The organism is Azospirillum sp. TSO35-2, assembly GCF_003116095.1.
Classification (GTDB): domain Bacteria; phylum Pseudomonadota; class Alphaproteobacteria; order Azospirillales; family Azospirillaceae; genus Azospirillum.
Genome location: NZ_LGRA01000013.1, coordinates 526,985 through 584,655, shown reverse-complemented (window position 1 = coordinate 584,655; position 57,671 = coordinate 526,985). Strand labels below are relative to the sequence as shown.

Annotated in this window: 48 protein-coding genes and 1 tRNA gene (2 of these 49 running past the window's edge); 34 read left to right on the top strand and 15 right to left on the bottom strand. The window is 70.2% G+C overall.

Features of this window, described 5'->3' with window-relative positions:
• The 3 genes from TSO352_RS09975 to TSO352_RS09965 form a co-directional block, all read right to left on the bottom strand.
• On the bottom strand, positions 1 to 119 hold the 5' end (the start) of the coding sequence (locus TSO352_RS09975; RefSeq protein WP_109107170.1) for a sulfate ABC transporter ATP-binding protein. It extends 1,018 nt beyond the left edge of the window; only the first 119 of its 1,137 coding nucleotides appear in the window; the start codon lies at positions 117 to 119; the stop codon falls past the left edge of the window.
• Between the two features lie 81 nt (positions 120 to 200).
• Positions 201 to 1,214 carry a sulfate ABC transporter substrate-binding protein gene (locus tag TSO352_RS09970; RefSeq protein WP_109107391.1) on the bottom strand — a complete coding sequence of 338 codons (1,014 nt, stop codon included), beginning with the start codon at positions 1,212 to 1,214 and terminating at the stop codon, positions 201 to 203.
• A gap of 169 nt (positions 1,215 to 1,383) precedes the next feature.
• Positions 1,384 to 1,884, bottom strand: a complete 501-nt coding sequence (locus TSO352_RS09965) for an Rrf2 family transcriptional regulator (RefSeq protein WP_109107169.1) — start codon at positions 1,882 to 1,884, stop codon at positions 1,384 to 1,386.
• Between the two features lie 155 nt (positions 1,885 to 2,039).
• On the opposite strand from TSO352_RS09965, the gene TSO352_RS09960 reads away from it, so the two are divergent.
• The 19 genes from TSO352_RS09960 to TSO352_RS09875 all read left to right on the top strand — a co-directional run bounded on the left by TSO352_RS09960 (position 2,040) and on the right by TSO352_RS09875 (position 22,688).
• Entirely contained in the window at positions 2,040 to 2,909 is an 870-nt protein-coding gene (locus TSO352_RS09960) for a GntR family transcriptional regulator (protein WP_109107168.1), read from the top strand.
• 5 nt (positions 2,910 to 2,914) lie between these two features.
• Positions 2,915 to 4,153, top strand: coding sequence for an ABC transporter substrate-binding protein (locus TSO352_RS09955; RefSeq protein WP_109107167.1), 1,239 nt, complete (start codon positions 2,915 to 2,917; stop codon positions 4,151 to 4,153).
• Between the two features lie 73 nt (positions 4,154 to 4,226).
• A complete protein-coding gene (locus tag TSO352_RS09950; protein WP_109107166.1) occupies positions 4,227 to 5,099 on the top strand; it encodes a branched-chain amino acid ABC transporter permease in 873 nt (290 codons plus the stop codon).
• On the top strand, positions 5,096 to 6,109 hold the full coding sequence (locus TSO352_RS09945) for a branched-chain amino acid ABC transporter permease (protein WP_109107165.1): 1,014 nt from the start codon (positions 5,096 to 5,098) through the stop codon (positions 6,107 to 6,109). Before TSO352_RS09950 ends, TSO352_RS09945 begins: the two co-directional genes overlap by 4 nt.
• On the top strand, positions 6,096 to 6,842 hold the full coding sequence (locus tag TSO352_RS09940; protein WP_109107164.1) for an ABC transporter ATP-binding protein: 747 nt from the start codon (positions 6,096 to 6,098) through the stop codon (positions 6,840 to 6,842). The genes TSO352_RS09945 and TSO352_RS09940 overlap by 14 nt, the downstream gene beginning before the upstream one ends.
• Complete coding sequence (locus tag TSO352_RS09935) at positions 6,835 to 7,560, top strand: ABC transporter ATP-binding protein (RefSeq protein ID WP_199231551.1); 726 nt, start codon at positions 6,835 to 6,837, stop codon at positions 7,558 to 7,560. The genes TSO352_RS09940 and TSO352_RS09935 overlap by 8 nt, the downstream gene beginning before the upstream one ends.
• 95 nt (positions 7,561 to 7,655) lie before the next feature.
• On the top strand, positions 7,656 to 8,573 hold the full coding sequence (locus TSO352_RS09930; protein WP_247872007.1) for an isocitrate lyase/phosphoenolpyruvate mutase family protein: 918 nt from the start codon (positions 7,656 to 7,658) through the stop codon (positions 8,571 to 8,573).
• Positions 8,570 to 10,330: a hydantoinase B/oxoprolinase family protein gene (locus TSO352_RS09925; RefSeq protein WP_109107162.1), complete on the top strand. Its 1,761-nt coding sequence runs from the start codon at positions 8,570 to 8,572 to the stop codon at positions 10,328 to 10,330. Before TSO352_RS09930 ends, TSO352_RS09925 begins: the two co-directional genes overlap by 4 nt.
• Before the next feature lie 22 nt (positions 10,331 to 10,352).
• The gene (locus TSO352_RS09920) at positions 10,353 to 12,446 is read left to right on the top strand and encodes a hydantoinase/oxoprolinase family protein (protein ID WP_109107161.1); all 2,094 of its coding nucleotides are present in this window, start codon (positions 10,353 to 10,355) and stop codon (positions 12,444 to 12,446) included.
• Positions 12,443 to 13,072: a cysteine hydrolase gene (locus tag TSO352_RS09915; RefSeq protein ID WP_109107160.1), complete on the top strand. Its 630-nt coding sequence runs from the start codon at positions 12,443 to 12,445 to the stop codon at positions 13,070 to 13,072. The genes TSO352_RS09920 and TSO352_RS09915 overlap by 4 nt, the downstream gene beginning before the upstream one ends.
• Complete coding sequence (locus tag TSO352_RS09910) at positions 13,069 to 14,481, top strand: FAD-dependent oxidoreductase (RefSeq protein WP_109107159.1); 1,413 nt, start codon at positions 13,069 to 13,071, stop codon at positions 14,479 to 14,481. Before TSO352_RS09915 ends, TSO352_RS09910 begins: the two co-directional genes overlap by 4 nt.
• Positions 14,478 to 15,884 (top strand): 3-isopropylmalate dehydratase large subunit, encoded by a 1,407-nt coding sequence (gene leuC, locus TSO352_RS09905; protein WP_109107158.1) that lies wholly within the window; start codon positions 14,478 to 14,480, stop codon positions 15,882 to 15,884. Before TSO352_RS09910 ends, leuC begins: the two co-directional genes overlap by 4 nt.
• A gap of 1 nt (position 15,885) precedes the next feature.
• On the top strand, positions 15,886 to 16,485 hold the full coding sequence (gene leuD, locus TSO352_RS09900) for a 3-isopropylmalate dehydratase small subunit (RefSeq protein WP_109107157.1): 600 nt from the start codon (positions 15,886 to 15,888) through the stop codon (positions 16,483 to 16,485).
• Positions 16,486 to 16,566: 81 nt separating this feature from the next.
• A tRNA-Tyr gene (locus tag TSO352_RS09895) sits at positions 16,567 to 16,652 on the top strand.
• A 328-nt stretch (positions 16,653 to 16,980) separates the two neighbouring features.
• Positions 16,981 to 19,395: a hybrid sensor histidine kinase/response regulator gene (locus tag TSO352_RS09890; RefSeq protein ID WP_109107156.1), complete on the top strand. Its 2,415-nt coding sequence runs from the start codon at positions 16,981 to 16,983 to the stop codon at positions 19,393 to 19,395.
• Entirely contained in the window at positions 19,334 to 20,410 is a 1,077-nt protein-coding gene (locus TSO352_RS09885; RefSeq protein WP_199231550.1) for an MmgE/PrpD family protein, read from the top strand. Before TSO352_RS09890 ends, TSO352_RS09885 begins: the two co-directional genes overlap by 62 nt.
• A complete protein-coding gene (locus TSO352_RS33470; RefSeq protein WP_199231549.1) occupies positions 20,407 to 20,709 on the top strand; it encodes a hypothetical protein in 303 nt (100 codons plus the stop codon). Before TSO352_RS09885 ends, TSO352_RS33470 begins: the two co-directional genes overlap by 4 nt.
• Positions 20,710 to 21,028: 319 nt before the next feature.
• Positions 21,029 to 21,649: an XRE family transcriptional regulator gene (locus tag TSO352_RS09880; RefSeq protein WP_109107155.1), complete on the top strand. Its 621-nt coding sequence runs from the start codon at positions 21,029 to 21,031 to the stop codon at positions 21,647 to 21,649.
• Positions 21,650 to 21,665: 16 nt separating this feature from the next.
• Positions 21,666 to 22,688 (top strand): alpha/beta hydrolase, encoded by a 1,023-nt coding sequence (locus TSO352_RS09875; protein ID WP_247872006.1) that lies wholly within the window; start codon positions 21,666 to 21,668, stop codon positions 22,686 to 22,688.
• Between the two features lie 5 nt (positions 22,689 to 22,693).
• Here TSO352_RS09875 and TSO352_RS09870 read toward each other — a convergent pair whose 3' ends face one another.
• The 5 genes from TSO352_RS09870 to TSO352_RS09850 form a co-directional block, all read right to left on the bottom strand.
• Entirely contained in the window at positions 22,694 to 23,887 is a 1,194-nt protein-coding gene (locus TSO352_RS09870; protein WP_109107388.1) for a Gfo/Idh/MocA family oxidoreductase, read from the bottom strand.
• A 14-nt stretch (positions 23,888 to 23,901) separates the two neighbouring features.
• Complete coding sequence (locus tag TSO352_RS09865) at positions 23,902 to 24,957, bottom strand: sugar phosphate isomerase/epimerase (protein ID WP_109107154.1); 1,056 nt, start codon at positions 24,955 to 24,957, stop codon at positions 23,902 to 23,904.
• Positions 24,958 to 25,038: 81 nt separating this feature from the next.
• Entirely contained in the window at positions 25,039 to 26,019 is a 981-nt protein-coding gene (locus tag TSO352_RS09860) for a substrate-binding domain-containing protein (protein WP_109107153.1), read from the bottom strand.
• A gap of 54 nt (positions 26,020 to 26,073) precedes the next feature.
• Positions 26,074 to 27,096, bottom strand: a complete 1,023-nt coding sequence (locus tag TSO352_RS09855) for an ABC transporter permease (protein WP_109107152.1) — start codon at positions 27,094 to 27,096, stop codon at positions 26,074 to 26,076.
• Complete coding sequence (locus TSO352_RS09850; RefSeq protein WP_109107151.1) at positions 27,068 to 28,603, bottom strand: sugar ABC transporter ATP-binding protein; 1,536 nt, start codon at positions 28,601 to 28,603, stop codon at positions 27,068 to 27,070. Before TSO352_RS09850 ends, TSO352_RS09855 begins: the two co-directional genes overlap by 29 nt.
• A gap of 297 nt (positions 28,604 to 28,900) precedes the next feature.
• Here TSO352_RS09850 and TSO352_RS09845 point away from each other — a divergent pair, with 297 nt between their 5' ends.
• Positions 28,901 to 30,097 carry an ROK family transcriptional regulator gene (locus TSO352_RS09845; protein WP_247872005.1) on the top strand — a complete coding sequence of 399 codons (1,197 nt, stop codon included), beginning with the start codon at positions 28,901 to 28,903 and terminating at the stop codon, positions 30,095 to 30,097.
• Positions 30,098 to 30,340: 243 nt separating this feature from the next.
• Here TSO352_RS09845 and TSO352_RS09840 read toward each other — a convergent pair whose 3' ends face one another.
• Positions 30,341 to 31,624, bottom strand: a complete 1,284-nt coding sequence (locus TSO352_RS09840) for an MFS transporter (RefSeq protein ID WP_109107149.1) — start codon at positions 31,622 to 31,624, stop codon at positions 30,341 to 30,343.
• Positions 31,625 to 32,540: 916 nt separating this feature from the next.
• Between TSO352_RS09840 and nifJ the strand changes: the two genes are divergently transcribed.
• On the top strand, positions 32,541 to 36,059 hold the full coding sequence (gene nifJ / locus TSO352_RS09835; protein ID WP_109107387.1) for a pyruvate:ferredoxin (flavodoxin) oxidoreductase: 3,519 nt from the start codon (positions 32,541 to 32,543) through the stop codon (positions 36,057 to 36,059).
• A 101-nt stretch (positions 36,060 to 36,160) separates the two neighbouring features.
• Positions 36,161 to 37,036, top strand: coding sequence for a GNAT family N-acetyltransferase (locus TSO352_RS09830; protein WP_199231548.1), 876 nt, complete (start codon positions 36,161 to 36,163; stop codon positions 37,034 to 37,036).
• Positions 37,037 to 37,057: 21 nt separating this feature from the next.
• Here TSO352_RS09830 and TSO352_RS09825 read toward each other — a convergent pair whose 3' ends face one another.
• Positions 37,058 to 37,690 carry a TVP38/TMEM64 family protein gene (locus TSO352_RS09825; protein WP_247872004.1) on the bottom strand — a complete coding sequence of 211 codons (633 nt, stop codon included), beginning with the start codon at positions 37,688 to 37,690 and terminating at the stop codon, positions 37,058 to 37,060.
• 313 nt (positions 37,691 to 38,003) lie between these two features.
• Here TSO352_RS09825 and TSO352_RS09820 point away from each other — a divergent pair, with 313 nt between their 5' ends.
• The 9 genes from TSO352_RS09820 (at position 38,004) to TSO352_RS09780 (ending at position 48,718) form a co-directional block, all read left to right on the top strand.
• Complete coding sequence (locus TSO352_RS09820) at positions 38,004 to 39,509, top strand: tagaturonate reductase (RefSeq protein ID WP_109107146.1); 1,506 nt, start codon at positions 38,004 to 38,006, stop codon at positions 39,507 to 39,509.
• Positions 39,510 to 39,595: 86 nt separating this feature from the next.
• Positions 39,596 to 39,898: a hypothetical protein gene (locus tag TSO352_RS09815; RefSeq protein WP_109107145.1), complete on the top strand. Its 303-nt coding sequence runs from the start codon at positions 39,596 to 39,598 to the stop codon at positions 39,896 to 39,898.
• A 79-nt stretch (positions 39,899 to 39,977) separates the two neighbouring features.
• Positions 39,978 to 41,054: a LacI family DNA-binding transcriptional regulator gene (locus tag TSO352_RS09810; RefSeq protein WP_109107144.1), complete on the top strand. Its 1,077-nt coding sequence runs from the start codon at positions 39,978 to 39,980 to the stop codon at positions 41,052 to 41,054.
• 480 nt (positions 41,055 to 41,534) lie between these two features.
• The gene (locus tag TSO352_RS09805) at positions 41,535 to 42,593 is read left to right on the top strand and encodes a LacI family DNA-binding transcriptional regulator (protein WP_109107143.1); all 1,059 of its coding nucleotides are present in this window, start codon (positions 41,535 to 41,537) and stop codon (positions 42,591 to 42,593) included.
• Positions 42,594 to 42,688: 95 nt separating this feature from the next.
• Positions 42,689 to 44,137 carry a xylulokinase gene (gene xylB, locus TSO352_RS09800; protein ID WP_109107142.1) on the top strand — a complete coding sequence of 483 codons (1,449 nt, stop codon included), beginning with the start codon at positions 42,689 to 42,691 and terminating at the stop codon, positions 44,135 to 44,137.
• Positions 44,134 to 45,456, top strand: coding sequence for a xylose isomerase (gene xylA / locus TSO352_RS09795; RefSeq protein WP_109107141.1), 1,323 nt, complete (start codon positions 44,134 to 44,136; stop codon positions 45,454 to 45,456). Before xylB ends, xylA begins: the two co-directional genes overlap by 4 nt.
• 69 nt (positions 45,457 to 45,525) lie before the next feature.
• Complete coding sequence (gene xylF, locus TSO352_RS09790; protein ID WP_199231547.1) at positions 45,526 to 46,590, top strand: D-xylose ABC transporter substrate-binding protein; 1,065 nt, start codon at positions 45,526 to 45,528, stop codon at positions 46,588 to 46,590.
• Positions 46,590 to 47,930 (top strand): sugar ABC transporter permease, encoded by a 1,341-nt coding sequence (locus TSO352_RS09785; RefSeq protein ID WP_109107140.1) that lies wholly within the window; start codon positions 46,590 to 46,592, stop codon positions 47,928 to 47,930. Before xylF ends, TSO352_RS09785 begins: the two co-directional genes overlap by 1 nt.
• On the top strand, positions 47,927 to 48,718 hold the full coding sequence (locus TSO352_RS09780; protein WP_109107139.1) for an ATP-binding cassette domain-containing protein: 792 nt from the start codon (positions 47,927 to 47,929) through the stop codon (positions 48,716 to 48,718). Before TSO352_RS09785 ends, TSO352_RS09780 begins: the two co-directional genes overlap by 4 nt.
• Positions 48,719 to 48,746: 28 nt before the next feature.
• On the opposite strand, the gene TSO352_RS09775 is transcribed toward TSO352_RS09780, so the two are convergent.
• The gene (locus tag TSO352_RS09775) at positions 48,747 to 49,397 is read right to left on the bottom strand and encodes an MSMEG_1061 family FMN-dependent PPOX-type flavoprotein (RefSeq protein WP_109107138.1); all 651 of its coding nucleotides are present in this window, start codon (positions 49,395 to 49,397) and stop codon (positions 48,747 to 48,749) included.
• 111 nt (positions 49,398 to 49,508) lie between these two features.
• On the opposite strand from TSO352_RS09775, the gene TSO352_RS09770 reads away from it, so the two are divergent.
• A complete protein-coding gene (locus TSO352_RS09770; RefSeq protein ID WP_109107137.1) occupies positions 49,509 to 50,141 on the top strand; it encodes a TetR/AcrR family transcriptional regulator C-terminal domain-containing protein in 633 nt (210 codons plus the stop codon).
• A gap of 23 nt (positions 50,142 to 50,164) precedes the next feature.
• On the opposite strand, the gene feoB is transcribed toward TSO352_RS09770, so the two are convergent.
• Together feoB and TSO352_RS09760 are read right to left on the bottom strand one after the other, a co-directional pair.
• The gene (gene feoB, locus TSO352_RS09765; protein WP_109107136.1) at positions 50,165 to 52,279 is read right to left on the bottom strand and encodes a ferrous iron transport protein B; all 2,115 of its coding nucleotides are present in this window, start codon (positions 52,277 to 52,279) and stop codon (positions 50,165 to 50,167) included.
• Between the two features lie 14 nt (positions 52,280 to 52,293).
• Positions 52,294 to 52,566: a FeoA family protein gene (locus tag TSO352_RS09760; RefSeq protein WP_247872003.1), complete on the bottom strand. Its 273-nt coding sequence runs from the start codon at positions 52,564 to 52,566 to the stop codon at positions 52,294 to 52,296.
• A 319-nt stretch (positions 52,567 to 52,885) separates the two neighbouring features.
• Here TSO352_RS09760 and TSO352_RS09755 point away from each other — a divergent pair, with 319 nt between their 5' ends.
• On the top strand, positions 52,886 to 53,377 hold the full coding sequence (locus TSO352_RS09755) for a TRAP transporter small permease subunit (protein ID WP_247872002.1): 492 nt from the start codon (positions 52,886 to 52,888) through the stop codon (positions 53,375 to 53,377).
• Positions 53,378 to 53,379: 2 nt separating this feature from the next.
• Positions 53,380 to 54,822 (top strand): TRAP transporter large permease subunit, encoded by a 1,443-nt coding sequence (locus TSO352_RS09750; protein ID WP_109107133.1) that lies wholly within the window; start codon positions 53,380 to 53,382, stop codon positions 54,820 to 54,822.
• 148 nt (positions 54,823 to 54,970) lie between these two features.
• On the opposite strand, the gene TSO352_RS09745 is transcribed toward TSO352_RS09750, so the two are convergent.
• Together TSO352_RS09745 and TSO352_RS09740 are read right to left on the bottom strand one after the other, a co-directional pair.
• Positions 54,971 to 56,323 (bottom strand): sigma-54 dependent transcriptional regulator, encoded by a 1,353-nt coding sequence (locus tag TSO352_RS09745; protein WP_109107132.1) that lies wholly within the window; start codon positions 56,321 to 56,323, stop codon positions 54,971 to 54,973.
• Positions 56,284 to 57,671, bottom strand: partial view of an ATP-binding protein gene (locus tag TSO352_RS09740; RefSeq protein WP_109107385.1) — the 3' portion only. Its footprint extends 514 nt past the window's final position; the window shows 1,388 of its 1,902 coding nt (coding positions 515-1,902); the start codon falls outside the window, past its right edge; the stop codon is at positions 56,284 to 56,286. Before TSO352_RS09740 ends, TSO352_RS09745 begins: the two co-directional genes overlap by 40 nt.

Below are 57,671 nucleotides of genomic sequence, written 5' to 3'. Positions count from 1 at the left end.
CCCGACCCGGAGGGGCCCAGCAGCGCGACCAGCTCGCCGCTGTCGATGCGCAGGTCCACCCTGTCCAGCGCGAGGAAGGCGCCGAAGCGCTTGGTGATGCCCTGGATGTCGATGTTCATGGGGTCCTCCCGATCGGGGATGGCGGCCTCGGTGGCGCCGGCGGGTGGCGCGTTCGCCGGCGTCGCGCCAGCAGGCATCGTTCAGCGGCCCTGGGTGTAGATCTGGTCGAACAGCCCGCCGTCGGCGAAGAACTTGGCCTGGGCCTTGGCCCAGCCGCCGAACTTGTCGTCGATGGTGAACATCGCCACGTTGGCAAAGCGGTCGGCGTAGCGTGCCGCCACCTCGGCCAGGCGCGGCCGGTAATAGTGGCGGGCGCCCAGATCCTGTCCCTCGGGCGAATAAAGGTAGCGCAGATAGGCCTCGGCCACCTTGCGGGTGCCCTTGCGGTCGACGACCTCGTCGACGACGGCGACCGGGGGTTCGGCCAGGATGCTGACCGAGGGCACGACGATGTCGAACTTGTCGCGCCCCAGCTCCTCGACCGCCAGGAAAGCCTCGTTCTCCCAGGCGAGCAGCACGTCGCCGATGCCGCGCTGGACGAAGGTGACGGTGGCGCCGCGGGCGCCGGTGTCCAGCACGGGGACGTTCTTGAACAGCCGCGCGGTGAAGTCCTTGGCCTTGGTCTCGTCGCCGCCGTTCTTGTCCAGCGCGTAGCCGTAGGCGGCCAGGACGTTCCAGCGGGCACCGCCCGAGGTCTTCGGGTTGGGCGTGACGACCTGGATGCCCGGCTTCGCCAGATCGTCCCAGTCCTTGACCCCCTTCGGGTTGCCCTTGCGCACCAGGAACACGATGGTCGAGGTGTAGGGCGCGCTGTTGTTCGGGTAGGCGGCCTGCCACCCCTTGTTCATGCGGCCGGCCTGGGCGATCGCGTCGATGTCGTAGGCGAGCGCCAGCGTCACCACGTCGGCATCGTTGCCGTCGATGACCGAGCGGGCCTGCTTGCCGGACCCGCCGTGCGACTGGCGGATCGACACCGTCTGGCCGGTGTCGGCCTTCCATTTCGCGGCGAACAGCTTGTTGTAGTCGGCGTACAGCTCGCGGGTCGGGTCGTAGGAGACGTTCAGCAGGCTGCTGTCGGCCCAGGCCGCCGGGGCGCCGCCGGCAAGCGCCGCGCTCAGCAGAAACGCCGCGAGGGAACGGGTGCGTGCGTGCATCGCCAACTCCATCGGCCAATTCCATCGGGGAGCGGTTGGGGCGCGCCGGCCGTCGGCGGCCCCGACAAGAACCGATACTCGATCAACTTGGTCGTGATTAGAAGCGCGAAAAACCCACTAACCCAGAATCTCTTACGTATTTAAAACCGATTCACCAGACCCGTTTGTCTTATGCCCTGCCGACGCGCATAGGCCGGTCGTTGGGCTGCGCCTCGTTCAACAGCGTGCCGAATGTGCTGTTCCATGGCTCGGTCCCGCGGTCCGCCAGGGCGGCTTCCAGCGTGGTGCCTTCCAGGACGGTCAGCGTCGCCGCGTGGACGCCGGCGTAAACGCGGCGGATGGCGCAGCCCTGCTCGTCCTCGCAATCGTCGCAGCGTTGGTAGGCCACCCGGCTGAGACAGGGCAGCGGCGCCAGCGGCCCGTCGATGATCCGCACGACCTGGGCGAAGGTGATCTCCGCCGCCGGCCGGATGAGGGCGTAGCCGCCATTCTTGCCGCGCTTGCTGATGACCAGCCCATGGTGCTTCAGGTCCAGCAGGATCTGCTCCAGGAACCGTTTGGGCAGGCGATGGCGCTCGGCGATGTCGGCGATCTGAAGGGACTCCCCCTCGTCGACCGTGGCGAGCGCGAGCATGGCCCGCAGGGCGTATTTGGCTTTTTGCGACAGCATCGCCGCAGTGTAGCCGGAAGCCGCCGATCCGTCAGCACACCCAATTGCTCTCCGCCCCGCAATCCTGGTTGACCCAACCTGTATTATCGATCATACAGGTTCCTGTCTGGTGCAGAGACCGGCTTGGCTTCCGGCGAACGGGGAGACGGGGCGCTGTGAGATCGGCGGTTGAACCTCTGAAGGCGCGCAGGATCTACCTGCTGCTGCGCGACCGCATCATCGCCGGCGACCTGCCGCCGGGGACGCGGCTGCCGGGCGAACCGGCGCTGGCGGCGGAGCATGCGGTGTCGCGGGTCACCGTGCGCCGGGCGCTCGACCTGCTCGACAAGGAAGGGCTGGTGCAGCGCAAGGCGGGGTCCGGCACCTTCGTCCACGACACCCGCAGCGTCCGGCCGATCGTCGCCGACCTGTCCAACGTGCTGTCGCACCTGATCGACATGGGGCGCAGCACCGACGTGAAGCTGCTGTCCTTCGGCTACGGCCTGCCCAGCGAGGGCATCGCCGAAAGCCTGGGGATGAAGCCGGGGGAGCGGGTCCAGCGCTCCGTCCGGGTGCGGCTGATCGACGGCGTGCCCTTCTCCTACCTGACCACCCATGTGCCGGAATGGATCGGCCTGACCTATTCGGAGGCCGAACTGGCCGCCCGGCCGCTGCTGGAGCTGATCGAACGGTCGGGCGTGACGACGGAGCGGGCGACCCAGGCGATCAACGCGACCCTGGCCGGGCCGGAGGCGGCGGCGGCGCTGGATCTGGAGATCGGCTCGCCGCTGCTGACGCTGACCCGCGTGGTCTACGAGCCGGCGGGGCGCGGGGTGGAGCATCTGCACGCGCTGTACCGGCCCGACCGCTACAGCTTCCACATGGATCTGGTGCGCACCGGCAACGACGGCGAACGGCGCTGGAGCCCGGCGCTGGGCTGGCCCCGCGCATCGGACAAGGGCAAAGCCGACAAGACCAAACCCGAGAAAAACAAGCAAGGCGACAAGCCGACCCGCGCCAAGCGGACCACCAAACAGAGGAGTTGAGCGCAATGAGACGTCCGGTTCAGGGGTTTCCGCATCTTGGCCTCACCCGCCGCTCGGTCCTGAAGGCCGGCGCGGCCGTGGCGGCCGTCGCGCCGCTGGCGGCGCCGTCGATCCTGCGGGCGCAAACCGCCGCGGTGAAGATCGGCATCCTCCAGCCGGTCACCGGCGCGCTGGCCCATGACGGCGACCTCGGCCGACTGGGCGCCGAGATGGCGATCAACGAGATCAACGCCGCCGGCGGCATCAAGGCGCTGGGCGGCGCCAAGCTGGAGATGCTGTTCGGCGACGCCCGCTCCACGCCGGAGGCCGGAACGCAGGAGGTCGAGCGCATGCAGGCCGACGGGGCCTGCGCCATCGTCGGCGGCTTCGCCAGCCCGATCTGCCTCGCCGCGTCGCAGGCGGCGGCGCGCTACGACCTGCCCTATCTGGTCGATGTCGGCGTGTCGGACCAGATCATGGCGCGCGGGCTGAAGAACACCTTCCGCTTCGGCCCCGGCTTCGGCAAGGTCACCACGGTGGCGCTCGACAACCTGACCCGCATGAACGAGTTGGCGGGCAAGCCGGCGAAGACGGTGGTGCTGGTGCACGAGGACGGGCTGTTCGGCTCCGGCCTCGCCAAGCTGCTGCAGACCGAACTGCCCAAGCGCGGCTTCGAGGTGCTGGAGACCATCGCCCATCCGACCCCGGCGCGCGACATGTCCAACGTCGCGCTGCGCATCCGCTCGCTGAACCCGGATCTGGTGATCCCGTCCAACTACTACGGCGAGTTCGTGCTGCTCGCCCGCACCATGCAGCAGCAGCGCATCAAGCCGAAGGGCGTCTACGCCGTGCTGGGCGGGGCGGCGTCGAACGGGCGCTTCGTCAAGGAGTTCCCCCAGGCGGCCCAGAACGTCATCGACTGCAACCACTGGCACGACCCGCGCAACCCGCAGGCGCTGGCGCTGCGCAAGGCGGTGCAGGAGCAGGGCAAGTCCTTCGCCTACAACGTGTCGCTGAACTATTCGAACGTGAAGCTGCTGGCCGACGCCATCGAGCGCGCCGGCTCGACCGACCGCGCCAAGATCATCGAGGCGCTGAACGCCTCCACCTTCGCCGGCCACATCATGCCCTACGGCCCGACGAAGTTCGTCAACGGCCAGAACGAGGGCGCCACGCCGATCAACACCCAGATCCAGGGCGACGACATCAAGGTGATCTTCCCGGAAGCCTACGCGGAAGCGAAGGCGAACTTCCCGGCGGTCTGAGCCTCGTCCCGGTGTCCCGCCCCCGCACTGGCCGGGGCAGGACACCGCTGTTCCACTCACGCGCGGGCTGTCGATGTATTCACCTCAGATCATCCTCGAAGCGATGCTGAACGGCCTGATGACCGGTGCGGTCTATGCGCTGATCGCGCTGGGCCTGACGCTGATCTACGGGGTTCTGCACATCATCAACTTCGCCCATGGCGCGCTGCTGACCTGCGCCATGTTCGCGGTCTGGGTCGCCTGGGCGTGGCTGGGGATCGACCCCTACGCGGTGATTCCGCTGCTGGTGCCGCTGATGTTCGCGCTGGGCTACGGCCTGCAGCGCTTCGTCATCGGCCCGGCCAGCCACGGCGACGACGGCAACATCCTGCTGGTGACGCTGGGCTTGTCGATCGTGCTGGAAAATGTGCTGCTCGCGACCTTCCAGTCGGACACGCGGACGCTCGACACCGATTATTCGTTCCAGGTGGTGGCGCTGGGGCCGCTGCTGCTGTCCTTCCCGCGGCTGATCGGGCTGGCGGTGGCGGTGGTGGTCACCGGGCTGCTGTGGCTGGTGCTGAACCGCACCGACACCGGCAAGGCGATCCGCGCCGTCGCCAGGGAGAAGCTGGGCGCCAATCTGGTCGGCATCGACGTCCCGCACATCTACGCCGTCACCTTCGGGCTGGGCTGCGCCTGCCTGGCGGTGGCCGCCTGCCTGCTGATGCCGACCTTCTACGTCAACCCGCGGATCGGCGGCGCCTTCGTGCTGGTCGCCTTCACCGTGGTGGTGCTGGGCGGCATGGGGTCGATCCCCGGGGCGCTGCTGGGCGGCCTGTTCATCGGCGTGGTGGAGAGCCTGTGCGGCCTGTTCCTGGGCGACAGCCTGGGCCAGCTCGGCATCTTCCTGATCTTCATCGCCGTGCTGCTGGTGCGGCCGACCGGCCTGTTCGGAGCCAAGGCATGACCGTGCGCGACCTGATCCCCGTGCTCGTCCTCGTCGGGCTGGCGGCGCTGCTGCCGCTGGTGGTGACGGCGAGCCCGGTGCTGAACTTCCTGGTCTTCATGCTGATCGTGGCGCTCGGCGCCCAGGGCTGGAACATCCTGGGCGGCTTCGGCGGCCAGTTCAGCTTCGGCCACGCCGCCTTCTTCGGGACCGGGGCCTACGCGACCGCCATCCTGCAACTGCGCTGGGGCGTCAACGCCTGGGCCGGTCTGGCGGCGGCCGTCGCGGCGGGCGGCGCGGTCGGCTGGGCGATCGGCTTCCTCAGCTTCCGCTCCGGCCTGCGCGGTTCCTACTTCGCGCTGGTGACGCTGGCCTTCGCCGAGGTGTTCCGCATCCTCGCCAACGCCGCGCCGCTGACCGGTGGCGCCGCCGGGCTGCTGATCGGGCTGGACGTCCGCCCCGCCAACCTGCAATTCGCCGACCGCGCCGTGTTCTACTGGCTGGTGCTGGGCTTCGTCGCGGCGGTGCTGGTGCTGACACGCTGGATCCAGCGCTCGCGCTTCGGCGCCCAGCTGGTGGCGGTGCGCGAGAACGAGGACGCCGCCAAGGCGCTGGGCGTCGACAGCCTGCGGGTGAAGCTGCGCGCCATCGCCCTGTCGGGCGCGGTGACCGCGCTGGCCGGCGGACTGTACGCCCAGTATTTCCTCTACATCGACGCCAACATCGCCTATGGCGGCTGGATTTCGGTGGAGCTGCTGCTCGCCCCGATCATCGGCGGGGTGGGGACGGTTTTCGGCCCGGTGGTCGGCGCCCTGACCCTGCACGGGCTGGGCGAGGTCGCCAAGCAGTTCGCCGGCCGCATCCCGGGCATCGACCTGATCGTCTTCGGCACCGTGTTGGTGCTGGCGGTGGCCTTCGCCCGCGGCGGCATCCTGGGGCTGCTGGAACGCCTGCGCGACCGCGGCGTCGGCATGCTGCCGCCATCCGCCAAGTCGCGTACCGCCAAGGAGGTCCCCAATGCTGGTCGTTGACTCGGTCTCCAAGCGCTTCGGCGGCCTGATGGCGGTGGACGGCGCGTCGCTGACCGTCACGCCGGGCAGCATCATCGGCCTGATCGGGCCGAACGGCGCCGGCAAGACGACGCTGTTCTCGATGATCTCCGGCTTCATCGCGCCGACCGACGGGGGCATCCGCTTCGAAGGCGCCGACATCACCGCGGAGGAGCCGCACCGCCGCGCCGCCCGCGGCATCGGCCGCACCTTTCAGATCGTGCAGCCCTTTGCCGGGCTGACGGTGTGCGAGAACATCGCGGTCGGCGCCTATCTGCGCCACGCCAAGCGGGCCGACGCCATCGCCCGGGCGCGCGCCGTCGCCCAGCGGGTCGGGCTGGGGCCGGAGCTCGACCGCCCGGCCGGCGGGCTGACGGTGGCCGGGCGCAAGCGGCTGGAGCTGGCCCGCGCGCTCGCCACCGAACCGAAGCTGCTGCTGCTGGACGAGGTGCTGGCCGGGCTGAACCCGTCGGAGATCCGCGACATCATCCCGGTGATCCGGGGCATCCGCGACGAAGGGGTCACGATCCTGATGATCGAGCATGTCATGCAGGCGGTGATGACCCTGTGCGAGCACGTCCATGTGCTGGCCCAGGGCCGCATGATCGCCGAGGGGCCGCCGGCCGCGGTCTGCGCCGACGCCCGCGTGATCGAGGCCTATCTCGGCCACGGCGCCGCCGCCCGGCTGGCGGCGGAGGGGGCAGCCCATGGCTGAGGCATCGCCCGACACGCTGCTGGAAATCCGAGGCCTGACCACCGGCTATGGCGCGACCGAGGTGCTGCGCGGCGTCGACATGGCCGTCGGGCCGGGCGAGATCGTCACCGTGCTCGGCTCCAACGGCGTCGGCAAGACGACGCTGAACAAGGTGCTGTCGGGCGTGCTGCCGGCCTGGACCGGCGACATCCGCTTCGCCGGCCAGCGCATCGCCGGCCAGTCCGCCGCCCGCATCGTCGAGCAGGGGCTGATCCAGGTGCCGGAAGGCCGCAAGATCTTCCCCAACCTGTCGATCCGCGAGAACCTGGAACTCGGCAGCTACCGCCGCGGCAAGCCCAACCGGGCGCGGAACCTGGAGCGCATCTTCGCCACCTTCCCCCGCCTGAAGGAGCGCGCGGGCCAGATGGCCGGGACGCTGTCGGGCGGCGAGCAGCAGATGCTGGCGATCGGCCGCGGCCTGATGGCCGAACCGCTGCTGCTGATCCTCGACGAACCGTCGCTCGGCCTGTCGCCGCTGGTGGTCGAGGAGATGTTCGGCCTGATCCGCAAGCTGAACGCCGACGGGCTGGCGATCCTGCTGGTCGAGCAGAACGTCGTCCAGTCGCTGGAGGTCGCCCGCCGGGCCTACATCCTGGAAAACGGCGTCTTCGCGATGTCCGGCGCGTCGGCCGACATCGCCGGCGATCCCGAGCTGAAACGCACCTATCTCGGGCTGTGAGCGATGCGCGCCGCGGCCCGTTCCCGACCTCATTCCAACCCTGACCCGGTGCGGCGCGACGTCCTCGCGACCCGGCACCGGGGGGAGCGCCTGACATGACCGTCCCCCCTGCGACCTTCCCCGCCATGAGTTTCCGCGACCGGCTGGCCCAGGACCGGGTCGTCCTGGCGCCCGGCGTCTACGACGCCTTCACCGCGTCGGTCGCCACCGCCGCCGGGTTCGAGGCGCTGTACCTGTCGGGCGCCGCCATCGCCTACACCCGGCTCGGCCGGCCCGACATCGGGCTGGTGTCGGTCAGCGAGGTGGCGGACACCATCGCCCTGGTGCGCGACCGGGTGGCGACGCCGCTGGTGGTCGACGCCGACACCGGCTACGGCAACGCGCTGAACGTGCAGCGCACCGTGCGGATGTTCGAACGGGCCGGCGCCACCGCCATCCAGCTGGAGGACCAGAGCTTTCCCAAGCGCTGCGGCCACCTGACCGACAAGGCGGTGATCCCGGCGGCGGAGATGGCCGGCAAGATCAAGGCGGCGGTCGACGCGCGGGCCAGCGCCGACACCCTGATCGTTGCCCGCACCGACGCGGTGGCGATCGAGGGCGTGCCGGCGGCGCTCGACCGCGCCCGCCTCTATGTCGAGGCCGGGGCCGACGTGCTGTTCGTCGAGGCGCCGAAGTCGCGCGACCAGCTCGCCGCCATCGCCGCCGACCTGGGCGGCGTGCGCCCGCTGCTCGCCAACATGGTGGAGGGCGGCCAGACCCCGATCAGCTCGGCCGACGATCTGGGCGCGCTGGGCTACCGGCTGGTGATCTTCCCCGGCGGCATCGTCCGGGCGCTGGCCCGGCAGGCGCAGGACTATTACGCCTCGCTCGCCCGCCACGGCACCACCGAACCGTTCCGCGACCGCATGTTCGACTTCAACGCGCTGAACGCGCTGATCGGCACGCCCGACATGCTGGCGCTCGGCGAAACCTACAAGGACTTCACACCCGCCAAGCGGGAGGACGCGGCATGACCATCCAAACCCCCTTCATCGCCCCATCCACCATCGACCCCGTCACGCTGGCCGTGCTGAAGGGCCGGCTGGAGCAGATCGCCGACGAGATGGACGCGACGCTCTACCGCTCCGCCTTCAACCCGATCATCGCCGAGGCGCGCGACGCCTGCCACGGCCTCTACCACGCCGAAACCGGCGCCACCCTGGTGCAGGGGACCAACGGCCTGCCGATCTTCGTCGGCGCCATGGCCTTCGCGGTCAAGGCGGTGATCGACAAGGTGGCGCGCGAGGGCGATCTGCAGCCGGGCGACATCTTCCTGTTCAACGACCCCTACGACGGCGGCACCCACCTGAACGACTTCCGGCTGGTGCGGCCGATCTTCCGCCGCGGCGCGCTGTTCTGCTGGATGGCGTCGGTCGGTCACTGGCTCGACATCGGCGGCAACGTGCCGGGCAACTTCAACGCGCGGGCCACCGACAGCTTCCAGGAGGGGGTGCGCTTCCCGCCGGTGAAGCTGGTGCGCGCCGGGGTGATGAACACCGACCTGCTGGCGATCCTCGCCGCCAATTCCCGCGTGCCGGTGTCGAACTACGGCGACCTGAACGGCCAGCTCAACGCGCTCGACCTCGGCCAGCGCCGGCTGGACGAACTGCTGGACGAGCATGGCGAGGACACCGTGGCCGCCGCCTTCGACGCCTTCTCGGCGCGGGCCGAGGCGCTGATGCGCGCCTCGATCCGCGACCTGCCGGACGGCACCTATTCCTTCGAGGATTACCTCGACAACGACGGCATCACCGCCGATCGGCTGCTGATCGCGCTCGACCTTACCATCGCCGGCGACGGCATGACGCTGGACTTCTCGCGCTCGGCGCCGCCCTGCGCCGGGCCGCTGAACATCGCCTATTCCACCGCGGTCGCCTGCTGCTACGTTGCACTGAAGCATGTCTTCACCGACGTGCCGGCCAACGCCGGCTGCCTCAAGCCGATCACCTTCGTCATCCCCGACAGCACGCTGCTGGCGGTCAAGCCGCCCAAGCCGGTCGGCGGCTACACCGAAACCATCCTGCGCGTCATCGGCGTGGTGTTCGGCGCGCTGGCGCTGGCCGACCCGTCGCGCGCCATGGCGGCGCCCTTCGGCACCATCAACGCGCTGTCGCTGGCCGGCCACCGCAAGGACGGCTCGCGCTGGGTGATGTTCTCCTTCTTCGGCGGCGGGCTGGGCGGCAACCCGGAAACCGACGGGCTGAACCACGCCAACAACCCGATCTCCACCGCGACCATCCCGCCGGTGGAAATCCTGGAAGCGGCCTACCCGGTGATGTTCACCCAATGGGCGCTGCGCCCGGATTCGGCCGGCGCCGGCCTGCACCGGGGCGGGCTGGGCGCCGTCTACGAGATCGAGGCGCTGACCGACGCCGAGGTCTTCCTGCTGGGCGAGCGCGGCGTCTACCCGCCCTTCGGCGTGGCCGGCGGCGGCCCGGCGGCGCTGAACCGCTTCGTCTGGCAGAGCGACGAGGGCGAGCGCTCGCCACCGCTCGCCTCCAAGATCACCGACGTGCGGATCCGCGACGGCCAGCGGGTGCGGCTGGAGACGCCGGGCGGTGGCGGCTGGGGCGATCCGCGCCGGCGCGACCCGGACAGCGTCGCCCGCGACGTGCGGCTGGGCTATCTCGGCGTCGATGCGGCGCGCACCGCCTATGGCGTGGCGCTGACCGACGACGGTGCGCTCGACATCGCCGCCACCGCGGCCTTGCGCGAAACCCCCTCCGCCTGACGACGATTCCGGGACCAAGACCATGAGCACAAGCACGGCCACCCCGAGGGGCACGATCGTCGGCGTCGATGTCGGCGGCACCTTCACCGACCTGTTCCATTACGACGAGGCGCGCGGCCGCTTCCGCACCGCCAAAGTCCCCTCCAACCGTGGTGACGAGGCGGTCGGCTTCCTCGCCGGGCTGCAAAGCTTCGGGGCGGTCGCCGACCTCGGCTCCATCGTCCACGGCACCACCGTCGGCACCAACGCGCTGCTGGAGCGCAAGGGCGCCCGCGTCGGGCTGATCACCACCGCCGGTTTCCGCGACGTGCTGGAGATGCGGCGCCGCGACCGCCGCCACACCTGGGGCCTGTGGGGCGACTTCGTGCCCGTCGTCGACCGCGACATGCGGCTGGAGGTGGCGGAGCGCACGCTGGCCGACGGCACCATCCGCACCGCCGTCGACGCCGACGAGGTGCGCGCCGCCGCCCGCCAGCTGGTCGCCATGGGGGCGGAGGCGCTGGCCATCGTCTTCGTCAACGCCTACGCCAACCCGGCCAACGAGCTGGCGGCGCTGGCGGCGGCGGCGGAGGTCTGGCCGAACGCCAACCTGGAATGTTCCGCCCGCATCCTGCCGGAAATCCGCGAGTTCGAACGCACCTCCACCACCGCGCTGAACGCCTATCTCCAGCCGGTGGTCGGCAGCTACCTCGCCAAGCTCGATCAGGCGTTGGCGGGGGAGGGCTTTGGCGGACGCTTCCACATCGTCCAGTCGAACGGCGGCGTGATGTCGACCGACACCGCCCGGCGGCTGCCGGTGCGCACCGCGCTGTCCGGGCCGGCGGCCGGGGTCATCGCCGCGGCGGCGATTTCCAAGGCGGCGGGCTTTCCCAACGTCATCACCGGCGACCTCGGCGGCACCAGCTTTGACGTGTCGCTGGTGGTGGAGGGGCAGACGATGCTGGCCGCCCAGACCACCATCGATTTCGGTCTGGTCGTCCGCACCCCGATGATCGAGATCACCACCATCGGCGCCGGCGGCGGTTCCATCGCCGGGGTCGATCCCGGCGGCATGCTGCAGGTCGGGCCGGAAAGCGCCGGGTCGCGGCCGGGGCCGGTCTGCTACGGCCAGGGCAACAGCCGGCCGACGCTGACCGACGCCAACGTGCTGCTTGGGCGCATCAACGCCGAACGGCCGATCGGCGGCAAGCTCGCCCGGCTGGACGTCGACGCGGCGCGCGCCGCCATCGCCACCCACGTCGCCGAGCCGCTCGGCCTCGACGTCATGGCGGCGGCGGAGGCCATCGTCCGCATCGCCAACAGCAAGATGGCCGGCGCCATCCGCCTCGTCTCGATCGAGCGCGGGCATGACCCGGCCAAGTTCGCCGCGGTGCCGTTCGGCGGCGGCGGGGCGCTGCATGTCGGCGCGCTGATCAAGGAGGTCGGGCTGAAGGCGGCGCTGGTGCCGCGCTATCCCGGCGTCACCTCGGCGCTCGGCTGCGTCATCGCCGACATCCGCCACGACCAGGTGCAGACCGTCAACCTGCCGCTGGACGGCATCGACGCCGCCGCGCTCGACCGCCGCATGGTGACGGAGGCGGCCTCCGCCCGCGCCGTCGTCGAGTCCGCCGGGCTCAGCGTCGAGCGCATCGACCTCGTCTTCGAACTCGACATGCATTACGTCGGACAGACCCACACGGTGGCGGTGCCGCTGCCGGTGTCGGTGGAGGGCGACAGCACCGGCATCGACGAGGCCGCCATCCGCGCCGCCTTCGACCGTGCCTATCAGGCGTCCTTCAGCCGGCTGCTGCCGGGGGTGCCGGCCAAGATCGTCAATTTGCGCACCGCCGCCATCGGCCGCCGCCCGCATTTCGACCTCGCCGCCCTGGCGCCCGAGGCCGGGGCCAGCGTGGAGGCCGCCCGCGCCGGGTCGCGGCCGGTGTGGTTCGACGGGGCGTGGCACGAGGCGGCGGTCTACAACCGCCTCGATTTGCCGGTCGGCGCGGTGATCCAGGGGCCGGCGATCCTGGAGCAGCCGGACGCCACCACCGTCATCGACCCCGACCTCAGCGCCCGCGTCGACGGCTTCGGCAACGTCATCGTCGAACGGCTCGCCAACGACAGGAGCCAGGCATGAGCCCGGCCATTATTCCGGTGGACCGCACCGCGCTGCTGATCTGCGACCTGCAGAACGATTTCCTGCACCCCGACGGCGCCTATGGCCGCGCCGGCCAGACCGCGCCGGAGATCCTGGCGCTGCCCGAGCGGTTGCGGCCGCTGGCCGACCGGCTGCGGGCGGGCGGCGGCTGGGTGATCTCCACCAACTTCACCCTGGTGCCGGGCAAGGGCGGCGAGCCGATGATCTCGCCCCACCTGAAGAGCCTGCGCCCCTTCCTGGCCAAGGGCGACTTCAAGCCGGGAAGCTGGGGCCACCGCACGGTGGACACGCTCCAGCCCGTCGATGTCGAGGTGGAGAAGGTCGCCTATTCCGCCTTCTACATGTCGCGGCTGGAATGGGTGCTGGCCAAATGCGGGGTGTCGCGGCTGCTGGTCTGCGGCATCGTCACCAACGGCGGCGTCGCCTCCACCGTGCGCGACGCCCATGTCCGCGACTTCGACACCATCGTGCTGGAGGACGGCTGCGCCGCCTTCTCGCCGGAGGTGCACGACACCGCCATCGCGGCGCTGCGCCCGGTCTGCCGCGTTGCCACCATCGCCACCCTGCTGTCCGAGCTGGGGCCGGCGGAGGGCAGCGCCGCATGAGCCGCATCCTTCCCGCCGATGGCGTGACCTTCGAGCTGGCGGTGCCCGTCGTGGTGATCGGCGGCGGGGCGGCCGGGATGATCGCGGCGCTGGCCGCGCACGAGCAGGGCGCCGCGGTGCTGGTGCTGGAGCGCGACGCGCTGCCCCAGGGCTCCACCGCGCTGTCGGCCGGCCTGGTCCCGGCGCCCGGCACCCGCTGGCAGCGCGCCGCCGGCATCGACGACAGCCCGGAACGCTTCGCCGCCGACATCCTCGCCAAGGCCAAGGGGGAGCCGGAGCCGGCCGCCGTCGCCCAGGTCGCCGGCGCCGTCGGCCCGGCGCTGGAATGGCTGGCCGATGCCTACGGGCTGCCTTTCTCGCTGGTCGACAACTTCAGCTATCCCGGCCACGGCGCCCGGCGCATGCACGGCCTGCCCAGCCGGTCGGGCGCCGAGCTGATCGACCGGCTGCGCGGCGCCGTCGAGGCGGCCGGCATCGACGTGCTGTGCGATGCCCACGCCACCGCGCTTTACGCCGATAGCGGGCGCCGCGTGCGCGGGGTGGAGATCACCCGACCCGACGGCAGCACCGACCGCGTCGGTTGCGCCGCGCTGGTCCTCGCCTGCAACGGCTATGGCGGCAACACGGCGCTGGTGGCGCGCCATGTGCCGGAGCTGGCGGACGCGCTCTATTTCGGCCACCCCGGCAACCAGGGCGACGCGCTGCTGTGGGGCGAGGCGCTGGGGGCGGCGACGCGGCACCTGTCGGGGCACCAGGGCCACGGCTCCGTCGCGCAGCCGGCGGGGATCCTCGTCACCTGGGCGACGATCACCGAGGGCGGCGTGCAGGTCAACGCCGAGGGCCGGCGCTTCTCCAACGAAATGCAGGGCTATTCGGAGCAGGCCGCACTGGTGCTGCGCCAGCCCGGCGCCATCGCCTGGACGGTCTTCGACGAGCGCATCGCCGCCATCGCCCGCCAGTTCGAGGATTTCCGGCAGGCCGAGGCGATCGGCGCGGTGCTGACCGCCGCCGATCCCGCCGATCTGGCCCGCCAAATGAAGATCGAGCCCGAGGCGCTGGCCGCGACGCTGGCCGAGGTCGAGCGGTTGAAAGGGCAGGGCGGCAGCGACCGCTTCGGCCGCGACTTCACCGGGGCGCCGGCGCTGCTGCCGCCCTACCGCGCGGTGCGCGTCACCGGCGCGCTGTTCCACACCCAGGGCGGGCTGGTGGTCGACGGCGCGGCGCGGGTGGTCGACCGCGACGGGGCGCCGCTGCCCAACCTGTTCGCCGCCGGCGGAGCGGCCTGCGGCGTGTCGGGATCGCAGGCGTCGGGCTATCTGTCGGGCAACGGGCTGCTGACCGCGGTGGCGCTGGGCCGCATCGCCGGAACCGCCGCCGGACAGGCGGTGAACCAAGGAGACCTCGCATGACCGCACCGCCGCGCAGCCTGTTCGACAAGGTGTGGGACGCCCATGTCGTGACGACCCGGCCGGACGGCCAGGCGCTGCTCGCCATCGACCGGCATTTCCTGCACGAGGGCTCGTTCCACGCCTTCGGCATGATCGACCACGCCGGCCGCAAGGTGCGGCGGCCGGAGCTGACCTTCACCGTCGCCGACCATTACGTGCCGTCGCACGCGCGCTCCCAACCGATCGCCGATCCGGAGATCGCCAACATGGTGACGCTGCTCGACGCCAACGCCGCCCGCCACGGCCTGCGCCATTTCGGCCTGCACGACCCGGCACAGGGCATCGTCCATGTGCTGGCGCCGGAACAGGGGCTGACCCTGCCGGGGCTGACCATCGTCTGCGGCGACAGCCACACCTCGACCCACGGCGCCTTCGGCGCGCTGGCCTTCGGCATCGGCGCCACCGAGGTGTCGCATGTGCTGGCGACCCAGACGCTGTGGCAGCGCCGGCCGAAGACGATGCGCGTCACCATCGACGGCACGCTGGGACCGCACGTGACGGCGAAGGACCTGATCCTGGCGGTGATCGCCGCCATCGGCGCCGACGGCGCGGCGGGCCACGTCATCGAATACGCCGGCAGCGCCATCCGCGGCCTGTCGATGGAAGGCCGGCTGACCGTCTGCAACATGGCGATCGAGGCCGGCGCGCGGGCCGGCATGATCGCGCCCGACGACACCACCTTCGCCTTCGTCGAGGGCCGTCCCTTCGCGCCGAAGGGCGCGCTGTTCGACCGGGCGGTCGCGCACTGGCGCGGCCTGCCGAGCGAGCCCGGCGCCGTCTTCGACCGCGAGGTGACGCTCGACGCCGCCGCCATCGCCCCCACCGTGACCTGGGGCACCAGCCCGGAAACCGCCGTCCCGGTCACCGCCGCGGTTCCCGATCCCGGCGCCGAGGCCGATCCGGGGCGGGCCGGACAGATGCGCAAGATGCTGGACTATATGGGCCTCGCGCCCGGCACGCCGCTGGAGGATGTGCCCATCGACCGCGTCTTCATCGGCTCCTGCACCAACGCGCGGCTGGAGGACCTGCGGGCGGCGGCGGCGGTGCTGCGCGGCCGCCGCGCCGTGGTGCCGGGGCTGGTGGTGCCGGGATCGGTGCCGGTCCGCCGGCAGGCCGAGGCCGAGGGGCTGGACCGCGTCTTCGCCGACGCCGGGCTGGAATGGGGCGAGCCGGGCTGCTCGATGTGCGTCGGCATCAACGGCGACCTCGTGCCGCCGGGGCAGCGCTGCGCCTCGACCACCAACCGCAACTTCCCCGGCCGCCAGGGGCCGAACGCCCGCACCCACCTGATGAGCCCGGCGATGGCCGCCGCCGCCGCGGTGACCGGCCGCATCACCGATGTCCGCAAACTGGGAGGCCGCTGAGATGGAGCCCTTCGTCACGCTGACCGCGGTGGCGGTGCCGCTGGACATCGCCAACATCGACACCGACCAACTGCTGCCTGCCCGCTTCCTGAAGAAGCCGCGCAGCGCCGGCTACGGCAACTTCCTGTTCCATGACGAGCGCAAGCCCGGCTTCCCGCTCGACGATCCGGCCTATGCCGGGGCGCGGGTGCTGGTCGCCGACCGCAACTTCGGCTGCGGATCGTCGCGCGAGGGCGCGGTGTACGCGCTGGTCGACGGCGGCTTCCGCTGCGTCGTCGCCCCCAGCTTCGGCGACATCTTCGCCGCCAACGCCGCCAAGAACGGCCTGCTGACCATCACCCTGCCGGACGACGCGGTGGCCGCCCTGCGGCGGCGCCTGCAACGGACCCCGGGGGCCACGGTGACCGTCGATCTGCCGGCCCAGACCCTGACCGATCCCGACGGCGCGGTGCTGCCCTTCGCCATCGACCCGTTCAAGAAGGACGGGCTGATCGCCGGCCTGGACGACGTGGCGCTGACCCTGCAACAGCAGGATGCCATCGATGCCTTCGACCGCGCCGATGCCGAGGCGCGGCACTGGCTGGTGCCGGCCGGGCCGTAGCGCCGGCCGCTTCGGTGCGATTTTTTGCAAGCCAGGGCTTGACCTCTCCCCCGCTGAGCGGCTAAAGGTCTGCGCCCCGATGGAAGGGTGGCCGAGTGGTTAAAGGCAGCAGACTGTAAATCTGCCCGCGATAGCGTACGCTGGTTCGAATCCAGCCCCTTCCACCATCGACGCTGCGCCGCGCCAAGAGCGACCAAAGCACGTTTGTTCTTTCGTGCGTGCGCGCACCGGCAATAAAGGGTGAGTGCCGGGCAATAAAGTTGTAGGCCGGCTGCAGTATGACCGGTGAATACCAGAATGTTTGGCCAGTAAGCAGACGCATCGGCAGATCATTCAACAGTGAATCGTTGCTGCGTCATTTTGTCGCCTTTGCCTGAATACATGACCGATTTCCTTGTGTGCGTGACGCCAGTCTTCTGATTAGAATCCTTCTTTTATTCAATCCACTTGCATACCATTATATGATCATCCCCTTCACAGGTTGAGGGGAGTCCGATGCGACATTCGTGGATTGCGGCAGCCATCCTGCCCCTTTTTGTCTACGCTGTCTTCTTTTTGAGTGCTGCGGTGCGCCTGGAAAGAGAAATGCTGCAGCGGAACCTCGAAGTGGAAATGAACGCCACGGCGGCCCTGGTTCAGCGCACCTTAGTGCAGGAAACCGCGTTTCTCTCCGGTTTGACGGTTTCCAACGCCCTCCGGTCGAGCGATCTGTCCACGATGCGGCGGGAAGCGGAATTTGCTCGAGAGATGCACCCATCCATTCACACCATCACATTGTATGACCGGGACGCGGTCGTGTTCGATCTGCGAGTGCCGTCGGCCCAGCCCCTGCCGCCTCTCATGGAGGCCGAGAGCGGCGACGCCGTCTGGACCACAGATGAGCCGAGTGTTGGCGGTTGGGTCGACGGCAAGATCGAGGTTCGGGTGTCGTTCCGGGTGAATGGGCAGGTTCGCTACATCCTGTCAGAACTGCTCGAATCGGACGTATTGAGCGATCTTTTGCGTTCGGGAATCAGGCCGCAGGGGTGGATTGCATCCCTGATCGACCAGAACATGACGATTGTGGCGCGCAGCGACCAAGCGGAGCAATTCGTCGGCAGCAAGCCGACCGGCAACATCGTCGAAGCCATCCGGCAGGGCCGCACCACGCTGGAGAAAACCGTCACGAAAGAGGGGATTGCCTCCTTAGGGGCGGTGATTCCCCTGGCGGACACCGGCTGGCACCTCGCCATGGCGATGCCGGAAGCGCTGGCGGAACAATCCTATCGTCCGATCCGCCTGCTCTTGATCGGCGGCGGCGGTGTGGCGCTGCTGCTTGGCCTTATGGTGTACGGCGTCATCATCTGGCGCAATGTCCGCAAACTGGAATGCAGGACCGAGGCGCTGTCGACCCATCTCGTCGACGCCAACCGGCGCACGGTCGAGGCATCGGCGTTCATCGCCATGATGAGCCACGAACTGCGGACCCCTTTGACCGGCGTGATCGGGTTCTCGGAGCTTCTGGCCAAGTCGCGGCTGAACGAGAAGCAGAAGAATTGGGTGGAACACCAGCGGACGGCCGGTCGCACGCTGCTGACCGTCATCAACGATGTTCTGGATTATTCGAAGATCGAGGCGGGCAGCATTCGACTGGAGAACATCGTCTTCGACCTTCACCAGCTCGCCGAGGACTGCATCACGCTGGTCCAGCCGATGGCCGAGGCCAAAGGCGTGGGGCTGGTGCTCGACCGTTCGCCGGACGTGCCGCACTGGCTGCGGGGCGATCCGATCCGGATCGAGCAGGTGATCGGCAATTTCCTGAACAACGCCATCAAGTTCACCACCGAGGGCGAGGTGCGTCTGATCCTGGATCTGACGGTGTCCCCCAGCGGTCAGCCTCTCCTGATGATCGAGGTCCGGGACACCGGGATCGGTATTCCCGCGAACAAACGCGATTGCCTGTTCCAGCGCTTCAGCCAGGTGAGTTCGTCGACCACGCGCAAATATGGCGGCACCGGACTGGGGCTGGCCATCTGCAAGTCGCTCATCACCCTGATGGAGGGCGACATCGGCGTCAGCAGCGTCGACGGACAGGGAAGCACCTTCTGGTTCACCATTCCGCTGACCGCAGCCGAGGAACCAGCCTCGGCCATCCCCTCGATCGCCGCTGAAGCGGAGCCGCCGGTGACCGGCCGGCATATTCTGGTCGTGGAAGACAATCCGATCACGCAAATTCTGACCCGCACCATTCTGGAGCAGGCCGGTCATCACGTTGCCGTCGCCGACAACGGCGCCGATGCGGTGGAGGCGGTGAAGCACATCCGCTTCGACCTGATCCTGATGGATGTCCATCTGCCGGTGCTCGACGGCCCCGCCGCGACGCGGGCGATCCGGGAACTGGAGGGGGATGGCAGCCACCTGACGATCATCGCCCTGACCGCCGACGCGACGCGGGACGACGCCGCCGCCTGCCTGTCCATCGGCATGGACGGGCACCTGACCAAGCCCTTCCTGCCGGCCGACCTGCTCGCGACGGTCAACGCGGTGTTTCGGCAGAAAGGACCCGTGGAGCCGGCACCCCAGCTCCCGTCGATGGACGTGGAAATGCGCGACGCGATGACGTCGGCGATCGGCGAACGCAACATGGCCGTGTTGCAGACCGCGTTCCTGCAACGGGCGGAGCTGGCCAAATCGGAACTTGCGGCGGCCCGCAACAACCTCGAACAGTTGGACGAGGCGGCGCACCAGCTCATCGGCGCGGCCGGCATGCTTGGGTACCGTGGCGTCGTCCAGGCTGCGCGTGCGCTGTGCCAAGCCTGCCGGGCCGCCGACGGCGAACGGGTCCCGGGATGCTACGCGACGCTGGTGGATGAATTGGACCGGGTCGGCGAGCGCCAACGCCCGGCGATGTCGGCCTCCGCGAAGCGCTAGGCGGGACGGAGGTATCGGCGGGACTGCGGGGACGCGTCGGGATCAGAACCGGACATGGCCTTCGCGCTCCGCCGCCGGCACCCGCTTTGCCGATCTGCCGCCGGCGCTGGTCGGGAAGGCCAAGATCCACATCCTCGACACCATCGGCGCGGCGCTGGCCGGCACCCGGTCGGCCGAGTTCCGCATGGTGCGGAGCCTGCTGCACGCCGTGCCGCCCCGGGAGGATGGCGCCATCACCGGCGCCCGCGTCTGGGGCACGCCGCTGCTGGTGTCGGCGCGCGACGCGGCGCTGGCCAACGGCGTCGCCGCCCAGGCCTTCGAACTGGACGACACCGGTGGCTGCGACCATTCCGGCGCGGTGGTGGTGCCGGCGGTGCTCGCCGCCCTGGCCCAGGCGCCGCAGCCGGTGTCGGGCAAGGCGCTGATCGCCAGCGTCGTCGTCGGCTACGACGTCGGTCGCCGGGTGCTGGAGGCGGCGGGCGGCTATGACGCCCACAACGGCGCCGGCTGGCATTCGACCGGCACCTGCGGCCCGATCGGCGCCGCCGCGGCCATCGCCAACCTGTGGGGCCTGTCGCCGCAGCGCTGCCGCAGCGCCATCGCGCTGGCGACCAGCACCTCGGCCGGGCTGTGGGCCTTCATCCATGACGGCAGCCAGGCCAAGAAGATCCACGCCGGCCGCGCGGCCGAGGGCGGATTGCTCGCCGCCGCGCTGGCCGCCCAGGGGCTGAGCGGGCCGACCCGCGTGTTCGACGACGTCTGGGGCGGCTTCTTCACCAGCTTCAATCACCAGCCGGGCCGAGGCGCTGACCGACGGGTTGGGCACGGTGTGGAAGCTGGACCGGGTGTCGCTGAAGCCCTACGCGTCCTGCCGCGGCACCCATTCGGCGGTGGATTGCGTCGCGGACATCCTGGTGGAAACCGGCCGCGCCGCCGGCAGCGTCGAGGCCGTCGCGGTGCGGCTCAGCCCGATGCTGATGGCGAGGCCGGGACGGGCCGGTCGAGATCCCGGTGAACTTCGCCTTCGACGACTGGAACTTCGGCATGTCGGCGCGCAGCAGCCCGCGGGCGCTGTTCGGTCGCGACGCGGTGCTGCCGCTGTGGATCGACGAGTTCGAGGCGACCCACGCCTGGGGCGGCGTCACCACCATGGTGCTCCACCCGCAGGTGTCGGGCCGGCCGATGCGCTGGCATCTGCTGCGCGATTTCCTGTGCCACGTCCAGGCCAAGGGCGACGTGTGGATCGCCACCGGCGCCGAGATCACCCGGCATTTCGAGGCGGCGGAGGAGGCGCGGGGCGCCGGGCCGGCCTGATTTTGGTGCGGGCCGTCACCCGCTTGAGCGGTGCCGCGCTCATGTCCGGCGTCATTCCGGCGCAGGCGGGATCCAGGAAACTCCGCGGATAAGCCGCTGAGCCGATTGGATTCCCGCCTTTGCGGGAATGACGGTCGAGAGAGGAAGTGTCTTTATAACATAACTTTATTGGTATAATTGCGGATCGCCGGATTAAATAACACATAGACATATCATTTACCTACTTGTTCAGTAGATATTTTCCATGTTCAATGCCCCCATGCCGATCGGGTGGCGAGCCCGGCGTCGGCCCGATCATCACCAGTGGGGGCATGGTCCAATGACGACCGGCATCGTTCATCCGCTTCAGGAGCCCGCAGCCCCGCCCGCCGGCGGTGACGGCATTGACCAACTGGTCGGGGTGATCGCCGAGAATCTGCGGTCGTTCCGGCTGCGCCAGGGGCTGTCGGTCGATGGGCTGGCACGGCTGTCGGGCAACCAGACGGCGACGCTGGCGGCGATCGAATCCGGCGGCCTCCGTCCCGACATCGCCACGCTGTGGACGGTGGCCAAGGCGCTGGACGTGCCGTTCTCCAGCCTGCTCAGCAGCGGCGGCGACAGCGGCACCACGGTGATCCGGCGCGCCGACTCGCGCAGCCTCGCCTCGCGGGATGGCGGCCTCAGCTCGCGCGCGCTGTTCCCGCTGAAGGGCGAGCGGCAGGTCGAGTTCTACGAACTGCGGCTGGCGCCCGGCATCGTCGAGGCGGCCGACGGCCATCCGCCCGGCACGACGGAGAACATCCTGGTCGGGCGCGGCAGCGTCGTCATCGTCACCGGACAGGGGGAGCACCGGCTGGAGGAGGGCGACGCCATCCTCTTTGAGGCCGATGTTCCGCACGCCTACCACAATGTCGGGCCGGACGAGGCGCGGCTGTATCTGGTAATGTCCTATGTCCTCTGACCGTGGGGTGGGTGCGATGCCGGCCATGCTTCAAACGGTGGAGAGCGACACGCTCGTCCCGCGGCTCGACCCGAAGGTCGCCGAACTCGGCGCCCTGGCCGCCCGGCTGGGGGTGGCGCCGGCCGACCCGCTGCGGCTGCCGCTGGCCGAGGCGCGCGCCGCGGCGGAGCGTCATCACCGCTTCCTGAACGGCCCGGCGCCGGTGCCGGCCGAGGTCGAGGAGGTCGAAACCGCGGGCCCGGCCGGCGGGTCGTTGCGGCTGAGGCTGATCCGGCCGGCGGGGCACGGCGGTCGGCCCTTGCCGGTGCTGATCTATTTCCACGGCGGCGGCTTTGTGATCAACAGCATCGACACCCACGACCGCCTGCTGCGCCTGCTGGCCCAGCACAGCGGCGCCGCTGTCTGCGCCGTCGCCTACAGCCTGGCGCCGGAGAAGCGCTTCCCCCACCAGCGGGACGAAGCGCTGGCCGCCTTCCGCTGGGTGGTGCGCCATGGCGCCTCGCACGGGCTGGATCCGGAACGCATCGCCGTCGGCGGCGATTCGGCGGGCGCGAACCTCGCGCTCGGGCTGGCGCTGGCGGCGCGGGACGAGCCGGGGCCGCCGGTGTCGTTCGGGCTGCTGCTCTACGGCATGTTCGCCCATGATTTCGACACCGAGTCCCACCGCCGTTTCGGTGACGGCCGTTATGGGCTGACGACCGAGCGGATGCGCTGGTACTGGCGCCAGTATCTTGGCAACGATGGACTGGGTGACGATGCGCTGGGCAACGATGCGCCCACCCGCGACCCCCGCGCCGCGCCGTTGCTGGCCGACCTGCGCAGGCTGCCGCCGTTGCATGTGGTGGCGGCCGGGCTGGACTGCCTGCGCGACGACAGCCTGCGCCTTGCCGAGCGGCTGCGCGACGCGCGGGTGCCGCACCGGCTGGTCCGCCACGACACACTGCCGCACGCCTTCGCCACCATGACCCGTCTGGTGGGCAAGGCCGACGAGGCGGTGCGGCAGGCGGCCGACACGGTGCGCTGCCACCTGCGTGGATAAAGGCGCTACGGCAGTTCCACCCAGGCGGCGTCGCGGCGGCTCGATTCGACGGCGCCGTGGATGAAGCGGACGCCGCGCACACCATCCTCCACCGTCGGCAGCGGCGCGTCGTCCGGCGACGACGGCCGGCCGTCCCGATGGGCGGAAATTCGGTCGGCGGCGTCGCGGTAGATCTGGGCGAAACCCTCCAGATAGCCTTCGGGGTGGCCGGCCGGGATGCGCGATGCCTGGGCTGCGGCGGGCAGGCTGCCGGCGCCGTTGCGCAGCAGGGTCCGCGTCGGCTCGCCCAGCGGGGTGAAGCGCAGTTCGTTCGGCTGCTCCTGCTGCCACTCCAGCCCGCCCCGCTCACCGAAGACGCGCAGGCGCAGCCCATTGGTGGTGCCGGGGCTGACCTGGCTGGCCCACAGCATGCCGCGGGCGCCGGTGTCGTAGCGCATCAGGATGTGGGCGTTGTCGTCCAGCCGGCGGCCGGGAACGAAGGCCGACAGGTCGGCGGCCAGCGCGACGCAGCGCAGCCCAGAGACGAACTCCGCAAGGTGGAAGGCGTGGGTGCCGATGTCGCCGACGCAGCCGGCGATGCCGCTCCGCGCCGGGTCGGTCCGCCATTCCGCCTGCTTCTGTCCGCTGTCCTCCACCGCCGTGGCCAGCCAGTCCTGCGCGTATTCGACCTGGACGACGCGCAAGGGCCCGAGGTCGCCGGCCGCGACCATGGCGCGGGCCTGCCGGATCATCGGATAGCCGCTGTAATTGTGGGTCAGCACGAAGACGAGGTCGCGGGTGCGGACCAGGGCGGCCAGCTCCTCCGCCTCCGCCACCGTGTGGACCAGCGGCTTGTCGCAGATGACGTGGATCCCGGCCTCCAGGAAGGCCTTGGCGACCGGGAAATGCAGGTGGTTGGGGGTGACGATCGCCACCACGTCGATGCCGTCGGGCCGCGCCGCCTCGGCCGCCGCCATGGCGCGGAAATCGGCGTAGCAGCGGTCCGCCGCCAGGAACAGCTCGGCACCGCTGGCCTGGGCGCGCGCCGGGTCGGACGACAGCGCGCCGGCGACCAGTTTATAACGGTCGTCGATCCGGGCGGCGATGCGATGCACGCCGCCGATGAACGCCCCCTGGCCACCGCCGACCATGCCCAGGCGCAGGCGACGCCCTATGACCGGAGTGGTGGGAGCGGGGGAGGGTGCGGCTTGCGGGCTCATGATGTCCCCTTCGGTCACGACAGACCCAGAATCCGGCGGTTCGCCGCCTGATCGGTTCCGGCCTCGGCGAAATCGTCGAAGGCGCGGTCGGTGACGCGGATGATGTGGTCCTGGATGAAGCGGGCGCCTTCGGCGGCCCCCTGCTCCGGGTGCTTCAGGCAGCATTCCCACTCCAGCACCGCCCAGCCGTCGAAGCCGTATTGCGTCAGCTTGGAGAAGATGCCGCGGAAATCGACCTGCCCGTCGCCCAGCGAGCGGAACCGCCCGGCGCGGTCCTGCCACGGCGCGTAGCCGGAATAGACGCCCTGGTGGGCCGTCGGGTTGAACTCGGCATCCTTGACGTGGAACATGCGGATGCGGTCGTGGAAGACGTCGATGTAGGACAGGTAGTCGAGCTGCTGCAGCACGAAGTGGCTGGGGTCGTAGAGGATGTTGCAGCGCGGATGCCCACCCACCCGCTCCAGGAACATGGCGAAAGTGGTGCCGTCGAACAGGTCCTCGCCGGGGTGGATCTCGTAGCACAGGTCGCAGCCCGCCGCGTCGAAGGCGTCGAGGATTGGGCGCCAGCGCCGGGCCAGTTCGTCGAAGGCGGTTTCGATCAGGCCGGGCGGCCGTTGCGGCCACGGGTAGAGGTAGGGCCAGGCGAGCGCGCCGGAGAAGGTGGCGTGCGCCGTCAGGCCGAGGTTGGCCGACGCCCGCGCGCCCAGCATCACCTGCTCCACCGCCCAGGCTTGCCGCGCCTCCGGCCGGCCGCGGACCTCCGGCGGGGCGAAGCCGTCGAACACCGCGTCATAGGCCGGGTGCACGGCGACCAACTGGCCCTGGAGATGGGTCGACAGCTCGGTCAGCGCGACGCCGGCGTCGGCCAGCACGCTCTTGACCTCGTCGCAATAGGTGGCGCTGGTCGCCGCCTTCTCCAGGTCGAACAGGCGGCGGTCCCAGCTCGGGATCTGCACGCCCTTGAAGCCCAGGCCGGCGGCCCAGCGGGCGATCGACTCCAGGCTGTCGAACGGCGCCGCGTCGCCGGCAAACTGGGCGAGGAAGATTGCGGGGCCCTTGATCGTCTTCATGGGAACCTCCCTGGTTGGGGGCGGGTGCAGCCGGCGGCCCCTTCCCAGCCGGGCAGGGGAAGGGGGCCGCCAGCCGCCGGCTCAGTACGGCGAATCCGGGAAGTAATACTCCTTGGCGTTGTCGCGGGTGATCAGCGCCGACGGCAGGATGTGGGTGGCCGGCAGCGTGCCGCCCTTCAGCCGGGCCTCCGCCGTCATCTTGATCGCGTCGTAGATGAACTTCGGCGAGTAGGAGACGTCGGCCTGGATCAGTGGGTTGGAGTTGTCGAGGATGGTCTTCACCATGCTCTTGGAGCCGGCGCCGCCGAAGACTTCCTTGATGTCGGTGCGCTTGGCCTGCTCGATCGCCTTCAGCACGCCGAACGCCATGTCGTCGTCCGCCGCCCAGATGACGTCGATGTCCTTGAAGCGGGTCAGATAGTCCTGCGTCACCTTGAAGGCGTCGTCGCGGTTCCAGTTGGCGTATTTGGCGTCGAGGATCTTGATGCCCGGGTGCTGCTTGGTCACCGCGGTGAAGGCGTCCCAGCGTTCGTTGTCGATGGTGGTGGGGATGCCGCGCAGCGCGACGATGTTGGCCTTGCCGTTGTATTTCTTGGCGATGTACTCCGCCGGGATCCGGCCGAAGGCGGTGTTGTCGCCGGCGATGTAGGCGTCCTGCGCGCTGGTGTCGGTCAGGCCGCGGTCGACCACGGTGACGTAGACGCCCTTCTTCTTGGCCTGGGCCACCGGCTGGGTCAGCGCCGCCGATTCGAACGGGAAGATGACCAGCGAGTCGATCTTGGTGACGGTGACGAGGTCCTGGAGCTGGTTCGCCTGCTCCGGCGCGCCGCTGGCGGTCTTGATGGTGATCTTCAGGTTGGGGTGGGCCTTTTCCAGCTCCTTCTTCGCCTCGTTCGCCCACCAGACGATGCCGCCGGTGAAGCCGTGCGTGGCCGCGGGAATGCAGACGCCCAGCTTCACGCTGTCCGCCGCGCGGGCGAAGCCGCCGAAGCCCGCGGTGGCCGCCACCGCCAGACCGGCGCCCAGAACCACGCGCCGGGTGATGTTCGCAGTGTCCGTCATGACGATTCTCCTCCTTGATGTTCTTATGGATGAAGCTCGTTCAGGAAATGTCGTTCAGGGCCGGCGCCGCTGCAGGAAGGCGACGGCGATGATGACGCAGCCCTGCACCGCCGCGTTCAGGTAGACGCTGATGATGCTGGTGAGGTTGAGGATGTTGCTGATGACCGACAGCAGCACCGCGCCGATGATCGTGCCGGCGATCCGGCCCTCGCCGCCCTTGAAGGAGGTGCCGCCGACGATCACCGCGGCGATGGCCTCCAGCTCCCACAGCAGGCCGGTGGTGGGAGAGGCGGAACCCAGCCGCGGGACGTACAGCAGCGTGGCGATGCCGACGCAGACGCCGAGCAGCCCGTAGGTCAGCAGCTTCACGCCGTCGACATCGACCGCCGCGAAGCGCGCCACCTGCTCGTTGGAGCCGATGGCCTGGACATAGCGGCCGAACGGCGTGCGGTTCAGCAGCACGGCGCCCGCCACTGCCGCCAGGATGAAGACCCACACCGGGATCGGAATGCCGAGCAGGCTGGCGTAATAGACCGGGCCGTAGGCGTCGGACAGGCTGTTGTCCAGCGTGATGGCGCCGCCGTCGGCCAGCCAGGTCAGCACCGCGCGGAAGATGCCCAGCGTGCCGAGCGTCACGATGAAGGGCTCGATCCGCCCGCGGGTGATCAGGTAGCCGTGCATCAGCCCGAAGCCGCCGCCGAGCGTCACGGCGAAGACCATGCCGATGGCCACCACCGCGACCGGCGAGGCGATCGACCCGGCCAGCGCGTTCATCACCAGGATCATGCCGCCGGCGATCAGCGCCGCCATCGAGCCGACCGACAGGTCGATGCCGCCGGAGATGATGACGAAGCACATGCCGATCGAGATGATCCCGATGAAGGCGGTGCGGGTCAGCACGTTCATCAGGTTGTCCCAGGTCGCGAAATCCGGGTTCAGCGCCGTGCCCACCACCAGCAGCAGCGCGAGGCCCAGCAGCGGCCCGAAGCGGTGCGGGTCGAAGCGCCGCGACGCCTTGCGCGGGGCGGCCGCCGCGTCGGTCCGGACCTCAGTGGCGGGTGTGGGTGCCGATGGCATGGGCAATCAACTCCTCTTCGCTGAGCCGGTCGGCCGGCAGGGTCGCGGTCACCCGGCGCCCCCGCATCACGATCACCCGATGGCAGAGTCCGATCAGTTCGATCAGTTCCGACGAAATCACGATCACGCCGCGCCTCTCGGCGGCCAGCCGTTCGATCAGGAAATAGATGTCCCGCTTGGCGCCGACATCGACGCCGCGCGTCGGCTCGTCCAGAACGAACACCCGCGGGTCGGGCTCCAGGAACTTGGCGATCGCCAGCTTCTGCTGGTTGCCGCCGGACAGCGACGCGGCGGTGCCGCCGGGATCGCCGCGGATGCCGAAGGCGGTGACGGCGCGGGCCAGCGCCGCGTCCTCCGAGGCGTGCGACAGCAGCGGGTGGGCGTGGTGGCGCAGCGTCATCAGGGTCAGGTTGTCGCGCAGCCGCATGGACGTGTGCAGCCCCTTGCCCTTGCGGTCCTCGCTGAGATAGGTCAGGCCGTGTCGCATCGCCTCGCGGGGGGTGCGCAGCCGCACCGCCTTGCCGTTCAGCTCGATGCGGCCGGCGCTGCGTGGGCGCAGGCCCAGGATGCCCTCGAACAGCTCGGTGCGGCCGGCGCCGACCAGACCGGCGAAGCCCAGGATCTCGCCGGGGTGCAGGTCGAAGCTCACCCCCTCCGCCCAGCCGGGCACGGTGACGTCGCGCACCGCCATCAGCGGGGTGGCGGATGGTGGGACGGTGCGTTTTTCCGGGAACATGTCGGTCAGCTCGCGGCCGACCATCAGCGTCGCCATGCGCCGGCGCGAGGTTTCGGCGGTGGGCGCCCGCGCGACGAAGCGGCCGTCGCGCATGACGATCACCTCGTCGGTGATGCGCTCGACCTCGTCCAGCTTGTGCGAGATGTAGACGATGGTGACGCCGTCGTCGCGCAGCCGGGCGATTAGGCCGAACAGGCGCTCGCACTCCGACGGGGTCAGGCTGGCGGTGGGCTCGTCCATGATCAGCAGGCGGGCGTGGCGCAGCTGGGCCTTGGCGATCTCCACCAGTTGCTTCTCGGCGACGATCAGGTCGCGGACCTTGGTGTCGGGATCGCCGTCGAAGCCGACCTGGCGCAGCGCCTGCGCCGCCTGGACCCGCATCGCCCGGTCGTCGAGCAGCCAACCGCGCCGCAGCTCGTGCCCGAGGAACATGTTCTGGGCGACGGTCAGGTCGTCAGCGAGGTTGAGCTCCTGGTGGATCAGGACGATGCCGCGCTCCTCGGCGTCGCGCGATCCGGCGAAGCGGGTGGGCTGGCCGTCGATGCGGATCGTGCCGGCGGTCGGGGCGTGATAGCCGGCGAGGATCTTCATCAGCGTCGACTTGCCGGCGCCGTTCTCGCCCAGCAGCCCATGGACCCGGCCGGGGTGCAGGTCGAAGCCGACGCCGTGCAGCACGCGCACGGCACCGAAATCCTTGGTGATGCCGTCGAAGGCGACGTGCAGGCCGCTCCGCGGGTTTGCGTTCCGAAGGTCGGCGTTCTGAGGGTTCATGGCGCCGCACCCGGCAGCGGCCACGGCGCCCGGCATCCGAGGGGGACGCAAGGCGGACGAAGAGCACCGTCCATGACGTTTCTCCCACCGCGGAGCGTGTCGTCCGGGCCCGGGGGCCCCGCCGCCGCTCCATCTGTTCCATCGATCCTACAAACGAAGCTTTGGACAGACAATGGCCGACTTCGAACATAATTTGGCTGAAGTCGGCGGCGCCGGCCTGTAAGCTGGGGTGCGGGGCGGACAGCCCGCCGTCCGGCCGGTGCCGGCGCGGCGCCGAGCGGAAAGGGTGGGGCGGTGGTGGATTGGCAGCGTCTGTCGGTCGGGGAACGCACCCTGCTGGAGCGGCTGTTCTGGGCCGGCGGCCTGTCGCGCGGCGAGCTGGCGCAGTCGGTCGACTTCTCCAAGAGCAAGGCCAACCTCGCCATCGCCAGCCTGATCGGTCGCGGCCTGATCGAGGACAGCGGCACGCAGCCGTCGTCCGGCGGCCGGCGGCCCGAACTGCTGCGGCTGAGCCACGGCATGGGTGTGCTGGTGGGGATCGACATCGGCGCCACCAGCCTGGACGTGGCGCTGCTCGCCCCGGACATGACGGTGCTCGACCACCACGCCGAACCGGCCGACGTCCGCGCCGGACCGGTCCCGGTGTTCGGGCGGGTGCGCGACCTGTTGAGGGCGGCGCTGGCGCGTTGTGGAGTCGCGCCCGAGCGGGTGTTGGGGATCGGCGTCGGCGTGCCCGGTCCGGTCGCCTTCGACAGCGGCATGCTGGTCAACCCGCCGCTGCTGCCGGGGTGGGAGAGCTTCTCGATCCGCGACTGCCTGGGCGAGGAGTATCGCGCCCCGGTGTTCGTCGACAACGACGTCAATGTGATGGCGCTCGGCACCCATTGGCGCCTGCGCGGCCGGTTGCAGAATTTCCTGGTGATCAAGATCGGCACCGGCATCGGCTGTGGCGTCATCTGCCACGGCACCGTCTATCGCGGGGCGGACGGGTCGGCCGGCGACGTCGGGCACATCTGCGTCGACCCCCAAGGCCCGCTCTGCCATTGCGGCAACGCCGGCTGCGTCGAGGCGATGGCGGCCGGGCCGGCGATCGCCCGCATGGCCGAAGCGGCGGCGCTGGCCGGCGACAGCCCGCGCCTGAAGGATTTGCTCGACCGCAACGGCAGCCTGAGCCCGGTCGATCTCGGCAACGCCAGCCGGGCCGGCGACGCCGCGGCCAACGCGATCGTGCAGCAGGCGGGCGGACAGGTCGGCCGCATGCTGGCGGCGGTGGTCAACTTCTTCAACCCGTCGCACATCTTCATCGGCGGCGGCGTCGCCAACATCGGCCCGCTGCTGCTCGCCTCGATCCGGCAGAGCGTCTACCGGCGCTCCCTGGCGCTGTCGACGCGCCACCTCGACATCCAGTATGTGCCGCAGGTCGACAGCGCCGGCGTGATCGGGTCGGCCGTGCTGGCGTTGCAGGAAACCATGCTGGCCGGCGGTCGGGCCTAGGGTGCGGACAAAAGAAGAGGGCCGTCGGATTGCACCGGCGGCCCTTGTAAGTCCGAGAGGAACGTCCAACAAGTTGTACCGTGATCAGACCACGGCGCATCCAGCGGCACAAGACTGATATACTAATATTTTGGCGGCTTGGCAAGCGCAATCGTCAGCGCATTCGCCGCCGGCCACAAAAATGAAACGCCCCCCAGGCGGATGCCTGGGGGGCGTTGGAGGCAGTGACGACGGTGCCGGAGTTCAATCGGCGGCGGCGTCGGCGGTGGCGTGAGCGATGGCGGCGGTCTTGCCACGCTGGCCGAGGACGAGGGCGATGATGGCGAAGGCGGTGAGGTCGAAGACGGAGAGGCAGGCGAACAGCGGCTCGTAGCCGATGGTGCTGGCGAGCTGGCCGATGATCAGGGAGAAGATCATGCCGCCCATGTAGCCGGCCATGCCGCCGAAGCCGGTGGCGGTGGCGACGTCCTGCTTCTCGAAGCTGTCGGTCACCAGGGCGTAGAGCAGGCTGGACAGCATCTGGTGGGCGAAGGCGCCGAGCGAGAACAGGAAGATCGCGGTGATCGGGCTGGAGACGAGGCCGATCAGCGCCGGGCCGATCATGCACACCGCACCGACGCCGACGCCGGCGATGCGCGAGTTGACCAGCGTCATCTTGAACCGCTTGGCGAAGAAGGGCGACAGGTAGCCGCTGAGGATGCAGCCGAGGTCACCGAACAGGAAGGGCAGCCAGGCGAACAGCGCGAACTGCTTGATGTCCATGCCGCGGGTCGAAACCATGTACAGCGGGATCCAGAAGCTGAAGGTCTGCCACGCCGGCTCGGTCAGGAAGCGGGCGGCGGCGATGCTCCAGAACTTGCCCTTGCCGAGCACGCGCTTGACCGAGGGCTTGGGCAGCTCGACATGCTCGCGGCCTTCCAGGATGTAGCTGTGCTCCTCCTTGGTCAGGCGCGGATGGTTTTCCGGGTTGCGGTAGAGCATGACCCACAGCAGCGACATGCCGACGCCGAGCAGGCCGGTGATGATGAAGGCGACCTGCCAGCTGTAGGCGAGCGACAGCCAGATGACGAAGGGCGGGGCGACCATGGCGCCGATCGAGCTGCCGGTGTTGAACCAGCCGGTGGCGATGGAGCGTTCGCGGGCGGGGAACCACAGGGTGGAGGTCTTGACGCCCGACGGCATGGCGGCGGCCTCGCTGATGCCGAGCAGGCCGCGGAAGAAGGCCATCGACTGCCAGCTGCCGGCCAGCGCGTGCAGCGCGGCGGCCACCCCCCAGACGAAGGCGAACATGGCGTAGCCGAACTTCAGGCCGATCAGGTCGGTGATGTAGCCGGCGATCGGCTGCATCAGGCTGTAGCAGAGCTGAAAGGCGCTGACGACGAAGGAATACTGTTCGGTGGTGAAGTGCAGCTGTTCCTTGAGCTGCGGCGCCAGGATGCCCAGCGTGTTGCGGTCGATGTAGTTGACCACGGTGCCAAGCATCATCAGGGCCAGGATTTGCCAGCGCAAACCACGGAGCGTCTTCATGTCTTCCTCACTTGCCTGCACAAGGCGGCAGGCGTCACTGCGCACGTACAGGCCCTGGGCAGCGGAGCCTCGATCAAGGTCCTAGCGCTGCGGGAGTTCGGTGCCGGGCGATGGGGTTCGGGTCCCGTCCCGGATCGGGATGCGGGGGTCTCGCTGAAGAGAGTTATATTAATATATCAGTGCGGGGATCAAGTGGTTTTCGGTGCCTGCTCTTGAGCCCAGCGAAAATGTCGCAGTCCTCGGGTTCCAACGGAGGGCGCTTCGCAACTGCAGCGTAAACGGCGCCGTGTTTGACGATGTCTTGTCTGCTGCGACGCAGCATAACTTCCGGTCGAACGCGTGTTCTTCTGTCGAGTTCTGGGGCGCCGAACCGTGTGGCCCGCCGCGTCCACGCCGGAGGGATGCCACAAGGAGGACTGCCGATAAATGATCTGAATCAGGAACATGCTATCTCCGACGCGCTCGACCCGCCGAGCCAGGCACCACGCCGGCCTGCCGCGGCGCCAAGCACGGGCGGGGCGGCCGGCCATGCTGCAGTGCGACAAATTGGGGCCTTGCCATGCAACACTAATATATCAGACGCTGGTTCCGCGCAGGGAAAGCCGACCGAAAAACGCTGGAGAACTGACACGTGTCATTGCGGCCAGGGCCGCATCGGCGCGATTCTTGCGCATCCGGCCGCAACCGGACCGTCCGCACCCGACCGGCGCGGCTGGTCGGGGCCTCGCGGCGGACGACCGAGGTTCGCATGACGTTTGCCCGCCTGTGACCGCTCCCGGCCGAACCGGATCGTCCGGTCCACATCGTCGGGGATGATGTCGCCACAATCGAGGACAGTCCCGGCATGACCAACAGCTCCAGCCCGACCGCCACGACGCCCGCCACGACGCCCGCCGGCACCCCCGCGACGCGCATCATGGACGGCAACGAGGCCGCCGCGTCGATCGCCTACCGCGCCAGCGAGGTCATCGCGATCTACCCGATCACCCCGTCCTCGCCGATGGGGGAGTTTGCGGACGAATGGTCGTCGGCCCGCCGTCCCAACCTGTGGGGCGCCGTGCCCCAGGTGGTGGAGATGCAGTCGGAGGGTGGCGCCGCCGGCGCGGTGCATGGCGCGTTGCAGGCGGGCGCGCTGGCGACGACCTTCACGGCGTCGCAGGGCCTGCTGCTGATGATCCCCAACATGTACAAGATCGCCGGAGAGCTGACGCCCTTCTGCATGCATGTGGCGGCGCGCACGCTGGCGACGCACGCGCTGTCGATCTTCGGCGACCATTCCGACGTCATGGCCTGCCGCCAGACCGGCTTCGCCATGCTGGCCTCCGCCAACGTGCAGGAGGCGCATGACCTGGCGCTGGTGGCCCACGCCGCCACCCTGCGGGCGCGGGTGCCGTTCCTGCACTTCTTCGACGGCTTCCGCACCTCGCACGAGTTCAACCGAGTGGAGACGCTGGCGGACGACGACGTCCGCGCGCTGATCGACGATGGCGCGGTCGACGCCCACCGCCGGCGCGGGCTCAGCCCCGATCATCCGGTCGTCCGCGGCACGGCGCAGAACCCCGACGTCTTCTTCCAGGCGCGCGAGGCGGCCAACCCCTATTACGACGCCTGCCCGGCCGTGGTGCAGGACATGATGGACCGGCTGGCGGCGCGCACCGGCCGCGCCTACCGCCTGTTCGACTATGTCGGCCATCCGCAGGCCGAGCGGGTGGTGATCGCCATGGGGTCGGGGGCGGAGACCTGCGCCGGCACCGTGGAGCGGCTGGTGGCCGCCGGCGAGCGGGTCGGCTGCCTGATCGTCCGGCTGTTCCGGCCCTTCGCCATCGCCGATTTTGTCGCGGCGCTGCCGGCCAGCGTGCGGCGGATCGCCGTGCTCGACCGCACCAAGGAACCGGGCGCCGTCGCCGATCCGCTGTACCTCGACGTGGTGGCGGCGCTGGCGGAGGCGCGTGCCGCAGACGCCGCCGCGGTTGATCCCATGGTGATCGCCGGCCGTTACGGCCTGTCGTCGAAGGAGTTCACCCCGGCGATGGCCAAGGCGGTGTTCGACGAGCTGGCGCGCGAGCGGCCGAAGCGGCGCTTCACCGTCGGCATCACCGACGACGTCACCCACCACTCGATCCCCTGGGACGCCGCCTGGGGGGTGGAGGAGCCCGGCGTGTCGCGCGCGGTCTTCTTCGGGCTCGGCGCCGACGGCACGGTGGGCGCCAACAAGAACTCGCTCAAGATCATCCAGACGCGGACCGGCGGCCACGCCCAGGCCTACTTCGTCTATGACAGCCGCAAGTCCGGCTCGACCACCGTGTCGCACCTGCGCTTTTCCAAGGCGCCGATCCGCGCGCCCTACCTGATCGGCCAGGCCCAGTTCGTCGCCTGCCACCATTTCCCGCTGATGGAGCGGGTGGAGGTAGTGGAGATGGCGGCGCCGGGCGCGACCGTGCTGCTGAACGCCCCCGGCACGCCGCAGCAGGTGTGGGACGCCCTGCCGGCCGAGGTGCAGAAGATCTGCATCGAGCGCAAGCTGGCGCTCCACGCCATCGACGCCGGCGCGGTGGCGCGCGAGGTCGGGCTTGGCCGGCGGGTCAACACCATCATGCAGACCTGCTTCTTCGCGCTGTCCGGCGTGATGCCGGTGGACGAGGCCATCGCCGACATCAAGACCGCGATTGCCAAGACCTACGCCCGGCGCGGCGACGAGGTGGTCCGCCGCAACGCCGCCGCCGTCGATCAGGCGCTGGCCCATCTGGCCGCCGTGCCGCGGCCCGACCATGTGACCGCCGACCACGACCGGCCGGCGCCGGTGCCGGAGACGGCGCCCGACTTCGTCCGCCGGGTCACCGCGATGATGATCGCCGGCCATGGCGACCGGTTGCCGGTGTCGGCCTTCCCGGTCGACGGCACCTGGCCGACCGGCACCTCGCAGTACGAAAAGCGGAACATCGCGGCCGAGGCGCCGGGCTGGAACGCCGACCTCTGCATCGAATGCAACAAGTGCGTGCTGGTCTGCCCGCACGCCGCCATCCGCGCCACCGTGGTGCCGGAATCGGCGCTGACCGGCGCGCCGGACGGCTTCGAGACGATTCCCTACAAGGGCCGGGAGTTCCCCGGCGGCCGCTACCGCCTCCAGGCGTCGCCGGCCGATTGCACCGGCTGCACGCTGTGCGTCGCCGCCTGTCCCGCCCACGATAAGGCTGACCCCGGCCGCCGGGCGCTGGAGATGCGCCCGATCCAGGCGCTGGCCGGCCAGCAGGAGGCCTTCGAGTTCTTCCGCAGCCTGCCGGCGATCCCGCGCGAGGCGGTGCCGGCCACGGTCAAGCACACGCAGTTGCTGCAGCCGCTGTTCGAGTTCTCCGGCGCCTGCGCCGGCTGCGGCGAGACGCCCTACATCAAGATGCTGACCCAGCTGTTCGGCGACCGCATGGTGATGGCGAACGCCACCGGCTGCTCGTCGATCTTCGGCGGCAACCTGCCGACCACGCCCTACACCACCAACGCCGCCGGTCACGGCCCGGCCTGGGCCAACTCGCTGTTCGAGGACAACGCGGAATTCGGCCTCGGCCTGCGCGTTGCCATCGACCAGATGACGGAGCAGGCGCGTGACCTGCTGGCGCAACTGTCCGGCCGGCTCGAACCCGGTCTGGTGACGGAGCTGCTGTCCGACGAACAGGCCGATCCGGCCGCCATCGCCGCGCAGCGCACCCGCGTCGCGGCGCTGGTCGGGCAGCTCGCCAGCCTCAAGGATCCGGCGGCGCGGCGGATGGAGCAGTTGGCCGATTGCCTGATCCGCAAGACGGTGTGGATCGTCGGCGGTGACGGCTGGGCCTACGACATCGGCTATGGCGGGCTGGACCACGCCCTGGCGTCGGGCCGCGACATCAACATCCTGGTGATGGACACCGAGGTCTATTCCAACACCGGGGGCCAGCAGTCCAAGGCGACGCCGATCGGCGCCTCGGCCAAGTTCGCCAGCGCCGGCCGGTCGGCGGCCAAGAAGGACCTCGGCCTGATGGCGATGGCGTACGATCATGTCTATGTCGCCCGCACCGCCTTCGGCGCCCGCGACTCCCACGCGTTGAACGCGCTGCTGGAGGCGGAAAGCTATCGCGGCCCGTCGCTGGTGCTGGCCTACAGCCACTGCGTCGCCCATGGCTACGAGCTGTCGCACGGGCTGGAGCACCAGAAGATGGCGGTGGAGAGCGGCCACTGGTCGCTGTACCGCCGCGATCCGCGCCGTCTGGCGGCCGGGACGGCGGCGCTGCAACTGGACAGCGGCGTTCCCTCCGCCGGTCTCGCCGCCTTCATGGCCGGGGAAAGCCGCTTCAGCGCGGTCGAGCGCAGCAACCCCGAGCGCTACCATGCCCTGCTCGACGAGGCGGAGGCGGAGATCCGCCGCAAGCGCCACCTGTTCGAGCATATGGCCGGCTTCAAGGAGTGACGCCGGCCCCCCGCCCAGCCGGATTGTGCACCGGCCGGGCGGGGCGGTAGGCTCGTCGGCGGGATGAGCGTCGCCGATGGATCGACCGGGGGGATCAGCGGATGGAGCGGGCAGCGGGGCAGGGGGCGGATCGGGGGACGGACGGCTATCACGTCCGGGTGATGAGCCTCGCCGATCTGGACATGGCGATGGGTTGGGCGCGGGCGGAGGGGTGGAACCCCGGCATCCACGACGCGGGCGCCTTCCACGCGGTCGACCCGCAGGGCTTCCTGGTCGGGGTGCTGGACGACCGGCCGGTGGCCTCGCTGTCGGTCGTCCGCTATCCGGGGAATTTCGGCTTCCTCGGCCTCTACATCGTGCGGCCGGAGATGCGCGGGCGGGGGTTCGGCTGGCGGCTGTGGCAGGCCGGGCTGCGCCATCTGGCGGGCTGCACCGTCGGCCTCGACGGCGTGGTCGCCCAGCAGGAGAATTACCGCAAGTCCGGCTTCGTGCTGGCCCACCGCAACATCCGCTTCGGCGGACCGGCGCCGGCCGGGGTGGTGGAAAGCGCGCTCGTGGATGCGCGCAACGTTCCCTTCGACCGCCTGATGGCACTCGACGCCGCGCTGTTTCCGGCGCCGCGTCCGGGCTTTCTCGCCAATTGGCTGGCGCTGCCGGGCACCACCGCGCTGGCCGCCGTCGGCGACGGCGCCGTGCGGGGGTTCGGCGTGATCCGTCCGAGCCAGAGCGGATTCAAGATCGGCCCGCTCTACGCCCCCGACCGCGCGGTCGCGCGCGATCTGGTGCTGGCGCTCGGTCAGGCCGCCGGCGAGGGACCGCTGGTGCTCGATGTCCCGGAAACCAACGGCGCAGCGGTGCGACTGGCCGAGGAGTTGGGCCTCGTCCCGCAGTTCGAGACGGCCCGCATGTATCTTGGCCAGGCGCCCGCGGTCGACACCGCGCGCCTGTTCGGCATCACCAGCTTCGAACTCGGGTGAGGGTCGCCCGGCTCTCGGCCGTCAGACCGTTCCGTCCTCACCGCTGTCGCGCAGGCGGGGCAGCAGCTTGGGCAGGGCGCTGGAGAGGATCAGGGTGCCGGCGCCGATGATGGTCGGCAGCATCCAGTCGGGCCGGCCGTCCAGCAGATGGTCGCTCGCCGAGCCGAACTGGACGAAGGCGACCGTCATCGGCAACTGTCCGATCAGCGATCCCACCGCGTAGGGGGCAAGCCGCACCCCGGTCAGCCCCAGCGCGTAGTTGACCGCCGTGTGCGGCAGCACCGGCACCAGCCGCAGCGTCGCCACCGCGCGCCAGCCGCCCTGTTCGATCCGCCGGACGAGGCGCCCGAACCGCGCCATCTCGCCGAGCGACAGCATGCCGTTGTTGATGTAGCGGGCGATCAGGAAGCCGGCCACGGCCCCCAGCACGCTGCCGGCCGCGGCCAGCAGCCCGCCCCACCAGACGCCGAAGATCAACCCCGCCACCATCGCCATCGCCGAGCGCGGCAGGAACAGCAGGCTGGCCAGCACATGGAACAGCAGGAACAGCAACGGCGCCGCCTGGTGGTGGCGCAGGGTTTCCTGCAGCCCGGCGAGGTCCGCCCCGCCGCGCAGCACCCAGGCCGCCGCCACGCCGAAAAGGACGAGCGCCAACAGGATCTGCCCTGCGGTTTTCAGGCTGGAAAGCGGCTGCATGGCGTCCCGATGGTCTATCCGCGTGGTGATGGCTGCGATTATGTCTGCCGCTTTCACGCAAAGGTCAACCGCCCCGTCGCGCATGTCCGCGCATCGCCCCCATGCCGGCGCGCATTCCGCCACGGTTCAGGTGTTTTTCCCTTGCCAGAGCGATTAATATATTAGTATATTTTCTCCACCGGCCGCGCCCGCATCGGGCCGACCCTCGCCTTTTGCTCCTGGCCCATGTTCCGGCCGCTATCCGGCCAATGTTCCTGAAGGATGCCCAGTCATGCGTTCCCTGACCCGTGACCTGCTTGCCGGCGGTGCGCTCGACGTCGCGCACACCGATGGTGCGCCGACCCTGCCCGTGACCATCCTTCAGGTGGGCGACGGCAATTTCCTGCGCGGCTTCGTCGACTGGATGGTCGACGTGGCGAACGGGCAGGGGCTGACCAAGGCCGGCGTCGCCATCGCCCAGCCGCTCGACCAGGGCATCGCCGCCCTGCTGAAGGCCCAGGACAACCTCTACACCGTCCTGCTGCGCGGCATCGAGAATGGCCGGGAGGTCGAATCCCGCCGGGTGGTCAGCTGCGTCACCGACGCGCTCAACCCGTACGCCGACTGGCAGCGGATGCTGGGCTATGCCACGTCGCCGGCGCTGCGCTTCTTCGTGTCCAACACGACCGAGGCCGGCATCGCCGACCGCGAGGAGCCTTACACCCCCGGCGCCTGCCAGACCAGCTTCCCCGCCAAGGTCGCGGCGCTGCTGTACGCGCGGTATCAGGCGCTGGGCGGCACGGCCGGCAGCGGGCTGGTCTTCCTGCCCTGCGAGCTGATCGAGGCCAACGGTACCAACCTGAAGCGCATCGTGCTGGCGCACGCCAAGCGCTGGGGCCTGGAGGCCGGCTTCGCCGCCTGGGTCGAGCGGCACAACCACTTCCTGAACACGCTGGTCGACCGCATCGTCCCCGGTTATCCGAAGGACGAAGCCGCGGCGCTGTCGGCCAAGTGGGGCTATGAGGACAAGCTGGCCGTCGCCGCCGAGCCGTTCCACGTCTGGGTGATCGAGGGTCCGGCCGAACTGGCCGAGGAACTGCCGCTGCACAAGGCCGGCCTGAACGTCGTGTGGACCGACGACCTCCAGCCCTACCGCACCCGCAAGGTGCGCATCCTGAACGGCGCCCACACCGCCAGCGCGCTCGCCGCCTATTGCGCCGGGCTCGACACGGTGAAGGCGATGATGGACGACGCCACCGTCGCCGCCTACCTGAACCGGGTGATGTTCGAGGAGATCGTCCCCTACGTGCCGCTGCCCGAGGCGGAGCGCCAGGATTACGCCCGCACCATCATGGAGCGCTTCGGCAACCCCTACATCCGGCACGAGCTGATCTCGATCACGCTGAACTCGGTGTCGAAGTGGCAGGTGCGCGTCCTGCCCAGCCTGAAGGACGCCGTCGCCCGCAACGGCGAGGCGCCGGCCGGCCTGTCCTTCTCGCTGGCGGCGCTGCTGCGCTTCTACCGCGGCACGGCGGCCGGCGGCGCCTACACCGGCACCCGCGACGCCGGGGCCTACCCGATCAGCGACAACGCCGAGGTGATCGCGGCGATGAGCGCCGCCTGGGCCGCCAACGCCGGCGACACCAAGGCGCTGGTCAAGGCGGTCCTGTCCGACGTCCGCCTGTGGAAGGAAGACCTGACCGCCATCCCCGGCCTCGCCGTCCGGGTCGCCGACAGCCTCGCCGCCATCGAGGCGAAGGGGATGAAGGCGGCCATGGCGGGGCTGGTCGCCGGCTGACCCGCCGTTCCCCGGGCGGAGCGGGGCGTGTCCGTCATGGGACGCGCCCCGCCGGGGCAGGCACGCACGGCAAGAGCATGGCACGAATGGACCCGATCCTGACCCAGCGCATCACCGCGCTGGAGCAGGAGGCGGCGGCGCTGCGCCACCGTTTCCTGCACATCCCGCTGGCGCTGCAGGAGGATTGCGGCGTCTGGGCAAGCCACAAGATCATCGGGCGCGAGGCGCTCACCCTGTTCCGCGCCATCACGCGGGAGGCGCGAGCCCCCGGCGATCACGCGGATTGCGAAATGGCCATCGGCCGGATCGAGGCCGCCTATCAACTGGTCCACGACGCGATCCAGTCCATCGCCGCCCTCACGCTTGCGGAGTTGCCAACCCGGCATTGACGCCCCGCGTCGATGCATGGCTTCTTCTGCCGGCCGGGGTGGTATCGATCCTGTTGTCCGGGCGCGAGGAGGAATGACGATGTCGATCACCGAAAGCCGGAAGCGGGTGCGCCGTGGCACGCAACGCGTCACCATGAGCGACGTGGCGACCGCGGCCGACGTGTCGCCCAGCACGGTGTCGCTGTATCTGCGCCGTCCCGAAGCGGTGTCGCAGGCGTTGGCCGAGCGGATCGCCCGGGTCATCGACGAGATGGGCTATGTGCCCAACCTGGTGGCCGGCAGCCTGGCGGCGGCGCGCAGCCGCACCATCGGCGTGATCCTGCCCTCCATCCTCAACTCCTTCTTCGCCGAGACCTACAACACCCTCCAGGCGCTGTTCCAGGAGGCGCATTACCAGACCTTGCTCGGCGTCAGCGAGTTCAGCCCGGAGGAGGAGGAAAGCCTGATCCGCGCCTTCCTCGCCTGGTCGCCGGCGGCGATGGTGGTCACCGGCTTCCACCACACCGACCGCACCCGCGCCATGCTGCGCTCCTGCGGCGTGCCGGTGGTGGAGATGTGGGACATGCCGACGCATGGTCCCGGGGCGGAGAGCGAGGCGGTCAACATCAGCGTCGGCTTCTCGCATTTCGAAGTCGGGCGCATGCAGGCCAGCCACCTGTACGACCAGGGCAGCCGCAAGGTCGCCTACATCGGCGCCGCCGCCCACCAGGACATGCGCGTGCGCAGCCGCACCGCCGGCTATGAGGACGAGGTCCGCCGCCGCGGGCTGCACCAGCCGATCGCCTTCACCGTTCCCGACGCCGCCTCCACCGGGGTTGGCCGCTGGCTGATCGACGAGATCCTGACCCAGCACCCGGACATCGACGGGGTGGTCTGCTCCAACGACGCGCTGGCGCTGGGCGTGCTGTTCGAGGCGACCCGGCGCGACCTGCGGGTGCCCGACGATTTGGCCGTGGTCGGTTTCGGCGATCTGCCCTTCAGCAGCTCCTGCCCGCCGCCGCTGACCACGGTGCGCCCGCCGCAGCGCGAGATCGGCCGGCTGAGCGCCAGCCGCATCCTGTCCGCCCTGGGCGGCGCCCGCGTCCCGCCGTGCCACCACAACCTCGACTGCGAACTGGTGATCCGCGCCAGCACCCGCCCGGTCGCGGGCGGCTGAGGGACCGCAAGGCGGCGGTCCTGGTCCAAGCCTGTCGCCTTCGTCGTCCCTTCCTCCTCCGCGCGCAGGCGCTGCCGTTCAGGCGCTGCCGTTGAAGTGTTCAGCCTTTCGAAGCCGACGATTTCCGTCGTCGACCGTCATTCCCGCGCCGGCGGAAATCCAGGGCAACACAGGAAACTGGCCGAATTGCCCTGGATCCCCATTTTCACGGGGATGACGATGAAAGCAGGGATTGTCGATCCGGAAGCGATACGACGCATTTGCGTCAGCGCCGGTCAGCGCCGGTCAGCGCCTGGGCCCCGCCGCGAGGACCTTGGCTGAGCGGGGGAAACCCTTCCGCTCAGCAGAATTGATGTGCGCACCTTAACACGGCGTTGCCATCCGGCCGCAGTGCACCATATTCCGGCGCTGAAATGCCTGGATATGCGCTGTTGCACGATTTGAGTTGCGCACCTCAAAACGCCGGCATATGTTTGGCTTATGAACAGTCAGCAAGACGACGCCCCCCTGACCCTGCGCGACGTGGCCGCGGCCGCCGGCGTCAGCCTTGCGACGGCCGACCGCGTGGTCAACGGCCGGCCCGGGGTCAGCGAGAAGACGGCGCGCAAGGTGAACGAGGCGGTGCAGCGCCTGGGCTTCCGCCCGCTGGCGGCGGCGGCCGAGCTGGCGCGGGCGCGGTCCTGGCGCTTCGGCGTGGTGCTGCCGCGCGGCAGCAACCGCTTCATGCTGGACATCGCCGACAACATCCGCGCCCAGGCCGACTGGTTCCGCGCGCGCCGCATCGCGGTCGAGATCGTCGAGACCGACGTGTTCGACGCCGACACGCTGGCCGCGGAGCTGGCCGGGCTGCCTGGCCGCTTCGACGGGGTGGCGGTGGTGGCGCTCGACCATCCGCGGATCCGGGCGGCGATCGACGATCTGGTCGCGGCCGGCATGGCGGTGGTGACGCTGGTGTCCGACTCGCCGTCGTCACGCCGCCACCATTACATCGGTATCGACAACATCGCCGCCGGCCGCACCGCCGGGTCGCTGGTCGGCCGCTTTCTCGGCCCGCCCCGCGGGGATGGCGCCGGCGGCTCCATCGGCATCGTCACCGGCTCCGGCAGCCTGCGCGACCACGCCGAACGGCGCTTCGGCTTCGGGCAGGTGATGGCGGAGGAATACCCGCACCTGACGCGGCTGACGCCGGTCGAGGGGCGCGACGACCCGGAGCGCAACCGCGCCCTGGTCCGCCGCATGATCGCCGACACCCCCGATCTGGTCGCCATCTACAACACCGGCGAAGGCTCGATCGGCATCGGCGAGGCGCTGGCCGAGGCCGGGCTCGCCCGCAAGATCCTGTGCGTCGGGCACGAGCTGACCCCGGCGACGCGCCGCATGCTGCTGGACGGCACCTTCGCCGCGCTGGTGGCGCAGGATCCGGGGCACGAGGTGCGGTCGATGGCGCGGGTGCTCCACGCCCTGGTCAGCGGGCAGGAGATCATCGCCGCGCAGGAGCACATCCGGGTCGAGGTCATTCTTCGGGACAATCTGCCCTGACCGGCGTCAGCCGGGGGATTTAGGGACCGGCGTCGGCCGGCAGATGTGAACACCGGCTTCGCCGGCACGGCACCAGATCAGGAAGGTCGAGCGTCATGTTTCTCGGAATCGACATCGGCACGTCGAGCGCCAAGGCGGTGCTGACCGACGCCGACGGGGCGGTGGTGGCGGTCGCGTCACGTCCCTGCACCGTGTCCCGCCCGCACCCGCTGTGGTCGGAGCAGGAGCCGGAGGACTGGGTCGCGGCGGCGGTCGCCGCGGTTGACGAGCTGGCGGCGCGGCTGCCCGACGCCGTCGCGGATGTGGCCGGGATCGGCCTGTCCGGACAGATGCACGGCGCCGTCCTGCTGGGGCACGACCACCGGGTGCTGCGGCCGGCGATCCTGTGGAACGACGGCCGGTCCCACCGGCAATGCGCGGCGCTGGAAGCGGCGCTGCCCGACTTCCGCGCCATCAGCGGCAACATCGCCATGCCCGGCTTCACCGCGCCCAAGCTGCTGTGGGTGGCGGAGGAGGAGCCGGAGATCTTCGCCGCCGTCGCCAAGGTGCTGCTGCCCAAGGCTTACGTCCGCTGGCGCCTGACCGGCGCGATGGTGGAGGAGATGTCCGACGCCTCCGGCACGCTGTGGCTGGACGTGGCGAAGCGCGACTGGTCCGACGCGTTGCTGGCCGCCGGCCGCCTGACCCGCGCCCACATGCCGGAACTGGCCGAGGGCTCGGCCCCGGTCGCCCGGCTGTCCGCCGACTTCGCCCGGCGCTGGGGCATGAAGACGCCGCCGGTGGTGGCGGGCGGGGCAGGGGATTGCGCGGCGAGCGCTGTCGGACTGGGCGCCATCACGCCGGGCGACGCCTTCCTCAGCCTCGGCACCTCGGGCGTGCTGTGGACGACGACCGACCGCTTCCTGCCGAATCCGGCGCTGGCGGTCCACGCCTTCTGCCACGCCCTACCCGGGGTCTGGCACCAGATGGGCGTCATGCTGTCGGCGGCGGCCTCGCTGGCCTGGGCGGCGGCGACGCTGGGCGCCGGGGAGGCGGAGTTGCTGGCGCCGCTGGGCGACGCGGTGGACGGTCCGTCGCCGGTCGCTTTCCTGCCCTACCTGTCGGGCGAGCGCACCCCTCACAACGACGCCACCGTGCGCGGCCTGTTCGCCGGGCTGTCGGCCGACACCGGGCGCGACGCGTTGGTGCAGGCGGTGCTGGAGGGCGTCGCCTTCGCCGCCCGCGACAATCTGGTGGCGCTCGGTCCAGCGCCGGCCGCCATCGATCTCGCCGGCGGTGGCTCCCGCTCGCGGCTGTGGGCGCGGATCTGCGCCGACGTGCTCGGCCTGACCGTCCACCGCATCGAGGATGGCGAGGTCGGCGCGGCGCTGGGCGCCGCCCATCTCGGCCGCATGGCGGCGACCGGCGAGGATGCCGCCACCGTCTGCCGCAAGCCCCGCCGCCTGGAATCCTTCACCCCCGATCCGGCCCGCGCCGAAGCCTACAGCCAAGCCTGGCTGCGCTGGCGCCGGCTCTACCCCCTTGCCAAGGAGTTCGCGTCTTGAGCACCGTCCCCTTCTTCGGCGATCTGTCCCCGGTGAGCCACCGCGGGCCGGACAGCCGCGACCCGCTGTCCTACCGCTGGTACGACAAGGACCGCGTGGTGATGGGCAAGCGGATGGAGGACCATCTGCGGCTGGCCGCCTGCTACTGGCACAGCTTCTGCTGGCCGGGCGGCGACCCGTTCGGCGGCGAGACCTTCCTGCGGCCGTGGATGCGCCCCGGCCTTGACCCGATGGCGGCGGCGCGCAGCAAGGCCGACGTCGCCTTCGAGATGTTCCGGCTGCTCGACATCCCCTTCTTCTGCTTCCACGACCTCGACGCCGCGCCGGAAGGCGCTACGCTGGCCGAGAGCGTCGACAATCTGAAGGCGATCACCGAGCTGTTCGCCGCGAAGATGGAAAGCGCCAAGGTCCGGCTGCTGTGGGGCACCGCCAACCTGTTCTCGCACCGGCGCTACATGGCCGGCGCGGCGACCAACCCCGATCCGGACGTGTTCCTCTACGCCTGCGGGCAGGTCCGCGCGGCGCTGGAGGCGACGCACGCGCTGGGCGGCGCCAACTACGTGATGTGGGGTGGGCGCGAGGGCTATGAGACGCTGCTGAACACCGATCTCGGCCGCGAGCTGGACCAGATGGGCCGCTTCGTCTCGATGGTGGTGGAGCACAAGCACAAGATCGGCTTCAAGGGCCCGATCCTGATCGAGCCGAAGCCGCGCGAGCCGACCAAGCACCAGTACGACTTCGACGTCGCCACCGTCTACGGCTTCCTGGAGCGCTACGACCTGCTGGCCGACGTGCGGGTGAACATCGAGCAGAACCACGCGATCCTGGCCGGCCACAGCTTCCAGCACGAGGTCGGGCTGGCGCTGGCGCTGGGGATCTTCGGCTCGCTCGACATGAACCGCGGCGACGGGCTGCTGGGCTGGGACACCGACCAGTTCGCCAACGACGTCGGCGAAACCACGGTGGTCCTGCACGACATCCTGAAGGGCGGCGGCTTCACCACCGGCGGCCTGAACTTCGACGCCAAGATCCGCCGCCAGTCGATCGACCCGGCCGACCTGCTGCACGGCCACATCGGCGGCATCGACACCTGCGCCCGCGCCCTGCTGCAAGCCGCGGCGATGCTGGAGGACAAGGCGCTGACCGCCCCGCTCGCCGAGCGCTACGCCGGTTGGGACAGCGAGGAGGGCAGGGCGATCCTGGCCGGCCAGCGCGACCTCGCCACCCTGGCCGACCGCGCGCTCGCCACCGGCGTCGACCCGCAACCGCGCTCCGGCCGGCAGGAGCAACTGGAGAACATCGTCAACCGGTACGTTTGAGTCGCGATCACCGCTCATCATCGATCAACAAAGGCCGCCGCATGGACGGCCACACAGGGAGGAAACACGATGAAGCACCGCCTCACCGCCACCGTCACCGCCGCCGCCACCGGCCTGTTCCTGACGCTGGCCGCCGGCATGACCGCCACCGTCGCGCTCGCCGCCGGGCCGACGGTCGGCGTGTCCTGGTCCAACTTCCAGGAAGAGCGCTGGAAGACCGACGAGGCCGCCATCAAGGCGGTGATCGAGAAGGCCGGCGGCACCTACGTCTCGGCCGACGCACAGTCCTCGCCGGCCAAGCAGTTGTCCGACATCGAATCGCTGATCGCCCGCGGCGCCAACGCGCTGATCATCCTGGCGCAGGACAGCGACGCCATCCGCCCGGCGGTGGAGAAGGCGGCGGCGGAGGGCATCCCGGTGGTCGGCTATGACCGGCTGATCGAGATCCCCTCGGCCTTCTACATCACCTTCGACAACAAGGAGGTCGGCCGCCTGCAGGCCCGCAGCGTCTTCGCCGCCAAGCCGAAGGGCAACTACGCCTTCATCAAGGGCTCCTCGACCGATCCCAACGCCGATTTCCTGTTCGCCGGCCAGATGGAGGTGCTGAAGGCGGCGATCGACCGCGGCGACGTCAAGAATGTCGGCGAGGCCTACACCGACAAGTGGCTGCCGGCCATCGCCCAGCAGAACATGGAGCAGATCCTGACCAAGACCAACAACAAGGTCGACGCGGTGGTCGCCTCCAACGACGGCACGGCCGGCGGCGCCGTGGCGGCGCTGGCGGCCCAGGGGCTGGCCGGGACGGTGCCGGTGTCGGGCCAGGACGGCGACAAGGCGGCGCTGAACCGCATCGCGCTGGGCACCCAGACGGTGTCGGTGTGGAAGGATGCGCGCGAGTTGGGCCGCCGCGCCGCGGAGATCGCCATGGAACTGGCGGGCGGCAAGAAGATGAGCGCCATCGCCGGCGCCACCACCTTCAACGGCGGGCCGAAGAAGCAGACGATGACCTCGCTGTTCCTGACGCCGATCGCCATCACCAAGGACAATCTGAACCAGGTGATCGACGCCGGCTGGGTGACGAAGGACGTTGTCTGCCAGGGCGTCAAGAAGGGCGCGGTCAAGGTCTGCGACTGATGGCCGAGCCGTCCACCCTGTTGTCCCCGGCGCCTCGATCCGAGGCGCCGCGGGAACCGCCGGCCGCCGCCGCAGGCCGGTCCAGCCTCGGCGACACCCTGCGCGCGCTGGAACTGGACACCAGGCTGGTCGGGATGATCGGCGCGCTCGCCATCATCTGGATCGGCTTCGACGTCCTGACCGGCGGCGCCTTCCTGACCCCGCGCAACCTGTGGAACCTGTCGGTGCAGGCGGCGTCGGTCGGGGTGATGGCGACCGGCATGGTGCTGGTCATCGTCACCCGCAACATCGACCTGTCGGTCGGCTCGATCCTCGGCTTCACCGGGATGATGGTCGGCGTGCTGCAGTCGCGCTTTCTGCCGGAGCTGTGGGGCTTTGACCATCCGCTGACCTGGGTGGTCGCCGTCGCCGCCGGCATCGCCGTCGGCGGGGCGGTCGGGGCGCTGCAGGGCGCGATCATCGCCTATCTCGGCGTGTCGTCCTTCATCGTCACGCTCGGCGGGCTGCTGGTCTGGCGGGGTGCTGCGTGGTGGGTGACCACCGGCCAGACCGTGGCGCCGATGGACGGGCTGTTCAAGCGGCTGGGCGGCGGCTTCGAGGGCGCCATCGGCGCCGGGCCGAGCTGGCTGATCGGGGTGGCGGCGATCGTGCTGGCGGTGGCGGCGCTGCTGCTGACCCGGCGGCGGCGGGCCGGCTTCGGTTTCCCGGTGCGACCCGTGTGGGCGGAGGCGGTGGTGATCCTGCTGGTGGCCGCCGCCATCGTCGGCTCGGTCCTGGTGGTCAACGCCTACCCGCTGCCGCTGCCGGTGGTGCGGCGGATGGTGGAGGCGCAGGGGCTGTCGACCGACGGGCCGCTGCCGCTGATCGCCCATGGCTTCGCCATCCCGGTGCTGATCGCCCTGGCGGTGGGCGTGGCGGTGACCTTCCTGGCCAGCCGCACCCGCTTCGGCCGCTACGTCTTCGCCATCGGCGGCAACCCGGAGGCGGCGGAACTGTCGGGCATCAACACCCGGCGCGTCCTGGTGATGGTGTTCGGGCTGATGGGGGCGCTGTGCGGCCTGTCCGCCTGCATCGCCACCGCGCGGCTGAACGCCGCCACCAACGCCAACGGCACGCTGGACGAGCTGTACGTCATCGCCGCCGCGATCATCGGCGGCACCTCGCTGGCCGGCGGCGTCGGCACCATCCATGGCGCGATGCTGGGGGCGCTGGTCATGCAGTCGCTCCAGTCCGGCATGGTGCTGCTGGGGGTCGACGCGCCGATGCAGAACATCGTTGTCGGCATCGTGCTGGTCGCCGCGGTCTACATCGACACGCTCTATCGCAAAGGTGTGAAATGACGGAGGTCAGCCCGACCGGGGCGGTCCCGCTGGTGGAGATGCGCGACGTCTCCATCGCCTTCGGCGGCATCAAGGCGGTGGACGGCGTCAGCATCGACCTCCACGCCGGCGAGGTGGTCGGGCTGCTCGGCCACAACGGGGCGGGCAAGTCGACGCTGATCAAGATCCTGTCGGGGGCCTACGCCGCCGACCATGGCGAGATCCGGGTGAACGGCGAGCCGGTCCACATCGCCAGCCCGCGCGACGCCAAGCGCTGCGGCATCGAGACGATCTACCAGACGCTGGCGCTGGCCGACAACGTCGACGCCGCCGCGAACATCTTCCTGGGGCGGGAGAAACTGACCGCCTGGGGCACGCTGGACGACCACGCGATGGAGGCGGAGGCCCGCGCGGTGATGGGCCGCCTCAACCCGCATTTCCGCCGCTTCAAGGAGCCGGTGAAGGCGCTGTCGGGTGGCCAGCGCCAGTCGGTCGCCATCGCCCGCGCCATCCATTTCGACGCCCGCGTCCTGATCATGGACGAGCCGACGGCGGCGCTCGGCCCCGCCGAAACCCGGCAGGTCGGCGAGCTGGTGAAGCAGCTCAAGCAGGAAGGCATCGGCATCTTCCTGATTTCCCACGACATCCACGACGTGTTCGATCTGGCCGACCGCATCCACGTCATGAAGAACGGCAAGCTGGTCGGCACGGCGAAGGTGTCCGAGGTGACCCAGGACGAGGTGCTGGGGATGATCATCCTGGGCAAATGCCCGCCGGGCGCCATCCCCGGTCCGGGCGCGATGACCTGAGCCGCCGGGACGGTCCGTGGGCGGGCGGTCAGGGTTCCGGACTGCTGTAGAGGTGGTCGGCCAGCGCCTGCCGGTAATGGGCGTCGATCTGCTCGACCGTCATCTCCGCCAGTCCGGACTGGTCCTTCACCACCTGGCCCGGCGACGGCATGTCCTGCGGGATGACCCAGGCGTCGGGCTGCCACAGGTGCGACCGGCGCAGCGCCTTGCCGCAATGGAAGAAGGCCTCGCGCACCGACAGGCGGATGGCGGCCTTGGGCCGGCGCCCCTCCTCGTGCAGGCGGTCCAGCAGGTCGGGCGCCGTCGTGACGGTGGCGCTGCCGTTCACCCGCAGGAAGACGTCCTGTCCCGGCACCAGGAACACCAGCCCGCAGGCCCCGTCGGAGGTCAGGAGGTTGGTGATCGACGACAGCTTGTTGTTGCCGGGCCAGTCGGGCAGGGCGAGTTCGCGCCGGTCCACCGCCTGGACGAAGCCGGGACGCCCACCACGGGGTGAACAGTCCATCCCGGTTTCGGACGCGGTCGCGACGAACACCAGCGGCGATTCGGCGATGAAGCGCAGGCAGTGATCGTCGAGAAAGGGGAAGGTCATCTTCACCATGCGCTCGGTCGGCAGGTGGTACAGCCGCCGCAACGCGTCGACGGTGGTGATGCGGTGGGGATCGATCAACTCGGCCAACTCGGCTCTCCGCCCATGGCGTCTGCTGCCCGCCAGCAAACTAACGTTGTTAGGTTTGCCTAACGACGTTAGTTTGTCAATGGGGAGACGGATGTGGGGGAGGGAGCCGCCATGAAGGTGCAACGACCGGACGTCATCGCCGCGGCGATGGCGCTGCTGGACGAGGTGGGGGTGGATGGGCTGACGATGCGGCGGCTGGCCCAGGCGCTGCACATCCAGGCGCCGTCGCTCTACTGGCATTTCGCCAACAAGCAGGCTCTGCTGGACGCCATGGCCGACGCCATCCTGGCCGACATGGCCCTGCCGCCCGACGATGGCCTGCGGTGGGACGAGTGGCTGCGCGCGGTGGCGCTGGAGTTCCGCCGTGCCTTGAAGGCGCGGCGCGACGGCGCCCGCGTCTATGCCGGGACCTTCCCGGTGATGGATAATGTGCTGCGGATCGGCGACCAGGTCATCGGCACGCTGCGAGCGGCCGGGGCCGACGAGCGCACCGCCGTCCACACCCTGTTCACGCTGCAGTATTTCGTGCTGGGCTTCACCATCGAGGAACAGGCGACGATGCCGCCGCCGAAAGGCGAGGGGGTTGAACTGGCGCGTCTGGCGCAGGCGGTGACGGTCGCCCAGGCCGCGCGCTACCCGAACGCGGCGTCTGCGGTTGCCTTGCTGGCCGCGGACGACGACGATGCCCGGTTCCGCTTCGGCCTCGACCGCTTGATCGACGGCCTGCGGGCGGTCATTCCTTGATGGTCCGGCCCTGGCGGCCCCGCTCACGCCCGTCGGGAATGGTCCAGCGGCTTGGCCGAGCCACCGCCGCCGCAGCCGCTGCACCCGCCGCAGGCGGCCACCGCCGGCTGGGGCAGGCCGACCGCGCGGCGCAGCGTCATCCGCAGCGTCGCCGGCAGCAGATAGCGCCAGGCCGACAGGCCGACGGCGACCACCACCACCGGCAGCACGATCACCGATTGCCAGGACACGGCGGCCGTCGCCGCGACCGGCTCACCCATGAGCGCCGACGCCAGCCGGTAGGTGACGAAGGAGGCGGCGTAGGCCAGCGCCAGCATGTAGGCGAACATCACCGTCGGCCACAGGGTGGAGTTGGTCTCGCGCCGGACCACCGACAGGGTGGAGATGCATTGCGGGGCGAAGATGTACCACACCAGCAGCGACAGGGCGGTCGGCAGGCTCCAGGAGGCGGCGAGCGTCGCGCCCAGCGTGTCGGCCAGCGCGTCGCCGCTGGCGCTCAGCGAATAGACGGTGCCCAGCACGCCGACCGCCACCTCGCGCGCCGCCATGCCCGGCACCAGGGCGATGGCGATCTGCCAGGTGAAGCCGATGGGCGCCAGCAGCGGTTCCAGCAGATGGCCGATCTGGCCGGCGAAGGAATACTGGATCGCCGCACCCTCCGCACCCTCCGGCGCGCCGGGGAAGCTGGCGAGGAACCAGATCGCCACCATCAGCGCGAAGATGCGGGTGCCGGCGCGGGTCAGGAAGATCCGGGTCCGCTCGGCAAGGCCGAGCGCGAGGTTGCGCGGGCGGGGCAGGCGGTAGGCCGGCAACTCCATCAGCAGCGGCTCGCGCGCGCCGCGGAACAGCGTGCGCTTCAGCACGACGGCGACCAGCAGGGCGGCGACGATGCCGGTGGCGTAGAGGGCGAACATCACCAACCCCTGCAGCCCGACCGCGCCGCCGAACAGCGCCCGGTCGGGGATGAAGGCGGCGATCAGCAGCGCGTAGACCGGCAGCCGGGCCGAGCAGGTCATCAGCGGCGCGATCATGATGGTCGCCAGCCGGTCCGCCCGATTCTCGATCGTCCGCGTCGCCATGATGCCGGGCACGGCGCAGGCGAAGCTGGACAGCAGCGGGATGAAGGCCCGCCCATGCAGGCCGACGCCGCCCATCAGCCGGTCGAGCAGGAAGGCGGCCCGCGCCATGTAGCCGGAATCCTCCAGCAGCTGGATGAACAGGAACAGCACCAGGATCTGGGGCAGGAAGATGACGACGCTGCCGACGCCGGCAATGACGCCGTCGGTCAGCAGGCTGTTCAGCGGCCCTTCCGGCAGCCCGGCGGCGACGGCGGTCTTGAGCCACGTCAGCCCGTCGTTGATCAGATCCATCGGCAGTTTCGCCCAGGCGAACACCGCCTGGAACATCAGGAACAGCACCAGGAACAGGATGCCGAGCCCGAGCACCGGTTGCAGCAGGACGGCGTCGACCCGCCGGGTCAGCCCGTCCGACCGCGACGGCGCCTGCACCGCCTGCGCGACGATCGCCTCGACCTTGCGGTGATAGCCGCGCAGCTCCTGCGCGTCGGGTTCGCTCCAGCCATCCTGCCCGTCAACGGTGTCGGCCGCCCCGGCGGCGATCCGCTCCACCGCGTCGAGCAGGGCGCGCACGCCGTCGCGGCGGATCGCCACGGTCGGCACCACCGGAACACCGAGCGCCGCCGACAGGGCGTCGAGGTCGATGCGGCTGCCGCGCCGCTCCACCATGTCCATCATGTTGAGCGCGAGCACCAGCGGCCGGCCGGTCCGCTTCAATTCCAGCACGAGGCGGAGGTGGAGCCGCAGGTTGGTGGCGTCGACAACGCAGACCAGGATGTCGGGAAGGCTCTCGCCGGGCAGCCGGCCCAGCACGACGTCGCGCGTCACCTCCTCGTCGGGGGAGCGGGCGCGCAGGGAATAGGTGCCGGGAAGATCGAGGACGCGCAACGGTTGGCCCGACGGGGCGATGCAGCGCCCCTCCTTGCGCTCCACCGTGACGCCGGCGTAGTTCGCCACCTTCTGGCGGCTGCCGGTCAGGGCGTTGAACAGCGCGGTCTTGCCGCAATTCGGGTTGCCGACCAGCGCGATCATCGGTGCGGGCGCCGGCATGGCGGTTGGCATGGGGGCCGACTGGGTCACCGGGCGCCTCCGGCAACGGCGACGAACACCGCGTTGGCCTCGTTGCGGCGCAGCGCGACGGTGTGGTCGTTGACGCGGATGGCGATCGGGTCGCGGGCGGGAAAGCCCTCGTGCAGAACTTCGACGGTGGCGCCTTCGACCAGCCCCATTTCGATCAGACGCCGCTCCAACTCGCCGGGCGACAGGGTGGTCGAGACGGTGCCTTCGTCCAGGCCGACCACTTCGGCCCGCATGCCCTTGCGCAAGCCGCCCAGCGGCTGGGTGGGCAACCTTGATCCGTGCATCGCAACGATGGCCTTCGATTGTGTCCGCGCGCCGGGAAATCCAAGGGACGAACCCGGGTGACGCGCCGGACGACGGCCCCACGACCGTCGCCGAGACTTTCAGCTTGATGACTTTGATAGTCATCCGCAACGCGGGAATTGTCGCAGGCGGATGTCGCAGCCGGCGGGGAGGCCGCTTGCGACGCGAACATTACGCAGATTTAACAACGGTCGTGCTTCAGTTTGATCTACCGATTGCGTGCCGGTCGAACGTCGACAGGCGGTTTCCAGGTTTTGAACGATGGCAGGAAAGGAACCTCCGGCTGTGCGGACGTCCAATCGCCTGTGGCTCGATCGCTGCGATCGGGCGCTGGGCCGTGTCATCGACGGCGGCCGCTGGCTTGCCCTTGCCGTGGCGGCCCTGCTGTTCCTGCAATGGCCACTGCGCGACCTGGTGCAGGCCTATTCACGCGAGGCGAACGACCTCGCGCAGTGGATCTTCGCGCTGTATGTCTGCATGGCGGTGCCGCAGGCGACGCGCGCCGGCAGCCATCTCGCCACCGACGCCTTCGCCCGCCGCCTGTCACCGGCGGCGCGTGCGCGGATCGGTGCCGCCGCCACCCTGCTGGCGATCCTGCCCTGGACCCTGTTCATCCTGATCGCCGGCTGGCCGACGGCCTCGCGGTCGGTGGTCCAGCTGGAGGCGTTCCCGGACACCTTCAATCCCGGCTACTTCGTGGTGAAGGCCGGCGCCTGCGTGCTGGCGCTGCTGATGCTGCTGCAAGCCCTGATCGATCTCGCCAAGGGGGCGGAGTGAGCATGGAATTGGCGGGATTGGCGATGCTGGCGCTGGCGGCGCTGCTGCTTCTGGTCACGGGGCTGCCGGCCTATGCGGTCCTGATCGCCGCGTCGCTGGCGGCGGTGGCGGTTGGGCTGCCGATGGGGGCCGTCGACCTCGGGCTCATGACCGCGCTGCCGGGGCGTGTCGTCGGCCTGTTGGAGAACGACCTGCTCCAGGCGTTGCCGCTCTACGTCCTGATGGGGGCGTTGCTCAACCGGTTGCCGCTGGCCGACACGCTGTTCCGCGCCGGGGTCGCCCTGCTGGGACGCGGCCCGGCCGGGCCGCTGGTCGCGGCGATCGGCCTGGGCGCGCTGCTGGCGCCGATGAACGGGTCGGTCGCCGCCAGCGTCACCACCTTGTCGCGCGTGGTGCAACCCAATCTGCTGAAGCGCGGCGTCCCGGCCGGACGGGGCCTGGCCGTCGTCTGCGTCGCCAGCACGCTGGGCGTCGTCGTGCCGCCGTCGCTGGTGCTGATCCTGCTGGGCGACGCCATGATGCGGGCCCACACCGAAGCGGTGAACGCCACCGGACACATGGTGCGCATCGTCAACACCCAGGACATGTTCCGCGGCGCGCTGGTGCCGGCGGCGCTGTTCCTGGCCCTGTGCCTTGCGCTCGCCTGGTGGCTGGGGCGCCGTCCCGTCTACCGTGCGTCCACTGGGCCGGCGCTGGAGCCGGAGCGGCCTTTGGGGCTGGCCGGATGGGCGACCGCCGGCGCGACCGTCGCCTTCGTCGGTGGTCTGCTGGCGGCGGTCGCCGCCGGACGGCTCTACGCGGTGGAGGCGGCCGCCACCGGCGCGGCGGCCCTGCCGTGCTTCGGCCTGGTCAGCGGCAAGCTGGACCGGGCGACGCTGGACGCCGTGCTGCGCGACACCATGGCGACCACCGGGGCGCTGTTCGCGCTGTTCGTCGGCGCCACCACCTTCACGCTGGTGTTCCGCGCCTTTGGAACCGACCGGCTGCTGGCCGATCTGGTGGCGGGCCTGCCGGGCGGCCCGGCCGGGGCGCTGGTCGGGGTTCTGGGAATGATCGGCCTCACCGCCTTCGTGCTCGACGCGTTCGAGATCGTGTTCGTCGTGATCCCGGTGCTGATGCCGCCGCTGCTGATGCGGGTTCCCGACGCGGCGTGGGTGTCCGTCCTGACCCTGCTGGCGCTGCAGGTCAGTTTCCTGATCCCGCCCTTCGGCTATGCGGTGATGATGGTGCGCGGCACGCTGGGCGGCAGCGTGGTGATGCGGGACCTGATCCGGTCGCTGTCGCCGTTCCTGGCGATCCAGGCGCTGGTGCTCGGCACGACGCTGCTGGCTCCGGCGCTGGTGCATCTGGCCGATCCGGAAGAGGCCGCCGCCCCGTCGGCGCTGAGCGAACAGGACGCGCTCGACCGCATGCGCTCGATGGTTCCGGCGCCGGACGACGATTGAAGCGTCGCCGACATCGATGGCAGGCCGCCAGTATTTCCATAATTCGTGTTATGTGTTCTCATATCGAGGCGCGGTGGGCTCCATCCCGAAGCGCAACCGGATGTGCGACGTCCCACGACGGCGCTGGTCGTCGGGCCGCCCGCCGCGGTCAGGACAGCCCGTGCTTGCGGATCTTGTCGTGCAGGGTCGTCTTGGCGATCTGCAACTCCTCGGCGGCGCGGGCGAGGCTGTTGCCGGTGCGGCGCAACGTGTCGGCGATCAGCGCGCGTTCGAAGGCGTCGACCGCCTCGGCCAGCGGACGGGACGTGGCGGCGGCGGCGGTGCCGAAGGGCGGGAAGCCCTGCTCGATGCCCAGCACGCAACGGTCGGCGACGTTGTGCAACTCCCGCACATTGCCGGGCCAGTCATAGGCCATCAGCCGGCGCAGCCGCTCGGCGTCGGGCGGCGGCACCGGGCGGCCGTGGCGCGCGGCGGCCTGCAGTGTGAACTGCTCGAACAACAGCGGGATGTCCTCGCGCCGGTCGCGCAGGGGCGGCAGCGGCAGGGTCGCCACGTTCAGCCGGTAATAGAGGTCGGGGCGGAACTGCCCGCGGTCGGCCCAGTCCCGCAAATCCACCTTGGTCGCGGCGATCACCCGGCAGTCGATGGCGATCGGCGTGTTGGAGCCGAGCCGCTCCAGCGTGCGCTCCTGAAGCACGCGCAGGAACTTGGTCTGCACCGCCATCGGCATGCTCTCGATCTCGTCGAGGAACAGGGTGCCGCCGTTGGCGTGCTCCACCTTGCCGATGCGCCGCTTGCCGGCCCCGGTGAAGGCCCCGGCCTCGTGGCCGAAGATCTCGCTGTCGAACAGTGTTTCGGGCAGGCCGCCGCAGTTGATGGCGACGAAGTTGCCGCTGCGCCGGGGGCTGGCGTCATGCAGGCAGCGCGCCGCCAGCTCCTTGCCGGTGCCGGTTTCGCCATGGATCAGCACGTCGGCGGCGGAGTTGCCGAGATCGGCGATCAGCCGGCGCACCCGTTCCATCGGCTCCGACCGGCCGATCAGCCGCGCCTCGATGCTCTGGCGGTTCTGCAGCCGGGCGCGCAGGTCGCGCACCTCCAGCGTCAGGCGGCGCTTCTCCAGCGCGCGGCGCACCACCTCGACCAGATAGTCGGGGGAAAAGGGCTTCTCGATGAAGTCGTGGGCCCCCAGCTTCATCGCCTGCACCGCCATCGACACGTCGCCGTGGCCGGTCATCAGCACCACCGGCAGGTCGGGATCGACGGCGAGCAGCCGGGACAGCAGCGCCATGCCGTCCATGCCGGGCAGCCGGATGTCGGTGACGACCACGCCCGGGAAACCCTCCGACACCAGCCGGCGCGCCTGTTCGGCGCTGTCGACCGCTTCGGTCGCGATGTCCTCCAGCTCCAGCGCCTGCTGGCAGCCGAGGCGGACGTTGGGATCGTCCTCGACGATCAGGACCTTCAGGGGGATGGCGGCCGGAGCGGCGGCGGTGTCGGGCATGCGAAGTCTCGGGCCTCGGCGGAGAAGGGATCGGCAGCGGGAAGGTCGGCAGCGGGAAGGTCGATGGTGAAGACCGCCCCGCCATCGGGCCGGTTGGCCCCCGCCAACGTGCCGCCGAAGTCACGCACGATCCCCGCCGAGATGGCAAGCCCCAAGCCGAGGCCGCCGCCCCCATCCTTCGCACTCCCCTCCCGGACCGCCTCCTTGGTCGTGAAGAACGGCTCGAACAGGCGGGGCAGCACGTCGGCGGGCAGGCCGGGGCCGTCGTCGGCGACCTCGATCAGCACCCTCCCCCCCTCGCACCGGGCGGTCATGGCCAGCGTGCCGCCCTCACGGCCGCCCTTGTGGCCGGGACCGCGGCCGGCCAGGGCGTCGAGGCTGTTGGCGATCAGGTTGACCAACACCTGTTCCAGCCGGTTGGGGTCGCACAGCGCCACCGCGTCGTCCGCCACCGCCAGCCGCAGCGCCACGCCGGACCGCTTAAGCCGCTGGTCCAGCAGGAACAGCGCGTTGTCGATCGGCCGGCGCACCGCCACCGGCCGCGGCGCCCCCGACGATTTGCGGGCGAAGGACTTCAACTGGCTGGTCAGCGCCCCCATGCCGTCGACCAGTTGGCCGATGCGGTCGAGGTTGCCCTGCGCCGCCTCCAGGTTGCCGCGCTGCAGGAACTTGACCGCGTTGCCCGACAGCGTGCGCAGCGCCGCCAGCGGCTGGTTGAGTTCATGGGCCAAGCCGGCCGACAGCTGGCCGATGACCGCCAGCTTGCCGGCGTGCACCAGCTCGTCCTGGGCGGCGCGCAGGGTGCGGGTGCGTTCCTCCACCTTGCGCTCCAGCTCGCCATGGGCGCGGCGCAGGGCGCCCAGATGGCGGCGGCGCTGGGTCCACATCAGCAGCAGGATGCCGAGGAAGGCGCTGCCCACCGCGGCCAGGGCGGCGCGGGTCCAGGCCATGCCGGTGACCTGGGCGACCGGCGACAGCACGGTCAGCGTCCAGCGCGTGCCGCGCAGCGGCGCCGTCTGCGCCAGGAATGCGCCGGACAGCGGGAAGACCGCCGTCTCGGCCGCTCCATTGTCGGCCCGCGCCAGCCGCACCAGCTCGGCACGGTCGGCAATCGGCCGCAGCGGCGTCAGGCCCAGCGGTGGCAGCGGGCGGGCGTTGTATTGCAGGGTCTGGTCGAAATGGCGGCGGGTCGGCTCGTCCATCGGCCGCAGGGTGGTGAATTTCCAGGACGGGACCGAGGCCAGGATGACGACGCCGTTCTCGTCGGTGACCAGCACCGGCGCCTCGACCGTCGTCCAGGATTGTTCGAGCTGTTCCAGGCTGACCTTGACCACCGCGACGCCGACGA

Coding starts and splice junctions, on each gene's coding strand:
- leuC (WP_109107158.1), top strand. CDS start 14,478: ATGACCGCACCGCCGCGCAGCCTGTTCGACAAGGTGTGGGACGCCCAT.
- TSO352_RS09745 (WP_109107132.1), bottom strand. CDS start 56,323: ATGCCCGACACCGCCGCCGCTCCGGCCGCCATCCCCCTGAAGGTCCTG.
- TSO352_RS09850 (WP_109107151.1), bottom strand. CDS start 28,603: ATGAACCCTCAGAACGCCGACCTTCGGAACGCAAACCCGCGGAGCGGC.
- TSO352_RS09870 (WP_109107388.1), bottom strand. CDS start 23,887: ATGAGCCCGCAAGCCGCACCCTCCCCCGCTCCCACCACTCCGGTCATA.
- TSO352_RS09940 (WP_109107164.1), top strand. CDS start 6,096: ATGCTGGTCGTTGACTCGGTCTCCAAGCGCTTCGGCGGCCTGATGGCG.
- TSO352_RS09860 (WP_109107153.1), bottom strand. CDS start 26,019: ATGACGGACACTGCGAACATCACCCGGCGCGTGGTTCTGGGCGCCGGT.
- TSO352_RS09780 (WP_109107139.1), top strand. CDS start 47,927: ATGACGGAGGTCAGCCCGACCGGGGCGGTCCCGCTGGTGGAGATGCGC.
- TSO352_RS09890 (WP_109107156.1), top strand. CDS start 16,981: ATGCGACATTCGTGGATTGCGGCAGCCATCCTGCCCCTTTTTGTCTAC.
- TSO352_RS09885 (WP_199231550.1), top strand. CDS start 19,334: ATGAATTGGACCGGGTCGGCGAGCGCCAACGCCCGGCGATGTCGGCCT.
- TSO352_RS09880 (WP_109107155.1), top strand. CDS start 21,029: ATGACGACCGGCATCGTTCATCCGCTTCAGGAGCCCGCAGCCCCGCCC.
- TSO352_RS09945 (WP_109107165.1), top strand. CDS start 5,096: ATGACCGTGCGCGACCTGATCCCCGTGCTCGTCCTCGTCGGGCTGGCG.
- TSO352_RS09965 (WP_109107169.1), bottom strand. CDS start 1,884: ATGCTGTCGCAAAAAGCCAAATACGCCCTGCGGGCCATGCTCGCGCTC.
- TSO352_RS09770 (WP_109107137.1), top strand. CDS start 49,509: ATGAAGGTGCAACGACCGGACGTCATCGCCGCGGCGATGGCGCTGCTG.
- TSO352_RS09815 (WP_109107145.1), top strand. CDS start 39,596: ATGGACCCGATCCTGACCCAGCGCATCACCGCGCTGGAGCAGGAGGCG.
- xylB (WP_109107142.1), top strand. CDS start 42,689: ATGTTTCTCGGAATCGACATCGGCACGTCGAGCGCCAAGGCGGTGCTG.
- leuD (WP_109107157.1), top strand. CDS start 15,886: ATGGAGCCCTTCGTCACGCTGACCGCGGTGGCGGTGCCGCTGGACATC.
- nifJ (WP_109107387.1), top strand. CDS start 32,541: ATGGACGGCAACGAGGCCGCCGCGTCGATCGCCTACCGCGCCAGCGAG.
- TSO352_RS09935 (WP_199231551.1), top strand. CDS start 6,835: ATGGCTGAGGCATCGCCCGACACGCTGCTGGAAATCCGAGGCCTGACC.
- TSO352_RS09750 (WP_109107133.1), top strand. CDS start 53,380: ATGGAATTGGCGGGATTGGCGATGCTGGCGCTGGCGGCGCTGCTGCTT.
- TSO352_RS09955 (WP_109107167.1), top strand. CDS start 2,915: ATGAGACGTCCGGTTCAGGGGTTTCCGCATCTTGGCCTCACCCGCCGC.
- feoB (WP_109107136.1), bottom strand. CDS start 52,279: ATGCCAACCGCCATGCCGGCGCCCGCACCGATGATCGCGCTGGTCGGC.
- xylF (WP_199231547.1), top strand. CDS start 45,526: ATGAAGCACCGCCTCACCGCCACCGTCACCGCCGCCGCCACCGGCCTG.
- TSO352_RS09855 (WP_109107152.1), bottom strand. CDS start 27,096: ATGCCATCGGCACCCACACCCGCCACTGAGGTCCGGACCGACGCGGCG.
- TSO352_RS09820 (WP_109107146.1), top strand. CDS start 38,004: ATGCGTTCCCTGACCCGTGACCTGCTTGCCGGCGGTGCGCTCGACGTC.
- TSO352_RS09930 (WP_247872007.1), top strand. CDS start 7,656: ATGACCGTCCCCCCTGCGACCTTCCCCGCCATGAGTTTCCGCGACCGG.
- TSO352_RS09865 (WP_109107154.1), bottom strand. CDS start 24,957: ATGAAGACGATCAAGGGCCCCGCAATCTTCCTCGCCCAGTTTGCCGGC.
- TSO352_RS09915 (WP_109107160.1), top strand. CDS start 12,443: ATGAGCCCGGCCATTATTCCGGTGGACCGCACCGCGCTGCTGATCTGC.
- TSO352_RS09925 (WP_109107162.1), top strand. CDS start 8,570: ATGACCATCCAAACCCCCTTCATCGCCCCATCCACCATCGACCCCGTC.
- TSO352_RS09970 (WP_109107391.1), bottom strand. CDS start 1,214: ATGCACGCACGCACCCGTTCCCTCGCGGCGTTTCTGCTGAGCGCGGCG.
- TSO352_RS09805 (WP_109107143.1), top strand. CDS start 41,535: ATGAACAGTCAGCAAGACGACGCCCCCCTGACCCTGCGCGACGTGGCC.
- TSO352_RS09785 (WP_109107140.1), top strand. CDS start 46,590: ATGGCCGAGCCGTCCACCCTGTTGTCCCCGGCGCCTCGATCCGAGGCG.
- TSO352_RS09920 (WP_109107161.1), top strand. CDS start 10,353: ATGAGCACAAGCACGGCCACCCCGAGGGGCACGATCGTCGGCGTCGAT.
- TSO352_RS09830 (WP_199231548.1), top strand. CDS start 36,161: ATGGAGCGGGCAGCGGGGCAGGGGGCGGATCGGGGGACGGACGGCTAT.
- TSO352_RS09810 (WP_109107144.1), top strand. CDS start 39,978: ATGTCGATCACCGAAAGCCGGAAGCGGGTGCGCCGTGGCACGCAACGC.
- TSO352_RS09840 (WP_109107149.1), bottom strand. CDS start 31,624: ATGAAGACGCTCCGTGGTTTGCGCTGGCAAATCCTGGCCCTGATGATG.
- TSO352_RS09950 (WP_109107166.1), top strand. CDS start 4,227: ATGTATTCACCTCAGATCATCCTCGAAGCGATGCTGAACGGCCTGATG.
- TSO352_RS09910 (WP_109107159.1), top strand. CDS start 13,069: ATGAGCCGCATCCTTCCCGCCGATGGCGTGACCTTCGAGCTGGCGGTG.
- TSO352_RS09875 (WP_247872006.1), top strand. CDS start 21,666: ATGCCGGCCATGCTTCAAACGGTGGAGAGCGACACGCTCGTCCCGCGG.